Source organism: Sphingomonas sp. IC-56, assembly GCF_021043375.1.
Lineage (GTDB): Bacteria > Pseudomonadota > Alphaproteobacteria > Sphingomonadales > Sphingomonadaceae > Sphingomonas.
On sequence record NZ_JAJNDV010000014.1, the window covers coordinates 1 to 55,245 of the forward strand.

Annotated in this window: 53 protein-coding genes and 2 tRNA genes (1 of these 55 only partly in view); 25 read left to right on the forward strand and 30 right to left on the reverse strand. The window is 65.9% G+C overall.

Going from position 1 to position 55,245, the window contains the following annotated elements; all coding sequences use genetic code 11:
* Nucleotides 1–19 precede the first annotated feature (19 nt).
* From LQ953_RS15375 to LQ953_RS15390, 4 genes are all read right to left on the reverse strand, one after another.
* Nucleotides 20–298, reverse strand: coding sequence for a TFIIB-type zinc ribbon-containing protein (locus LQ953_RS15375; protein WP_231031871.1), 279 nt, complete (start codon nucleotides 296–298; stop codon nucleotides 20–22).
* On the reverse strand, nucleotides 298–933 hold the full coding sequence (locus tag LQ953_RS15380; RefSeq protein WP_231031931.1) for a Bax inhibitor-1/YccA family protein: 636 nt from the start codon (nucleotides 931–933) through the stop codon (nucleotides 298–300). Before LQ953_RS15380 ends, LQ953_RS15375 begins: the two co-directional genes overlap by 1 nt.
* A 631-nt stretch (nucleotides 934–1,564) precedes the next feature.
* A complete protein-coding gene (astD, locus tag LQ953_RS15385) occupies nucleotides 1,565–2,980 on the reverse strand; it encodes a succinylglutamate-semialdehyde dehydrogenase (RefSeq protein ID WP_231031872.1) in 1,416 nt (471 codons plus the stop codon).
* 76 nt (nucleotides 2,981–3,056) lie between these two features.
* The gene (locus LQ953_RS15390) at nucleotides 3,057–4,409 is read right to left on the reverse strand and encodes a protein adenylyltransferase SelO family protein (RefSeq protein ID WP_231031873.1); all 1,353 of its coding nucleotides are present in this window, start codon (nucleotides 4,407–4,409) and stop codon (nucleotides 3,057–3,059) included.
* Between the two features lie 18 nt (nucleotides 4,410–4,427).
* On the opposite strand from LQ953_RS15390, the gene LQ953_RS15395 reads away from it, so the two are divergent.
* Both LQ953_RS15395 and LQ953_RS15400 read left to right on the forward strand, forming a co-directional pair.
* Complete coding sequence (locus LQ953_RS15395; RefSeq protein WP_231031874.1) at nucleotides 4,428–5,294, forward strand: alpha/beta fold hydrolase; 867 nt, start codon at nucleotides 4,428–4,430, stop codon at nucleotides 5,292–5,294.
* A gap of 167 nt (nucleotides 5,295–5,461) precedes the next feature.
* Nucleotides 5,462–5,929 (forward strand): hypothetical protein, encoded by a 468-nt coding sequence (locus tag LQ953_RS15400; RefSeq protein ID WP_231031875.1) that lies wholly within the window; start codon nucleotides 5,462–5,464, stop codon nucleotides 5,927–5,929.
* Between the two features lie 233 nt (nucleotides 5,930–6,162).
* Here the strand turns inward: LQ953_RS15400 and LQ953_RS15405 are convergent.
* Nucleotides 6,163–6,239, reverse strand: a tRNA-Arg gene (locus LQ953_RS15405).
* A 139-nt stretch (nucleotides 6,240–6,378) separates the two neighbouring features.
* On the opposite strand from LQ953_RS15405, the gene LQ953_RS15410 reads away from it, so the two are divergent.
* The 5 genes from LQ953_RS15410 to LQ953_RS15430 all read left to right on the forward strand — a co-directional run bounded on the left by LQ953_RS15410 (nucleotide 6,379) and on the right by LQ953_RS15430 (nucleotide 10,766).
* Entirely contained in the window at nucleotides 6,379–6,744 is a 366-nt protein-coding gene (locus LQ953_RS15410; protein ID WP_231031876.1) for a DUF4440 domain-containing protein, read from the forward strand.
* A gap of 189 nt (nucleotides 6,745–6,933) precedes the next feature.
* A complete protein-coding gene (locus LQ953_RS15415; RefSeq protein WP_231031877.1) occupies nucleotides 6,934–8,067 on the forward strand; it encodes a glycosyltransferase family 4 protein in 1,134 nt (377 codons plus the stop codon).
* Between the two features lie 66 nt (nucleotides 8,068–8,133).
* A complete protein-coding gene (locus tag LQ953_RS15420; protein ID WP_231031878.1) occupies nucleotides 8,134–9,537 on the forward strand; it encodes an NAD(P)H-dependent flavin oxidoreductase in 1,404 nt (467 codons plus the stop codon).
* A 41-nt stretch (nucleotides 9,538–9,578) separates the two neighbouring features.
* Nucleotides 9,579–10,187 (forward strand): DUF421 domain-containing protein, encoded by a 609-nt coding sequence (locus LQ953_RS16390; RefSeq protein ID WP_231031879.1) that lies wholly within the window; start codon nucleotides 9,579–9,581, stop codon nucleotides 10,185–10,187.
* A gap of 99 nt (nucleotides 10,188–10,286) precedes the next feature.
* Nucleotides 10,287–10,766, forward strand: coding sequence for an SH3 domain-containing protein (locus LQ953_RS15430; protein WP_231031880.1), 480 nt, complete (start codon nucleotides 10,287–10,289; stop codon nucleotides 10,764–10,766).
* 286 nt (nucleotides 10,767–11,052) lie between these two features.
* Here LQ953_RS15430 and LQ953_RS15435 read toward each other — a convergent pair whose 3' ends face one another.
* Nucleotides 11,053–12,240, reverse strand: coding sequence for a thiolase family protein (locus tag LQ953_RS15435; RefSeq protein ID WP_231031881.1), 1,188 nt, complete (start codon nucleotides 12,238–12,240; stop codon nucleotides 11,053–11,055).
* 88 nt (nucleotides 12,241–12,328) lie between these two features.
* Here LQ953_RS15435 and LQ953_RS15440 point away from each other — a divergent pair, with 88 nt between their 5' ends.
* The 7 genes from LQ953_RS15440 (at nucleotide 12,329) to LQ953_RS15470 (ending at nucleotide 23,398) form a co-directional block, all read left to right on the forward strand.
* Nucleotides 12,329–12,589: a hypothetical protein gene (locus LQ953_RS15440; RefSeq protein WP_231031882.1), complete on the forward strand. Its 261-nt coding sequence runs from the start codon at nucleotides 12,329–12,331 to the stop codon at nucleotides 12,587–12,589.
* Entirely contained in the window at nucleotides 12,579–13,334 is a 756-nt protein-coding gene (locus LQ953_RS15445) for a prepilin peptidase (RefSeq protein WP_231031883.1), read from the forward strand. The genes LQ953_RS15440 and LQ953_RS15445 overlap by 11 nt, the downstream gene beginning before the upstream one ends.
* Nucleotides 13,335–13,528: 194 nt before the next feature.
* Nucleotides 13,529–13,978 carry a MarR family winged helix-turn-helix transcriptional regulator gene (locus LQ953_RS15450; protein WP_231031884.1) on the forward strand — a complete coding sequence of 150 codons (450 nt, stop codon included), beginning with the start codon at nucleotides 13,529–13,531 and terminating at the stop codon, nucleotides 13,976–13,978.
* Nucleotides 13,979–14,099: 121 nt separating this feature from the next.
* Nucleotides 14,100–16,304, forward strand: a complete 2,205-nt coding sequence (locus LQ953_RS15455; protein ID WP_231031885.1) for a BamA/TamA family outer membrane protein — start codon at nucleotides 14,100–14,102, stop codon at nucleotides 16,302–16,304.
* Nucleotides 16,304–20,536: a translocation/assembly module TamB domain-containing protein gene (locus tag LQ953_RS15460; protein WP_231031886.1), complete on the forward strand. Its 4,233-nt coding sequence runs from the start codon at nucleotides 16,304–16,306 to the stop codon at nucleotides 20,534–20,536. Before LQ953_RS15455 ends, LQ953_RS15460 begins: the two co-directional genes overlap by 1 nt.
* Nucleotides 20,537–20,610: 74 nt before the next feature.
* On the forward strand, nucleotides 20,611–22,071 hold the full coding sequence (locus LQ953_RS15465; RefSeq protein WP_231031887.1) for a flavin-containing monooxygenase: 1,461 nt from the start codon (nucleotides 20,611–20,613) through the stop codon (nucleotides 22,069–22,071).
* A gap of 37 nt (nucleotides 22,072–22,108) precedes the next feature.
* Complete coding sequence (locus LQ953_RS15470) at nucleotides 22,109–23,398, forward strand: erythromycin esterase family protein (protein ID WP_231031888.1); 1,290 nt, start codon at nucleotides 22,109–22,111, stop codon at nucleotides 23,396–23,398.
* A 117-nt stretch (nucleotides 23,399–23,515) separates the two neighbouring features.
* On the opposite strand, the gene LQ953_RS15475 is transcribed toward LQ953_RS15470, so the two are convergent.
* The 9 genes from LQ953_RS15475 to LQ953_RS15515 form a co-directional block, all read right to left on the reverse strand.
* On the reverse strand, nucleotides 23,516–24,739 hold the full coding sequence (locus LQ953_RS15475) for a flavin monoamine oxidase family protein (protein WP_231031889.1): 1,224 nt from the start codon (nucleotides 24,737–24,739) through the stop codon (nucleotides 23,516–23,518).
* Nucleotides 24,736–25,035 (reverse strand): hypothetical protein, encoded by a 300-nt coding sequence (locus LQ953_RS15480; RefSeq protein ID WP_231031890.1) that lies wholly within the window; start codon nucleotides 25,033–25,035, stop codon nucleotides 24,736–24,738. The genes LQ953_RS15475 and LQ953_RS15480 overlap by 4 nt, the downstream gene beginning before the upstream one ends.
* A 32-nt stretch (nucleotides 25,036–25,067) precedes the next feature.
* Nucleotides 25,068–25,520 carry a MaoC family dehydratase gene (locus LQ953_RS15485; protein ID WP_231031891.1) on the reverse strand — a complete coding sequence of 151 codons (453 nt, stop codon included), beginning with the start codon at nucleotides 25,518–25,520 and terminating at the stop codon, nucleotides 25,068–25,070.
* A complete protein-coding gene (locus tag LQ953_RS15490; RefSeq protein WP_231031892.1) occupies nucleotides 25,520–26,005 on the reverse strand; it encodes a GNAT family N-acetyltransferase in 486 nt (161 codons plus the stop codon). The genes LQ953_RS15485 and LQ953_RS15490 overlap by 1 nt, the downstream gene beginning before the upstream one ends.
* 91 nt (nucleotides 26,006–26,096) lie before the next feature.
* Nucleotides 26,097–27,956, reverse strand: coding sequence for an acetyl/propionyl/methylcrotonyl-CoA carboxylase subunit alpha (locus tag LQ953_RS15495; protein ID WP_231031893.1), 1,860 nt, complete (start codon nucleotides 27,954–27,956; stop codon nucleotides 26,097–26,099).
* Between the two features lie 97 nt (nucleotides 27,957–28,053).
* A complete protein-coding gene (locus LQ953_RS15500; protein WP_231031894.1) occupies nucleotides 28,054–28,377 on the reverse strand; it encodes a DUF3088 domain-containing protein in 324 nt (107 codons plus the stop codon).
* 43 nt (nucleotides 28,378–28,420) lie between these two features.
* Nucleotides 28,421–28,807 carry a hypothetical protein gene (locus tag LQ953_RS15505; RefSeq protein WP_231031895.1) on the reverse strand — a complete coding sequence of 129 codons (387 nt, stop codon included), beginning with the start codon at nucleotides 28,805–28,807 and terminating at the stop codon, nucleotides 28,421–28,423.
* The gene (locus tag LQ953_RS15510) at nucleotides 28,807–29,163 is read right to left on the reverse strand and encodes an endonuclease domain-containing protein (protein ID WP_231031896.1); all 357 of its coding nucleotides are present in this window, start codon (nucleotides 29,161–29,163) and stop codon (nucleotides 28,807–28,809) included. The genes LQ953_RS15505 and LQ953_RS15510 overlap by 1 nt, the downstream gene beginning before the upstream one ends.
* 140 nt (nucleotides 29,164–29,303) lie before the next feature.
* Nucleotides 29,304–30,905, reverse strand: coding sequence for a carboxyl transferase domain-containing protein (locus LQ953_RS15515; RefSeq protein ID WP_231031897.1), 1,602 nt, complete (start codon nucleotides 30,903–30,905; stop codon nucleotides 29,304–29,306).
* A 120-nt stretch (nucleotides 30,906–31,025) separates the two neighbouring features.
* Between LQ953_RS15515 and LQ953_RS15520 the strand changes: the two genes are divergently transcribed.
* On the forward strand, nucleotides 31,026–33,098 hold the full coding sequence (locus LQ953_RS15520) for a M13 family metallopeptidase (protein ID WP_231031898.1): 2,073 nt from the start codon (nucleotides 31,026–31,028) through the stop codon (nucleotides 33,096–33,098).
* Between the two features lie 40 nt (nucleotides 33,099–33,138).
* Here LQ953_RS15520 and LQ953_RS15525 read toward each other — a convergent pair whose 3' ends face one another.
* The 6 genes from LQ953_RS15525 to LQ953_RS15550 form a co-directional block, all read right to left on the reverse strand.
* Nucleotides 33,139–34,290, reverse strand: a complete 1,152-nt coding sequence (locus LQ953_RS15525; RefSeq protein ID WP_231031899.1) for an isovaleryl-CoA dehydrogenase — start codon at nucleotides 34,288–34,290, stop codon at nucleotides 33,139–33,141.
* 10 nt (nucleotides 34,291–34,300) lie between these two features.
* On the reverse strand, nucleotides 34,301–34,654 hold the full coding sequence (locus LQ953_RS15530) for a Rieske (2Fe-2S) protein (protein ID WP_231031900.1): 354 nt from the start codon (nucleotides 34,652–34,654) through the stop codon (nucleotides 34,301–34,303).
* A 149-nt stretch (nucleotides 34,655–34,803) separates the two neighbouring features.
* Entirely contained in the window at nucleotides 34,804–36,084 is a 1,281-nt protein-coding gene (gene hmgA, locus LQ953_RS15535; RefSeq protein WP_231031901.1) for a homogentisate 1,2-dioxygenase, read from the reverse strand.
* A 155-nt stretch (nucleotides 36,085–36,239) separates the two neighbouring features.
* Entirely contained in the window at nucleotides 36,240–37,280 is a 1,041-nt protein-coding gene (gene hppD / locus LQ953_RS15540) for a 4-hydroxyphenylpyruvate dioxygenase (RefSeq protein WP_231031902.1), read from the reverse strand.
* Nucleotides 37,281–37,375: 95 nt separating this feature from the next.
* Nucleotides 37,376–38,722, reverse strand: coding sequence for an FAD/NAD(P)-binding protein (locus tag LQ953_RS15545; RefSeq protein WP_231031903.1), 1,347 nt, complete (start codon nucleotides 38,720–38,722; stop codon nucleotides 37,376–37,378).
* Between the two features lie 4 nt (nucleotides 38,723–38,726).
* A complete protein-coding gene (locus LQ953_RS15550) occupies nucleotides 38,727–38,993 on the reverse strand; it encodes a DUF6356 family protein (RefSeq protein ID WP_231031904.1) in 267 nt (88 codons plus the stop codon).
* Between the two features lie 113 nt (nucleotides 38,994–39,106).
* Here LQ953_RS15550 and LQ953_RS15555 point away from each other — a divergent pair, with 113 nt between their 5' ends.
* Nucleotides 39,107–40,924: a DUF885 domain-containing protein gene (locus LQ953_RS15555; RefSeq protein WP_231031905.1), complete on the forward strand. Its 1,818-nt coding sequence runs from the start codon at nucleotides 39,107–39,109 to the stop codon at nucleotides 40,922–40,924.
* A gap of 144 nt (nucleotides 40,925–41,068) precedes the next feature.
* Here LQ953_RS15555 and LQ953_RS15560 read toward each other — a convergent pair whose 3' ends face one another.
* Entirely contained in the window at nucleotides 41,069–42,886 is a 1,818-nt protein-coding gene (locus LQ953_RS15560; RefSeq protein WP_231031906.1) for a DUF885 domain-containing protein, read from the reverse strand.
* 169 nt (nucleotides 42,887–43,055) lie between these two features.
* On the opposite strand from LQ953_RS15560, the gene LQ953_RS15565 reads away from it, so the two are divergent.
* Both LQ953_RS15565 and LQ953_RS15570 read left to right on the forward strand, forming a co-directional pair.
* Entirely contained in the window at nucleotides 43,056–43,283 is a 228-nt protein-coding gene (locus LQ953_RS15565) for a hypothetical protein (RefSeq protein WP_231031907.1), read from the forward strand.
* A gap of 337 nt (nucleotides 43,284–43,620) precedes the next feature.
* Nucleotides 43,621–44,664, forward strand: a complete 1,044-nt coding sequence (locus LQ953_RS15570) for a rod shape-determining protein (protein ID WP_231031932.1) — start codon at nucleotides 43,621–43,623, stop codon at nucleotides 44,662–44,664.
* 4 nt (nucleotides 44,665–44,668) lie between these two features.
* On the opposite strand, the gene LQ953_RS15575 is transcribed toward LQ953_RS15570, so the two are convergent.
* Both LQ953_RS15575 and LQ953_RS15580 read right to left on the reverse strand, forming a co-directional pair.
* Complete coding sequence (locus LQ953_RS15575) at nucleotides 44,669–45,766, reverse strand: extracellular catalytic domain type 1 short-chain-length polyhydroxyalkanoate depolymerase (RefSeq protein ID WP_231031908.1); 1,098 nt, start codon at nucleotides 45,764–45,766, stop codon at nucleotides 44,669–44,671.
* Between the two features lie 17 nt (nucleotides 45,767–45,783).
* Nucleotides 45,784–46,242, reverse strand: coding sequence for a hypothetical protein (locus tag LQ953_RS15580; RefSeq protein WP_231031909.1), 459 nt, complete (start codon nucleotides 46,240–46,242; stop codon nucleotides 45,784–45,786).
* Nucleotides 46,243–46,525: 283 nt separating this feature from the next.
* On the opposite strand from LQ953_RS15580, the gene LQ953_RS15585 reads away from it, so the two are divergent.
* The 3 genes from LQ953_RS15585 (at nucleotide 46,526) to LQ953_RS16285 (ending at nucleotide 47,198) form a co-directional block, all read left to right on the forward strand.
* Nucleotides 46,526–46,732 carry a cold-shock protein gene (locus LQ953_RS15585; protein WP_231031910.1) on the forward strand — a complete coding sequence of 69 codons (207 nt, stop codon included), beginning with the start codon at nucleotides 46,526–46,528 and terminating at the stop codon, nucleotides 46,730–46,732.
* Between the two features lie 80 nt (nucleotides 46,733–46,812).
* Nucleotides 46,813–47,031, forward strand: coding sequence for a hypothetical protein (locus tag LQ953_RS15590; protein WP_231031911.1), 219 nt, complete (start codon nucleotides 46,813–46,815; stop codon nucleotides 47,029–47,031).
* Nucleotides 47,032–47,066: 35 nt separating this feature from the next.
* Nucleotides 47,067–47,198: a hypothetical protein gene (locus tag LQ953_RS16285; protein ID WP_269141539.1), complete on the forward strand. Its 132-nt coding sequence runs from the start codon at nucleotides 47,067–47,069 to the stop codon at nucleotides 47,196–47,198.
* 245 nt (nucleotides 47,199–47,443) lie between these two features.
* On the opposite strand, the gene LQ953_RS15595 is transcribed toward LQ953_RS16285, so the two are convergent.
* The 6 genes from LQ953_RS15595 to LQ953_RS15620 form a co-directional block, all read right to left on the reverse strand.
* Nucleotides 47,444–47,518 (reverse strand) — tRNA-Glu (locus LQ953_RS15595).
* Nucleotides 47,519–47,580: 62 nt separating this feature from the next.
* Nucleotides 47,581–49,344, reverse strand: a complete 1,764-nt coding sequence (gene recJ / locus LQ953_RS15600; RefSeq protein WP_231031912.1) for a single-stranded-DNA-specific exonuclease RecJ — start codon at nucleotides 49,342–49,344, stop codon at nucleotides 47,581–47,583.
* 46 nt (nucleotides 49,345–49,390) lie between these two features.
* Nucleotides 49,391–50,119 (reverse strand): 2OG-Fe(II) oxygenase, encoded by a 729-nt coding sequence (locus LQ953_RS15605; protein WP_231031913.1) that lies wholly within the window; start codon nucleotides 50,117–50,119, stop codon nucleotides 49,391–49,393.
* A gap of 96 nt (nucleotides 50,120–50,215) precedes the next feature.
* Complete coding sequence (locus LQ953_RS15610) at nucleotides 50,216–51,037, reverse strand: RcnB family protein (RefSeq protein ID WP_231031914.1); 822 nt, start codon at nucleotides 51,035–51,037, stop codon at nucleotides 50,216–50,218.
* Between the two features lie 113 nt (nucleotides 51,038–51,150).
* Nucleotides 51,151–51,648, reverse strand: coding sequence for a (2Fe-2S)-binding protein (locus LQ953_RS15615; protein WP_231031915.1), 498 nt, complete (start codon nucleotides 51,646–51,648; stop codon nucleotides 51,151–51,153).
* A gap of 47 nt (nucleotides 51,649–51,695) precedes the next feature.
* On the reverse strand, nucleotides 51,696–52,457 hold the full coding sequence (locus LQ953_RS15620) for a class II aldolase/adducin family protein (protein WP_231031916.1): 762 nt from the start codon (nucleotides 52,455–52,457) through the stop codon (nucleotides 51,696–51,698).
* A gap of 169 nt (nucleotides 52,458–52,626) precedes the next feature.
* Here LQ953_RS15620 and LQ953_RS15625 point away from each other — a divergent pair, with 169 nt between their 5' ends.
* The 4 genes in view from LQ953_RS15625 to LQ953_RS15640 are tightly spaced (each overlapping or abutting the next) and all read left to right on the forward strand, a layout consistent with a single transcriptional unit that may run on beyond the window.
* Nucleotides 52,627–54,153 (forward strand): acyl-CoA carboxylase subunit beta, encoded by a 1,527-nt coding sequence (locus LQ953_RS15625; protein ID WP_231031917.1) that lies wholly within the window; start codon nucleotides 52,627–52,629, stop codon nucleotides 54,151–54,153.
* Nucleotides 54,150–54,635: a hypothetical protein gene (locus LQ953_RS15630; RefSeq protein ID WP_231031918.1), complete on the forward strand. Its 486-nt coding sequence runs from the start codon at nucleotides 54,150–54,152 to the stop codon at nucleotides 54,633–54,635. Before LQ953_RS15625 ends, LQ953_RS15630 begins: the two co-directional genes overlap by 4 nt.
* Nucleotides 54,632–55,051 carry a methylmalonyl-CoA epimerase gene (gene mce, locus LQ953_RS15635; protein WP_231031919.1) on the forward strand — a complete coding sequence of 140 codons (420 nt, stop codon included), beginning with the start codon at nucleotides 54,632–54,634 and terminating at the stop codon, nucleotides 55,049–55,051. The genes LQ953_RS15630 and mce overlap by 4 nt, the downstream gene beginning before the upstream one ends.
* Nucleotides 55,041–55,245, forward strand: partial view of an NUDIX hydrolase gene (locus tag LQ953_RS15640; RefSeq protein WP_231031920.1) — the 5' portion only. 221 nt of this gene lie beyond the right edge of the window; only the first 205 of its 426 coding nucleotides appear in the window; it begins with the start codon at nucleotides 55,041–55,043; the stop codon falls past the right edge of the window. The genes mce and LQ953_RS15640 overlap by 11 nt, the downstream gene beginning before the upstream one ends.

A 55,245-nucleotide genomic window follows, 5' to 3' on the forward strand; every position in this document is an offset into this window, starting at 1 on the left:
CGTTCCGGGGAGGATTTGATCAGTCGAAGAGTTCTTCGAAGAAGGATTTGCGCTTCTTGTGGGGGTGGTGGTGGCGGTCGCCGGCGTGGCGGGGGTCGCGGTAACCGGGCTCGGGCCAGGGCGACGGGGCCGGCGCGGGCGCGGCCTGGGCCGCGCTGCGCTCGATGATCTTGTCGAGTTCGCCCCGGTCCAGCCACACGCCGCGGCAGGTGGGGCAGAAGTCGATCTCGATCCCCTGGCGCTCCATCGGCGACAGCGGGCTGCCGTCGACGGGGCAGGTGAAGCTGCCGCCGGCCATTATTCGCGCTCGCCGGTGAGGTTCAGCAGCAGCTGGAACATGTTGATGAGGTTCAGGTACAGCGACAGCGCGCCCATGATCGCCAGCTTTTCGGCGGCCTGGCTGTTCGCATATACCAGATATTCGCTCTTGAGGCGCTGCGTGTCCCAGGCGGTGAGGCCGGCGAAGACGAGGACGCCGATGGCGGACAGACCCATCTGGAGCAGGCTGGAGCCGAGGAACAGGTTCACCAGGCTGGCGACGATGACGGCGATCAGGCCGATCATCAGGAAGCTGCCCATGCCGGTCAGGTCACGCTTGGTGGTGTAGCCCCAGAGGCTGAGGCCCGCGAACATCGCGGAAGCGGTGAAGAAGGCGGTTGCGATGCTGGTGCCGGTGAAGACCAGGAAGATGCTGGCCATCGACACGCCCATCACCGCGGCGAACGCGAAGAAGGTGGTGCGCGCGGTGGCGGTGGTCATCCGCTCGATGCGAAAGGTGAAGAACATCACGAACGCCAGCGGGGCTAGCATCGCCACCCACTTGAGCGGCGTGCCGAAGATCAGGCCGACCAAAGCGGGCGTGTTGGCGACGGCCAGCGCGACCAGGCCGGTGATGGCCAGGCCGATCCCCATGTTGCGGTAGATGCCGAGCATGTGCCGGCGCAGGCCCTCGTCATAACGAGCCTGCAGCCCGGCGGAGGCGGCGCGGTTGAAATAGTTGAGGTTGTCCACCGTGTGAAAACTCCTGCGGACGCGCGTGCGCCCATCGATCCCGAAAACGATCGAGCGGTGCTTCGGTGGAGAGAGGTGGACATGCCACCGAACCTGCACCGAGCTAGCTCGATGCGGTCCGACATCACGGGGCTTTCGTTTGGAAAGCCGCCGCCAGAGGGGCCCGGTCCCGCTTAATGGATGTGGGAGGTGGGGTGGCGGGGGTCAAGAGGGAGGTGTGGTTCACGCGAAGGCGCGAAGGCGCGAAGAGGTTCAGGAGAAGACAGGGGTTCGCGCAGAGGCGCAGAGGCGCAGAGAGATAGAGAAGGCCGCATCAGCGGCAGGGGCGATCTTGAGTGTTCCGCACGTCGCGATGCTTGTGGGTCTCCCGGTCGCGTCGCAGGGAGTGTCGCATCTGCGCCTCCGCGCCTCTGCGCGAACCCCTCTCTTCTTCGTGCCTTCGCGCCTTCGCGTGAAATCAAAAGAGGCCGAGCGGGCCGCAGCGGTATCGCCTGTGGCGCGCCCCTCCACCATGCTGCGCATGGTCTCCCTTTCCGTTCCGGGAAGGAATTGATCAGGCGTCGCGCAGCCCTAGGCCGATCGAGGCGCGCGCTTGTTCGGATTCGGAGGAAACGACCGGATAGGCGCAATAGTCCGCGGCGTAATAGGCGCTGGGGCGGTGGTTGCCCGACCAGCCTACGCCGCCGAACGGGGCCGAGGAGGAGGCGCCGTTGGTGGGGCGGTTCCAGTTGACGATGCCGGCGCGGATATTGGCCCAGAACTGGTCGTAGAGGCGCGGATTCTGGCTGATGAGGCTGGCGGACAGGCCGTAGCGAGTATCGTTGGCCTCCGCGATCGCTTCCTCGAAGCTGGTCTTGCGGAAGACCTGGAGGATCGGGCCGAACAGCTCGACATCGGGCTTGTCGGTCGCGCCCGTCATGTCGATGATGCCGGGGGTGAGGAACGGGCGGTCGGCGATCGGGCGCTCCATGTGGCGGATTGGGCGGCCGCCGAGCGTCAGGAGCGCGACGAAGCTTTCGGTCAGCATGTCGGCGGTGTCGTTGTCGATCACGGGGCCCATGAAGGGGGCTGGGTCGGCATGGGGCTCGCCGATGATTAGGCGCCCGACGAGCTTCTGGATCTCGGCGAGCAGCGGCTCGGCAAGCGCGTCGTCGACGATCAGGCGTCGCGCGGCGGTGCAGCGCTGGCCCGCGGTGGTGAAGGCGGACTGCACCACCAGCACGGCGGCGGAGTAGAGGTCGGGCGTGTCCCAGACGAGGATTGGGTTGTTGCCGCCCATCTCCAGCGCGAGGATTTTCTCGGGGCGGGTGGCGAACTGGCGGTTGAGCGCGATGCCGGTGTTGGCCGAGCCGGTGAAGAGCAGGCCGTCGATGTCAGGATGGGCGGCGAGCGCCTTGCCCTGGTCGGGGCCGCCGATGAGGAGGCGCAGGCACCCTTCGGGTACACCCGCAGCGTGGAAGCATTCCACCAGGAACGCGCCGCTGGCCGGGGTTTTCTCCGAGGGCTTGAACACCACGGCGTTGCCCGCGAGCAGCGCGGGGACGATGTGGCCGTTGGGCAGGTGCGCGGGGAAATTGTAGGGGCCGAGCACCGCCAGCACGCCGTGCGGCTTGTGCCGAAGCGCCAGGCGCGTGTTCATCGGCGCTTCGATGCGGCGCTGGCCGGTGCGTTCGGAATAGGCGGTGACCGACACGTCGACCTTGGCGATCACCGTTTCGACTTCGCTGCGCGCTTCCCAGAGCGGCTTGCCGGTTTCGCGGGCAAGCAGATCGGTGAAGGCGTCCGCACGCTGGCGCACGACGTTGGCGAAGCGGCGGAGCGTTTCGATGCGCACGGCGAGCGGGCGCGCGGCCCATTCGGCCCAACTGGCACGAGCCGCGGCGACATGCTCGTCGACGTCGCCGATGGGCTGGCGCCAGAGCACCGCGCCGGTCGCGGGCTCGGTGGAGATGATTTCCTGTCCCGGCATTGTCGTTCTGGTTGTCGTCCCCGGATGAGGCTTACGCTCTTGCCCGAAATCCGGGGCGAATGCCAAGCCCCGGTAATCAGGCCAATGCCTCGCCCATGCGGCGAACGGCAGCGACCTTGTCATAGAGCGGCTGCCAGTTGTCGGCGGCGGCGATGGGGGACCAGATCGCCTCGACTTCGTCGATCAGCATCGCGCAGGGGTGATCGCCCGACCAATAGGCATGATCGCGGGCCTTACGCGGCTGGTAGCCCGCAAGCTGGGCGCGCAGTTCGGCGAAGGGCTCGCCATAATGATTGGGGAGCTGGCCGCCGAACACGTCGAAATAGAAGCGGTCCAGCGGAGCGCCGGTGCTGGCGAGCGCGAACTCGACGGCCTGGACCAGCGGGCGGTCCTGTTCGGCGTCCCTGGGCAGAACGCCGAGGCGCCACAGGATCGCAGCGCTCACTGCCTGATGATAGGCCGGCGCATAGCGCTCCAGCGCCTCGATCAGCGGTTCTTCCTCGGCGATCAGGCGGAGCGAGCTGGCGAGCTGCATCACGTCCCAGTAGATCGCCTCGGGCTGGCGGCCATAGGCATAGAGGCCCGACTGATCGAAATAGGCCGCGGTAAAGGCCGGCGCCCAGCTGGGGGTGAAACGCCACGGACCATAGTCGAAGCTCTCGCCCGTCACATTGATGTTGTCGGTGTTGAGCACGCCATGGACGAAGCCCGCAGCCATGAACTGGCCGGCGAGCGCGGCGGTGCGGCCGGCGACATGGGCGAGCAGGCGCTGTGGCGCGTCGTCGCCGGCTTCCTCGCCATAATAATGGCGCAGCACATAAGCGGTGAGCTTCGCCAGTCCTTCGGTGTCCTGATTGTAGGCCAGGCGCTGAAAGCTGCCGATGCGGATATGACCGTGGTTCAACCGGACCATTAACGCCGAGCGGGTGGGGGAGGGCTCGTCATTGCGATGGAGCTCCTCGCCGGTTTCGATCACTGAAAAGGTGCGCGAGGTGTGGACGCCGAGCGCCTCGAGCATCTCGGTGGCGAGGATTTCGCGCACTGCGCCCTTCAGGGTGAGGCGGCCGTCGCCGAAGCGGCTGTACGGCGTCTGGCCCGAACCCTTGGTGCCAAGGTCCATCAAGCGCCCGGCCTCATCGCGCATCTGGGCGAACAGGAAGCCGCGGCCGTCGCCGATCTCGGGATTGTACACGCGGAACTGATGGCCGTGATAGCGCAGTGCCAGCGGCTGAGGCAGTGATCCGGGCAGCGGTTCAAACCGACCGAAATGGGCGCGCCACTGGTCGTCGCTCAAGCCGTCCAGCCCGACTTGCGCCGCCGCGCGGTCGTTGCGGAAGCGCAAAACGGTCTTGGGGAAATTGGCCGCCGTGACGGTGTCGTAGAAGGCGTCGCCGAGCTCGAGGATCGCCTGTTGCGGTGTGAAGTCCATGCGGCGATATGGGGGGCGATGGCGGAGCGGCGCAACTACACAGATGGGTATTGGTGGTCGCGCGACGGTTTGCGGCTGCATTATCGCGATTATGCCGGCACGTCGGACAGGCCCCCGATCCTGTGCATGCCCGGGCTGACGCGCAACGCCCGCGATTTCGAGATGCTGGCCAACCGGCTGGCCGGGCAATGGCGTGTACTGGCGCTGGAATTCCGCGGGCGCGGCGAGAGTGCGTACGCCAAAGATCCGCTAAGCTATGTGCCGCTGACCTATCTTCAGGATGTCGAAGCGCTGCTGGCCGAGCGCGAGATCGAGCGTTTCGTGAGCGTCGGAACCTCACTCGGCGGGATCGTCACCATGCTGCTGGCGGCCACCGACGGCGCCCGGCTGGCCGGCGTGGTGCTGAACGATGTCGGGCCAGAGCTGAACCCGGCGGGGCTGTCGCGCATCCGCAGCTATGTGGGCAAAGGCGTGTGGCACCCGACCTGGATGCACGCCGCGCGCCACGTCGCGGAAGCGCATGGGGAGGTGTATCCCGGCTACGGCATCGAGGACTGGCTGTGCATGGCCAAGCGGCTGTACCGGGTGAACAGCTCCGGGCGGATCGTGCTCGACTACGACATGAAGATCGCCGAGCCGTTCCGGGTGCCGGGCGGCGACGCCGCACCCGACCTGTGGCCGACGATCGACGCGCTGAAGGGCCGCCCGGTGCTGGTGGTACGCGGTGAGCGGTCGGACATCCTGAGCGCCGAAACGGCGGAGCGGATGGTGGCGCGGCTGGACGAAGCCGAGCTGGTGACCGTGCCGGGGGTGGGGCATGCGCCGACGCTGGACGAGCCCGAGGTGATCGCGGCGGTGGAGCGGATGCTGGCGCGGGTCCGCTAGGGGGCTCGCGGGCGGTGTCGCTTGCGGCGGCGCCACTTGGCAGCTTTCGCCCCAAAGTCAGTCATTCAGGCCCGTCCTCTCGTAGCCCGAAAGCCGCCTTCGCCTACGTAACGAGAGGCCGCGGCTAGCATAGTTGCGGTCGATCAGGAGAGTTATAGAGTGAGTCAATGAGGGCCTCCCTGATACTGATCCTTCTTATTGGCGCGTGCTCCGATGAATCAGGCGGCGGAGGCGAAACGGCTCCATCGCGAAATATCGTTGAAAGCAGCCGAGCGACTGTGCGCACCGGCGTGCTGAGCATCGGGTTCCACGGACCTGTTTTCAGCACGGACGAGGAGATACACGCGGAAATAGCCGAAGCGAAGGGAGGTTTTTGGGAGACGGTTGGGATGCCGATCGTGGCCGACGGCGCTGCCGAAGTCGCGTTTCAGAAAGCGCTTAAAAGGGCCATTTCGAAGGCGGCTGCGGCTGGGATACCTAAACCTTCGATGCAATGGAGGGTGGCGCTCCAAGGTGTTCCCGAGCCGTTTGCCACAGACGGGTACACGCATCAGTTTCGGCTTGGGCGGATCATCTCGATCGAACCGTGTCCGAAGGAACCGGTCAGCGGAAAAGAATGTCCTGACTACCCTTGAAAGACTGCGGCGCTGTGGCCCCGTCACACCCTCGACTCCTCCTTCCCTCATGAACGAAGGTCTTATTTCGCCGATCGACGCGCGACAGCGGAACGGCGGCTACCCACCCACTTCCGGTCATGGCGAAACGCCACGGGTCTCTGCACAGGCATTCGCCAGGGCGATGATTTTGCCGGTGTGCGGGGCCAAGCTTGAGGCTGATCCCGCTCTCGACCCATCTGCATGACGGGGAATGGCGCGCCCGGAACGATTCGAACGTCCGACCCTCAGATTCGTAGTCTGATGCTCTATCCAGCTGAGCTACGGGCGCTTGGGAGGGGCGCAGCTAGACCAGGCTTGGAGGGAGCGCAAGCGGTTTTTGCAGTTTGCCTGGCGGGCCTTTGGGCTTGGTGCTGCGGAACGATCGGGCGCGCGCGGCGCTTGCGTCCTGATCATCTGGAGAGCGAACAATGGAAGACAATCGGGTTTGGGCGTTCGAGGAAAGCCTGTGGACCGGCGGGGCGGAGCAGTATCGCGAGCTGATCGACGAGGAATGCGTCATGGTGCTGCCCGAGCAGCCCTTCGTGCTGACCAGCGACCAGGCGATCGAGGCAGTGGCGCATACGCCGCGCTGGTCGAGCGTGTCGTTCAGCGAGCAGCAGATCATGCGGCCGCAGGAAGGGCTGATTACCATCGCCTATAAGGCCGAGGCGCAGGGCGAGGGCAAGGAGGGCTATACCGCCTATTGCACCACCACCATGCGGCGGCTGGAGCATGATGTGTGGCGGGTGGTGCAGCATCAGCAGACGGTGCCGTTGGTTGCTGGCGGGGCGTGATTGAACCTCCTTCGTCATCCCGACCTTGAGCCGGGATCCCGCTTCTTCTTCTGTGGGGCAAGGCAGCGGGACCCCGGCTCAAGGCCGGGGTGACGAAGAATGAGGGGGGGATGACGTCGGAAAGGTCTTGGCCGCGCAAGGTTGGGCATGGCGGTGACTTGGCCGCCCGATGTGCTAAGGCGCGCGGCCATGTCGATCCACATCCTGCACCTGCATTCGACCTTCAACTATGGCGGCAAGGAAGCGCGCGCGGTCCGGCTGATGAACGCGTTCGGCGACAAGGCGCGGCACACGATCGTGTCGGCCATGCCGGACCAGTTGGAGGCGCGTGCCTATATCGCCAAGGGCATCAAGTACGAGGTCGCGCAGGATCCGCCACCCCTGTCGGGCAAGCCTTCGGTGAAGCGCTACGAGGCGATCGCGCGGTACATGCGGCGCTTCGACCTGGTGCTGACCTATAATTGGGGTGCCATCGACGGGGTGATGGCGGCGCGGGTGTTCGGCAAGGGCCTGCCGCCGATCGTGCACCACGAGGACGGCTTCAACGCCGACGAGGCAGAGCGGCTGAACCCGGTGCGCAACATGTACCGCCGCATCGCGCTGCCCGCGGCGAATGGCCTGGTGGTGCCGAGCCATGTGCTGGAGCGCGTGGCGCTGAAGCATTGGCGCCAGCCGGCCGAGCGGGTGCACCGCATCGCCAACGGCGTGCCGACGGGGCTATTCGCGGGCAAGCCGGACGCCAAGATCATCCCGCAATTGCTGAAGCGGCGCGAGGGGGAGGTGTTCATCGCGTGTGTCGCCGGGCTGCGGCCGGTCAAGGACCTGCCGATGCTGGTGCGGGCGTGCGGGGGACTGAATTCGCGGTTCAAGCTGGTGATCTTTGGCGAAGGGCCCGAGCGGCAGAACATCCTCGACGCCGCCGAGGCGATGGCGATCGAGGACCAGGTGATCCTGCCGGGCTTTCTGCCCGAGGCGCATCGCTACATGGGATTGTTCGACATCTTCGCGATGTCATCCAAGAGCGAGCAGGCGCCGATATCGGTGCTGGAGGCGATGGCGGCCGGGCTGCCGGTGGTGACGCCGCGGGTGGGCGACATTCCGCAGATGGTGTCGGAGGCGAACGCCCCGTTCCTGTCGAGCGACCGTACCGAGGTTTCGATCCGCGACCGCATCGATACGCTGGCCAAGCACCCCGAGGAACGCGCGCGGATCGGCGAAGCGAACAAGCTGCGTGCTCGCGCGTTGTTCGACGATGGCGCGATGATCGCATCCTATGCGCGGCTGTATGGCGAGGCGATGGGGCGGCCCCAGGCGCTGGGATAACGAATGTTACTCGCTTGTGGCGGCAAAGCGGTCTAGGCGTGCGATGAAGTTTAGCTGGAGGCAGAATTGTTCAAGGGTCTGACGCCCATCAACTATAACGGCCGCGAAGTGTGGCCGCTGGTCGAGGGTGGCAAGGGTGTTGCAGCGACCAACCATGCCAGCGCGGGCGCCTGGGCGGCGGCGGGCGGGATCGGCACGGTGAGCGCGGTGAATGCCGACAGCTATGACGCCGAGGGCAAGATCATCCCCCAGATCTATCGCGCGCTGACGCGGCGCGAGCGCCACGAGGAGCTGGTCCAGTACGCGATCGAGGGCGCGGTGGAGCAGGTGAAGCGCGCATACGAGATCGCCGACGGCAAGGGCGCGGTGAACATCAACGTGCTGTGGGAAATGGGCGGCGCGCAGCGGGTGCTGCACGGCGTGCTGGAGCGTACCCGCGGCATGGTGGCGGGCGTCACCTGTGGCGCGGGCATGCCGTACAAGCTTAGCGAGATCGCGGCGTCGTACAATGTGTCGTACCTGCCGATCGTCAGCTCGGGCCGCGCGTTCCGCGCGCTGTGGAAGCGCGCCTATTCCAAGGCGCAGGAATGGCTTGCGGCGGTGGTCTATGAGGATCCCTGGCTGGCCGGTGGGCATAACGGGCTTTCGAATGCCGAGGATCCGCTGGCGCCGCAGGATCCGTATCCGCGCGTGAAGGCGCTGCGCGACACGATGCGCGAGGGCGGCATTTCCGACGACGTGCCGATCGTGATGGCGGGTGGCGTCTGGTACCTGCGCGACTGGAACGACTGGATCGACAATCCCGAGCTGGGCAAGATCGCCTTCCAGTTCGGTACGCGGCCGCTGCTGACCCAGGAAAGTCCCATCCCGGCCGAGTGGAAGCAGAAGCTGATGGAGATCGAGGAAGGCGAAGTGCTGCTGCACCGCTTCTCGCCCACCGGCTTTTATTCCAGCGCGGTGCGCAATCCGTTCCTGCGCAGCCTGGAGGCGCGGTCCGAGCGGCAGATCCCCTATTCGACCGAAGAGGCGGGCGACCATAGCTTCCAGCTCGACGTGGGCGTGAAGGGCAAGAACTTCTGGGTGACGCGCGGCGACCTGTTGCGCGCGCGCGAATGGTTTGGCCTTGGCTATACCTCCGCGCTCAAGACGCCGGACAACACGCTGGTGTTCGTGACGCCCGAGGAGCAGCAGGTGATCCGCAAGGACCAGGCCGACTGCATGGGGTGCCTGAGCCAGTGCTCCTTCTCGAGCTGGGCGGATACCGAGACCAACTCGACCGGGCGGCTGGCCGATCCGCGCAGCTTCTGCATCCAGAAGACGTTGCAGGACATTGCGCATGGCGGGCCGACCGACCGCAACCTGATGTTCGCGGGGCACGCGGCGTATAACTTCAAGCGCGATCCCTTCTATTCGAACGGGTTCGTGCCGAGTGTGAAGCAGCTGGTCGACCGCATCCTGACCGGAGACTGATCGTCCCCGCCTGAGCGGTATATGCCACTTAAGCGCGCCTGGTGAGTTTCACCGGTATCTCAACGATGCCGGTGATCACCATGGATTTGCAAGAGATTTGGATAGCGGCGCTGGGGCTGGAGCAAGAGGCTCGCGACCTGGGGCCTCTGCAGATCGCCGCGCGGGTCGTAATCGTCTATGCCGTCACGCTGATCGTCGTGCGGCTTGGCAAGAAGCGCTTCATGGGGCGGGGCAGCGCCTTTGACGTGATCGTTGGGATCATCGTCGGGTCGATTGCCAGCCGGGCGATCACCGGTAACGCGCCGCTTGGGCCCGGGATGGCAGGCGTGGCGACGCTGCTGGCGCTCCATTGGCTGTTTTCCGCGATCGCGCTGCGCTGGCATGGTTTCGGCACGGCGGTGAAGGGGCATAGCCGCGTCATCATCCGGGATGGCGTAATCGACCAAAAGGCGCTGTCGACGGCGCACCTGACCCATCGCGATCTGGAAGAGGATCTGCGTTCCAAAGGCTATGTGCGCTTGGAGGACGTTGCCGAGGGGCGGTTCGAACGCGACGGAACGCTGAGCGTCGAGCGCAAGCCGTCTCCGCCCAGGATCGTCGAAGTGGAAGTCGCTGCCGGCGTGCAGCGGGTACGGATCGAAATCGGCTAGAACCGTGCCGAAGCCTGACACTCCGCTGACGTGGCACGCTTTTGAGCGTTGAAGCGTGGCAGGCTGGCGCGTTAGGGGACCGGTATGGAAAACAGGCGGATGCGGTTCGGAGCGTGGGTGACGCTGGGCGTGGTGGCCATGGGGTTGGCGCTGCCGGCCTTGGCGCAGCGCAAGCCGCCTTATTATGTGTCGATCCGCGCATCCAAGGCACTGATGCGCACGGGTCCTGGACGCAACTATCCCGGGAACTGGCTGTACCAGCGGCGGGCGCTGCCGATGAAGGTCGTCGACGTTTATGGCGAATGGCGCAAGGTCGAGGATCCGGACGGCACGCAGGGCTGGATGCTGCGCGTGCTGCTGGACGAGGCGCGGACCGCGATGGTGCGCGGGAGCGTGGTCGAGATGCGGTCCAGTCCGAGCCCCGAGGGACATGTGAACTGGCGCGCGGCGCCCGGCGTGGTCGGGCGGATCAGCAAGTGCAGCAGCGGATGGTGCTGGTTCGACGTGGAGGGCCGCGGCGGCGGCTATGTCGAGCAGTCGCGGGTCTGGGGTGTCGACCCGGGGGAAGCGGTGGATTGAGGTTGCGCCTTCCCGTCGAGGAGGGCGGGGGCTTAAGGCTGTGAGGGTTCCCCGGCGAAGGCCGGGGCCCAGTTGCAACGGTGTTAGAGAGGTGGACTGCACTCTCCGAGTGCGCCGAAGCTGGGCCCCGGCCTTCGCCGGGGAACTGGTTTGAATGAGGTGTAACAATCCTCCCCGGCAGGGGGAGGATTTTGGAGAACAGCAGTTCCGCCGCTTAGCGCGGCGGCCCCTCCACCATCGCTGCGCGATGGTCCCCCTCCCCGTGCCGGGGAGGTTCGACGAGAGCTTAGACCAGCAGTTCCACGGCCACCGCGGTAGCTTCGCCGCCGCCGATGCAGAGCGAAGCCAGGCCGCGCTTTTGGCCGGTGGTTTCCAGCGCTGAGAGCAGCGTGGCGAGCACGCGGGCGCCGCTGGCGCCAATGGGGTGGCCGAGCGCACAGGCGCCGCCATGGATGTTGAGCACGTCTTCCGACAGCCCCATTTCCTTCACCGCGATCATCGCGACGCAGGCAAAGGCTTCGTTGACTTCGAACAGGTCGACATCGCCGACCTTCCACCCGGCCTTGTCCAGCGCCTTCTGCATCGCGAACACCGGCGCGGTGGTGAAGCGAGCAGGCGCGTGCGCGTGCGCGGCGTGGCTGACGATGCGGGCGATCGGCGTCAGGCCAAGCCGGTCGGCGACGCTGCGGCGCGTCATCACCAGGGCGGCGGCGCCATCGGAGATGGACGAGGCATTGGCGGCGGTGATGGTGCCGTCCTTGGAGAAGGCGGGCTTCAGCGTCGGGATCTTGGCCACGTCGCCGCGCGAGGGCTGTTCGTCCAGGGTGATGGTGGTGGTGCCCTTGCGGCCCTTCACTTCCACGGGGACGATCTCGCGGTCGAACGCGCCGGACTTCTGCGCGGCCTGCGCCCGCTGTAGCGAGCGGATGGCGAAATCGTCCTGAGCGGCGCGGGTGAATTGGTATTCCTGCGCCACTTCCTCGGCGAAATTGCCCATCAGCTTGCCGGGCTCATAGGCATCCTCAAGCCCGTCGAGATACATGTGATCCTTCATCACATCATGGCCGATGCGCGCGCCGCTGCGGTGGCGCAGCGAAAGGTAGGGCGCGTTGGTCATGCTCTCCATGCCGCCTGCGACCAGCAGGTCGACCGAGCCCGCGGCAAGCGCCTCGGCGCCCATGATCGCGGCCTGCATGCCCGATCCGCACATCTTGTTGATGGTGGTCGCTTCGATATGATTGGGCAGCCCGGCGTTCAGCGCCGCCTGACGGGCGGGGGCCTGGCCAAGGCCGGCCGGCAGCACGCAGCCCATATAGATGCGCTCGACCGCGTCCCCCTTCAGCCCGGCACGTTCCACCGCCGCGCCGACCGCCGTGGCGCCAAGATCGGTCGCGCTTGCACCGGTGAGGCACCCCTGAAAGCTGCCCATCGGGGTGCGGGCATAGGAGGCGATGACGACATCGTCGGCGGACATATTGGTTCCTCTCATGTGTTTGGCCCGATCTAGTGATCCCGCGGCCCGTTTGCAAAAGCGGTGCCGCGCCGCCAAGGAAGCGTGCGCCATGACCCTTATCGACATCTGCAAATGGTATGCCTCGATCAGCGGGATCGTCGCGTGCTTCATGGTTTCGCTCGACCTGGGCCGGCGGATCACGGGGTGGGGGTTCGTGCTGTTCGTGACGTCGAGCATCGCGTGGATCACCGGCGCCTACCTGTCCGATGACGAGCCGCTGCTGACGCAGAATCTGGTGCTGATCTGCATCAACTGCTTTGGGGTGTTCCGATATTTGATCCGCAAGCGCGCGCCCCAGCATGGTGGCTGAGCCGTGGATCTGGCCGGCGGGGCTGGGGCTGTTGGGGGCGATCTTCGGCAGCTTCATCGCGACGCTGGCGATCCGCTGGCCGGACGGGCGATCGGTGTCACGCGGGCGATCGGCCTGTGACGGGTGCGGCAGGGCGTTGGGGCCGCACGAGCTGGGGCCGCTGGTTAGCTATGTGCTGCAACGGGGGCGGTGCCGTAGCTGCGGCGAGGGGATTGCACCCAGCCATTTTGTGGTCGAGCTTCTTGGATTGGGCGTCGGCGTTGCCGCTGGGATCGCGGCGCCCGGGCTGGACGGCGTGGCGGGCGCGGTGTTCGGGTGGCTGTTGCTCACGCTTGCCGCGCTCGATCTTGCTGCCTTCTGGCTGCCGAACCTGGTGACGGGCGCATTGGCGGTGACGGGGCTGCTTGGTGCGGCCGCCGGGCTGGGACCGCCATTGAGCGACCGGCTGATCGGCGGCGCGGCAGGGTTCGCGGTGCTGTGGCTGGTGGCGGAGGGCTATCGCCGGGCGCGGGGGCGGATCGGGCTGGGGGGCGGCGACCCGAAACTGTTTGGCGGGATCGGGCTGTGGCTGGGCTGGCATGCGCTGCCTGGGGTGCTGCTGATCGCCTGTCTGATCGGGCTCGCGGTGGTGCTGGTCCTGCGCCTGCGTGGGAAAACACTGCGCGGCAGCGATGCGCTGCCCTTTGGCGTGCTGCTTGCCGCGGCGGCGTTTCCGGCCTGGGTGATGCAAGCGGTGCTGGCCTGAACGTGGGCAAAAAAATAGGCCGCCCCGAAGGACGGCCTTGGAAAGTCTTAGGAGAGGATGCCTGAAAGGCCCGTCCTTTTTGCGTCGCACCGAGCCGTGTTGCAAGTGCGAAATGTTACCGGACGCATTGCAAAAACTGCAACCAGGCAACGTTGTCAGTTGCGCTTCGCGTTGTGCTTGGCAAAGAAGCAGCAATGTCCACGCTGAAGCTCGATGACTTCCTGCCCTATCGGCTGTCGCTCGCGTCGAACGCGGTGTCGGATGCTGTCGCTACGGCATATCGCAAGCTGTTCGGGCTGCGCATTCCCGAATGGCGGCTGGTGACGGTGCTGGCCGAGGGAGGCGCAATGAGCCAGCAGGCGCTGTGCGTGCGCACGCGGATGGACAAGGTGACGGTCAGCCGCGCCGCGATCGCGCTGGCGGACCGCGGCCTGATCAACCGAGCGGCCAATCCGGAGGACCAGCGCTCGCACCTTCTGGCGCTGACGAGCGATGGCGTGGCGCTGTACGAGCAGGTTGCTCCCAAGGCCCTTGAGCTGGAACGGCAGATGTTCGACGTTTTCAGCCAGGCCGAGCGCGAGCAGTTGCTTGCAATGTTGAAGCGCGTGGAAGCGGTGGCGGGCGCGCTCGACGAGCGGCGTTGATGGCTACCGCGGCTAAGTTCCGTGCAACTCACCGCTTTTTTGCAACGTGCGGGAGCCAAATGGATAGCAGGTCGTTACGCATGCGAGAGGGCCGGGGTTTACGCGGCTCCCGAGGAGGCGCGTGATCAAAGGGGTAAAGGCGGTTTGGATTGCCGCGCTGGCAGGATCTGCGTTCCTGCCTGGCGTGGCGTGCGCGCAGATCGGGACTCCGAATCCTGGGCAGGGCGCGCCGACTCCTGCGCCTTCCGCTCAGCGAGATGCGCAGGATAAATCCTCCTCGACCGCGTCGACGCAGGATGGGACCGCGCCCTCTACCGACGAACAGATCATTCCCGACGCCGAATTCAATGCGGCGCTGCCCTCGCTGAGCGGCGACATCAACGCGCCGCTGGAGTCGATGGAAGGGTTCCAGCCTACGTCGCCAACGGCATCGGCGCCTGTGCCGGCCAGCCCGGCGCAGATCACCGAGCAGGTCGAGGAGAGCTTTGCGGCGCCGGGTGCGGAGTCGCCTGAATTCGCCCAGCCGCTGCCAGCCTTGTCCGAGTTCCGCGTCGAGCCGGTGAAGATCGAGGGGCTGGAGGAAGAGAAGGCAGGCACCATCCGCTACACTACGGTGGTGCGGGGGTTGGACGATGTTGGGCTGGCCGGCCAGTTCCGCTCGCTTTCTGCGCTGGAGCAGGGTGATGGCGAGGCGGCTAACGCGGCGATGATCTCGGCGCGGGCGCGCGAGGACGAGGCGCTCGCCGTAAGGCTGATGCATTCGCTGGGCTATTATGACGGCACGGCGGTGTCGACGATCGAGCAAACGCCGCGCAATTCGGGCCGGGTGCGCGCGACCATCGCGGCGACTCCGGGCAAGCTTTATCGGCTGAGTACGGTGGAGATCGATGCCGGGCCGACGGTGCCTGCGGGGCTGGTCGATCGTGAACTGAACCTCAATCCCGGCGATCCGATCGACGCGGTGCGGATCCAGGCGGCCGAGGCGAATGTGAGCCTGCGCCTGCCGCAACAGGGCTATCCCTTCACCAAGGTCGGGCAGCGCGACATCCTGCTCGACGAGGAAACCCATTTCGGCGACTACACGCTGCCGGTGGATGTGGGGCAGCGTGCGAGCTTTGGCCGGATCGTCACCGAAGGGCGCCGGCAGGTGTTCGACGTGGATCACATCGAATTGCTGCGGCGCTACAAGCCGGGCGACATCTATGACACGCGCAAAGTCGACGATCTGCGCCAGGCGTTGATCGCGACCAGCCTGTTCTCCACCGTTTCGGTCGAACCGGTGCGCACCGGGCAGCCCGGGCCTGAGGGCACCGAGGTCGTCGACCTGATGGTGCGCCAGACCGCCGGCCGTGCGCGCACGTTAGCAGGCGAAGTGGGTTACAGCACCGGACAGGGCTTCCGCGCCGAGGCGACGTGGACGCACCGCAACCTGTTCCCCGACGAAGGCGCGCTGATTGCCAGCGGGGTGCTGGGTACGCAGGAGCAGGGGATTTCGGGCACCTTCCGTCGATCCAACGCCGGGCAGCGCGACCGCACCTTCCAGGCGCAGGCGGCGATCAACCACTCGGATTATGCCGCGTTCGAATCCTACACCGGCACGCTGTCGGTGCGGTGGTCGCGGGATTCCACGCCGATCTGGCAGAAGCGCTGGACCTATTTCTATGGCGCCGAGATCATCGGCTCCAACGAAGACCGGTATAATTTCAACCGCGGCGAGCGCGACCGCGGCACCTGGCTGATCGGGGCGCTGCCGACGTATCTGGGTTACGACACGTCCGACAATTTGCTGAACCCGACGCGCGGCTTCCGCCTGAAGGGTAATCTCAGCCCCGAAACCTCGATGCGCGGCGCCGCGCGGCCTTATGCGCGGGTGATGCTGGAGGGGACGATCTACCAGCCGGTAAGCTCCAGCATCGTGGTGGCGGGGCGCGCCCGGTTCGGAACGATCCCGGGGATCGACCGCGACGACCTGCCACCCTCGCGGCGCTATTATGCCGGCGGCGGTGGATCGGTGCGCGGCTTTGGCTATCAGGAACTGGGACCGCGCTCGCCCGACGACCGGCCGGTGGGCGGGCGTTCGCTCAACGAGTTCGCGATCGAGGCGCGCTATCGCTTCGGCAATTTTGGCATCGTGCCGTTCGTCGATGCAGGGCAGGTCTATGAGGGCGTTACCCCGACGCTGAAGGACATCCGCCTCGGGCTGGGTGTCGGCGCGCGTTATTACACGAACTTCGGACCGCTGCGGATCGACATCGCGACGCCGATGAACCGCAAGCCCAATGAGTCCAAGGTGGCACTCTACATTTCGATCGGGCAGGCATTCTGATGGCGTCGGACGCACCCGAGACGATGGACCAGGGGCCTGTCGAGCATGTCGTGATCAAGCCGCCGCTGTGGCAGCGGGTGGCGAAATGGACCGCGGTCGTGGCCGGCGGCGTGGTGCTGCTGCTCGGGGCGTTGATTTTGGGGGTGAACACCCAGCCGGGGCGCGATCTGTTGGTGAAGCAGATCAACAAATACACGATGGCGTCCGGATTGAACTTTCAGGTCGGACGGATCGAGGGTTCGCTGTACGGCGCGATGGTTCTGCGCGACGTTCGGGTGCGTGATCCCAAGGGCGTATTCGCCTCGGCCAACGAACTCGCGGTCGATTGGCGACCGTTCAGCTATCTGCATAGCCAGATCGACATACGCAGCCTGACCAGTCCCGAGGTGCGCATCCTGCGACTGCCGGAATTGAAGCAGACGCCGAGCGATCCCAACGCGCCGCTGCTGCCCGACATCAATCTGGACATCGGCCGGCTGGACATTAGCCGGATCGACGTAGCGCCTGCGGTGGATGGACAGCGGCACATCGCGTCCTTGCGCGGCAGCGCGCATCTGGCGGACGGGCGTGCGCAGATCAACGCGAACGCAGGCACCATTGCCGCGCCGGGCGTAGCGGGTGGCGACAGGGTGACGCTTAAGCTTGATGCCGTGCCCGAGCAGAACAAGCTCGACATCGACATGCGGCTCGACGCGCCGGCCAAGGGCTTGGTTGCGGGGCTGGCTGGGCTGGACCGGCCAGTGACGTTCGCCGTCGGCGGCAAGGGAAGCTGGAAGGACTGGCGCGGGCGTGCCGTGGGTACGCTGGGCGGCCGGCAACTCGCCGATCTGAGCCTGATCGCGCGGGACGGGCGCTTCCAGCTGCGCGGGCCAACCTATCCCGGCGTGTACATGGAGGGGCCGGTTGAACGGCTCGCCTCGCCGCAACTGAACGTCGAAGCCGATGCGGTGCTGGCCGACCGCAAGGTCAACGGTACCTACAAGTTCCGATCTGACGCCCTGTCGGTCGAGGCCAAGGGGCTAATCGACCTGGGGCAGAACCGCTTCGGCAACTTTAATATCGATGCGCTGCTGCTTAAGCCGGGCTCGATCGCGCCCAACCTGAACGGGCGCGATGTGCGCGCGGCGCTGGCGCTGAACGGTGCCTTTGCGACCCCGGTCGTCGACTACAAGATCCGCGCCGCGCGGCTGGGCTTTGGCGAGACGGTGGTCGAGCAGGTCTATGCCGAGGGCCGGGCGCGGGTGGATGCCGATCGCATTCTGGTGCCGGTGCGCGCGCGCGCCGCACGCGTGCTGGGGCTCAATGCCGCAGCGGGTGGGCTGGTCACCAATCTGAGCATCGCCGGCGACCTGGCGATTTCGGGCGACCAGATCCTGTCGGACAATCTGCGGCTGCGCTCCGATCGCGTGGACGCCACTGCGATCATCGCCGCCGATATGAGCGAAGGCCGCTATACCGGCGCACTCAAAGGGCGGATCAACGATTATGAGATCAACGGCGTCGGTCTCGTCAACCTGAAGACCGATGCCGAGCTGTTCGCGGCGCCGGGTGGCGGCTGGGGCATCCGTGGCCAGGTGGCCGCGGAGACGCGGCGGATCACCAACGAAGCCGCGCGCAACTTCCTGGGCGGCAATGCAGTGGCTTCAGCGCGCGTGGCGTTGAACCCGAGCGGCATCATCACCTTTGACAATGTACGGCTGCGCGCGCCGCAGTTCCGCGTCACCAGTGGCTCGGGCCGCTATGATCCGCGCGGGCCGCTGCTGGTCAACGCCAATGCCGTCTCGACGCAATATGGCCCGCTGTCCGCGCGGGTGAGCGGCACGCTGACCGCGCCCGAAGTACTGCTGCGCGCGCCGCGTCCGGGTCTTGGCGTCGGGCTGGTCGATCTGGAAGCGCGGGTGCGCGGGCGCGGCAATGCCTATGCGATCACCGCCAAGGGTGGCAGCAAATACGGGCCGTTCGACGCGAACGTCGTGGTGCGGATGGGCGGCGCGCTGGTGGTCGATATCGAGCAGGCGCATTTCGCCGGCATGGCGATCGCCGGACGCGTGCAGCAGACCGCCGCAGGACCGTTCGCCGGCCGTGTCACCTTCGAGGGATCGGGGATTGTTGGCAGCGCCGATCTGGCGAACCAGGCCGGCGTGCAGCGCGCCGATCTCCAGGCGCGGGCACTCAATGCCGCCATTCCCGGCATGGACCAGTTCGCCATCGGCCGCGCGCTGATTTCGGCCAATGTGGTGCTGACCGATACGCCGCAGATCGTCGCGGACGCGCAGATCGCCAATCTTCGTAGCGGGCAGTTCGTGCTGCAGACCGCGCGGGCCAAGATCAATTACCAGGGCGGCAGCGGCACGGCGCAGCTGGTCGCGAACGGATCGTCCGGCGTGCCGTTCCGTATAGCCGCGAACGCGCAGATGTCGCCGGAGCAATGGCTAGTGGCGCTGCAGGGGCAGGGCAGCGGAATCCGGTTCCGCACGGCCAGCCCTGCGCGGATCGCGGTGGGCAAGGACTATCGCCTGTTGCCGACGCGGATCGACTTCGACCAGGGCACGCTGCGCCTGGCGGGCAGCTATGGCGATGGCATGGCGGTGCAGGCACGGCTCGACCGGCTCGACCTCAGCGTCGTCAACGGCTTCGTGCCGGGGTTCGGCGTGGGGGGTACCGCGACCGGTAGCCTGGACTTCGCCCAGACGAACTCCAATGCCTTCCCAAGCGCCGATGCGCGCCTGCGGATCGACGAGTTCACGCGCTCCAGCCTGGCGTCGGTCTCGACGCCGGTGGACGTGGATTTCGTTGGCAAGCTGCTGCCCGACGGCGGCGATGCGCGTGCGATCATCAAGCGCGGCACCACCACCGTGGGCCGGCTGGTCGCGACGATGCGTCCGGCTGGGCCGGGTGCCGGCGGCTGGATGGAGCGGATGATGGCTGCGCCCCTGTCCGGTGGGGTTCGCTACAACGGTCCCGCCGCGGTGCCGTTCTCGCTGGCGGGGCTGGCCAACCAGCAGCTGTCCGGCGCGCTGGGGCTGGCGGCCGACTTCTCCGGCCAGGTCAATGCGCCGCAGCTGACCGGCGTGGTGCGGGCCGACGACCTGACCTACACCAACGAGACCTATGGCACGCGCCTGACCAACATGAAGATCGACGGGCGCTTCTCCAACGACGCGCTGATCCTGAACAGCATGACCGCGCGGGCCGGCGACGGCACGATCACCGCACAGGGTCGCGTCGGGCTGTCCGCAGCCAGCGGTTATCCGATGGAGCTGACCGCCGATCTGCGCGATGCGCAGCTTGCGCGCAGCGAGGCACTGGGCGCCACCGCGACCGGGCGGCTCACGGTCACCAAGAACGCGCAGGTTTCCAAAATCGAAGGCAATCTGACGATCCCCGAAGCGCGCTACGAGATCATCCGGCAGGGTGCCGCCGAAGTGCCCGAGCTGACCGGCATCCGGCGGCGCAGCCAGCTGGCCGCGAACAACAATCGCAACCAGCAGGCGCAGCCTTCCCAGGCGGCGGGCACGTTCGACCTCAACATCCGCGTGCGGGCCGACAACCGCCTGTTCGTGTCGGGCATGGGGCTGGAGTCCGAATGGAGCGCGCGGATCAATGTGGGCGGCACCAGTGCGGCGCCGCAGGTTCGCGGGCAGCTGGAGATCGTGCGCGGCACCTATAGCTTTGCGAGCCGCCGGTTCGAGGTGGAGCGCGGCGTCATCACCTTCCAGGGCAATCAGCTGACCAACCCGACGATCGACCTTGCAGCGAGCACGACGGCCGAGGGCATCACCGCGACGCTGAACGTGTCGGGAACGGCACAGGCGCCGCAAATCGCCTTCACCTCGTCGCCCAACCTCCCGCAGGAGGAAGTGCTGGCGCGGCTCTTCTTCGGCACCAATGTGACGAACCTGTCGGCGACCGAGGCGATCCAGCTGGCCGCCGCGGTGAACTCGCTGCGTGGCTCGGGCGGAGGCGGGCTCAATCCGCTCGGCACGCTCAAGTCGGCGACGGGCATCGACCGGCTGCGCATCCTGGGCGCGGACGAGAATAGCGGGCGCGGAACGTCGCTGGCGGCGGGCAAGTATCTGACCGACGATATCTATATCGAAATCATCACCGACGCCCGCGGCTTCACCGCGACGCAGCTGGAGATCGCCCTCAACCGTGCGCTCAGCCTGTTGTCGCAGACCGGGTCGTTCGGCGGATCGAGCGTAAGCCTGCGCTATTCGCGGGATTATTGAACCGGACCGGTGGAGACGCCATCCTTTAGCCCAGTCCTGCTTACATTCGTGTAAGCAGGCGGGCGGAGGACGCGATGGTTGAACATTTCGATGTGGTGGTGGTCGGTGCCGGCCTGTCCGGGATTGGCGCGGGCTATCACCTCCAGACGCACTGCCCGGATCGCAGCTATGTGATTTTGGAAGGTCGCGAGCGGATGGGCGGGACCTGGGACCTGTTCCGCTATCCGGGCATCCGTTCGGACTCCGACATGCACACGCTCGGCTTCTCCTTCCGGCCCTGGACCGGCGATAAGGCGATCGCCGATGGTGCGTCGATCCTGCGCTATCTGGAGGATACCGGGCGCGAGTTCGGCATCGACCGGCGCATCCGCTTCGGACACCGCGTGACGCAGGCAGCGTGGTCGAGCGCGGAAGCGCTGTGGACGTTGACGGTGAACGAGGGTGACGAGGAGCGGCGCTTTACCTGCGCGTTCCTGCTGATGTGCAGCGGTTACTATGATTATGCGCGCGGGTATCTGCCCGACTATCCGGGCGCGGAGGCGTTTCGCGGGCAACTGGTGCACCCGCAATTCTGGCCCGGCGATCTGGACTGGCGGGGCAAGCGGGTAGTGGTGATCGGCAGCGGTGCCACCGCGGTGACGCTGGTGCCCGAACTTGCCAGAGAGGCCGCACATGTCGTCATGCTCCAGCGATCGCCCACCTATATCGTCGCGCAGCCTTCGCGCGACCGCATCGGCAATGCGCTGCGGCGCTGGCTGCCGGGCAAGACCGCGTACGCGCTGACGCGGTGGAAGAACGTGCTGGTGCAGCAATTCTACTACCAGATCATGCGGCGCTATCCGGCCAGGGCCAAGACGCGGCTGGTGGAGATGGTGCGCGATGAACTGGGGGCAGACTATGATGTCGGCACCCATTTCACCCCAAGCTACGATCCCTGGGACCAGCGGCTGTGCCTGGTACCCGATGCGGACCTGTTCGCTACGATCCGTGCCGGCAAGGCGGAGGTGGTGACCGACACCATCGCACGGTTCACGCCCGATGGCATCGCGCTCAGTTCCGGGCGAACCTTGCAAGCCGACCTGGTGGTGAGCGCCACTGGGCTCAACATCCAGCTGTTCGGGGGCATGCAGGTCAGCATCGATGGCGTGCCGTTCGAGCCGGCCCGGCACCTGACCTACAAGGGCATGATGTTCGCCGATGTGCCCAATCTGGCGATCGCGTTCGGCTATACCAATGCAAGCTGGACACTGAAGGCGGACCTGACCGCCAAATATGTCACGCGCCTGCTCAACGCGATGCGTAAGCGCGGCATGCGGCAAGTCACGCCGCGCGTTTCGGAGCCGGTGGAGGATGTGCCATTCCTCGACTTCACGTCGGGCTATGTCCAGCGTGCCGCGGCCGCGCTGCCGCGGCAGGGCAGCCGGACGCCGTGGCGGGTGCATCAGAACTATGCACGCGACCTGTTCGCGCTGAAGTTCGGATCGGTGGACGAGGAAATGGAGTTTTCCAGCCCCGAGCCGCGCCGGGTGGCCTGACCGGGCACCAAGCCGCGCCGCAGCCGTTGGTGGGGGCATGGAGAACCTGCCCCAGCTGATTGCGGACGCTGCCGAGCCGTTGCCCGACATCGACGACCCCGCCTTTGCCGAAATCGCCGACCGCTTTGCCGATGCGCAAGTGGTGCTGTTGGGGGAGGCGAGCCACGGGACGTCCGAGTTCTACCGGGCGCGGGCGGCGATTACGCGGCGGCTGATCGAGCGGCACGGCTTCACGACTGTCGCGGTGGAAGCGGACTGGCCCGACGCGGAAGTGATCGACCGCCATGTCCGCCAGCGGCCGGCGGTCGACCTGCCGCCGCCGTTCCAGCGCTTCCCCACCTGGATGTGGCGCAACCGCGAGTTCTTCGGCTTCGTTGAATGGCTGCGCGCGCATAATAGTGGGTTGGAGGAGGGCGCGCGGGCGAGCTTCCATGGCCTCGACCTGTACAATCTCAACGGGTCGATCCGGGCGGTGATCGACTATCTCGACCGGACCGATCCGGAAGCCGCAGCCGTGGCGCGCGAGCGCTATGGCTGTCTGGCGCCGTGGCGTGACGCACCGGAACGCTATGGACGGCTGGCGATCACCGAGGGCTTTGCGCGGTGCCAGAAGGCAGTGCTCGGCACGCTTCGCGACTTGCTCGACAAGCAGGCGCCGCTGATCGCAGCGAGCGGGGAGGACTATCTCGATGCGACGCAGAACGCCCGACTGGTCGCCAATGCCGAGGCCTATTACCGGGCGATGTACTATGGCTCAGCGGAGAGCTGGAATTTGCGCGACGAGCATATGTTCGACACGCTCGACCTGCTGATACGCGCCAAGGGTGGCAAGGCGGTGGTGTGGGCGCACAACTCGCATCTGGGCGATGCGCGCTTCACCGACATGGGGATGGAGCGCGAAGAGCTGAACCTGGGGCAGCTGGTGCGCGAGAAATATGGCGACGAGGCGCGGCTGATCGGCTTCGGGACGCATGGTGGGACGGTGGCGGCGGCGGATGATTGGGACGCGCTGATGAAGGTCAAGCAGGTGAACCCCTCGCGGCCCGACAGCTATGAGCGGGTTTGTCATGATAGCGGCGTGCCGCGCTTTTTCCTGGACCTGCGGCAGGAGCGGGCGGTGCGGGAGGCACTTATGACGCCGCGGCTGGAGCGGTTCATTGGCGTGATCTACCGGCCCAATACCGAGCGCTGGAGCCATTACTCTACCGCCGTCCTGCCGCAGCAGTTCGATGGGTGGTTCTGGTTTGACGAAACGCGGGCAGTGGAGGCGCTGGGCGGGGCCGAGGAAGTGGGTGGGCGCGAGGATACTTGGCCGTTTGGGTTGTAGGTATACATAGAAGTTCCCCGGCGGAGGCCGGGGCCCAGTTGCAGGCCAGTAGCGGCTCTCGTCCCGCGCCCACGACAAGACGCCGAAGCTGGGCCCCGGCCTTCGCCTGGGAACTGATTAGTTAGTACTGATCAGCGCAAGAGCGGCGTCGACGCCGGTCTTGTAGGCGCCGTGGGCGGTGGAGAACTCGGTGGGCGAGCAAGCCTCGCCGGCAAAGCGGATGCGCTCGTCCACGGGTGTGGTGAGCACCCGGCGCATTGCGGCCTGTCCCGGGAGGGCGTGGCTGTAGCTGCCCAGGATGTGCGGGTCCTTGCCCCAAGCGGAGCCTGCAACCAGCCTTAGACGCGGGCGCCAGTCGTTGCCGAGCAGCGCACAGAGCTCGTCGATGGCGAAGGCAGCGGCACCGTTAAGGCCCGCAGCTTCCATGGCTTCTGCGCCTTCGCCGCCGAACATCGCTTCTATCACCGGGTGGCCGACGGGACGCAGCGTGTAGGTGGCGGTGACCGGCGAGCGTGGGTTGCCGAGGAGATGGGAATTGGGTTCGAGTTCCTCCGCGCGGTCGACGGCGAGGAAGAACTTGTCGGCCAGGCCGAGGGGCAAGCAGGCGGCGGCGTGGAGAATGTCGTCGAAGCGTGGGTCGAAGCCGATCGTGCCGGTGGCGAGGACGTTGGTGGAGACGGTGACGATCGCCGCGTCGGCAGTGAGGGAGCCGCGGGGCGTATCGATCTGCAGGACCTTGGCGTTGCCGCTGATGCGGGTGACTGGCGTGCCGAGTGCGACGCGGGCACCGGCGGCGTGGCGGGCGATCAGGGATCCATAGCCTTCAGCGACCCGCCAGTCGGTTTCGGTCGCGGCATCGTCATAGGCGAGATAGTCGGCGATCGAGACCTCGCCATTGCCGACGCCGTTGATGTAGCCGCTGATCGCATCGAGATAGCCATTCCATTCGCAGCCGGGCTCAAGCGCATCCGCGGCGCGGTCACTGGCCGGCGGCTCCTCACGCATGCGGCGATCAAAGGCGGCATAGGCCTGGCCTGCCGCTTTTTGCTGCTCCGGGGTAAAGCCGAGATCGCGCCATTGCTCCCGCCAGCGGGGGAGGGTGCGGTCAACCGTGAACCCTTCCGCCTCGGCGATAGTGACCCAGGGATTGTGCTCGGCCGAGTGGAGCCAGCCGGCGCCGAGGTCTAGCGGAAAGCCGCGGGTCCACACGGTGTGCGCGCGGCCGCCGAGGCGGTCCTTTGCCTCAAGCAGCAGCGCGTCATTGCCGGCATCGGTCAGCGTGCGCAGCGCGGCGACGCCTGCTGCACCGCCGCCGATCACGGCGACCCCGACGTGAGTCACTGACCCGGCATAGGCTTGGGCTCAGCGGTGCCGGAGGTGGAGAGATGCTTGGCTTCTTCCTGGGCGCGGAGCGAGGCGGCGTCGCCGGCAACCGCGGGGCTGGCCGGATTGTTGGGCGTAGCAGCCTCCTGAGTGCGGGTGGCGTTCGGGGCGCCTTCCGCAGCGCTCTGGCCGCCCAGGCCGCCGCCAGCCGGCACGTCCTGCAACGGCTCGTCGGCGGTGAGTTGGTGGGCGGCGGTGGTTTCCTCGCGCAGTTCGGGCGTGTCGTTCAGCGGGGCGCGGTTCGGATCGGTCATGGCATTGCTCTCCTTGTCCGATCCAACGCGCTTCAGGCCGGGCGGCTCCGCAGCAGCGCCGAGCGGAGGCATTCGCAGACCAGTTCGCCGCGCTGGTTCAGCATGCGGTGCTTCCAGGTGACGATGCCCTGGCCAGGGCGCGACTTGGAGGGGCGGAGCTCGACCACTTCGCTCTCGGCGCGCAGCGTGTCGCCGAGGAATACCGGCTTGGGCATGCGCAGTTCGTCATAGCCGAGATTGGCGACCAGCGTGCCGGCGGTGGTGTCGCCCACGGTGATGCCGACCATCAGGCTGAAGGTGTAGGTTCCGTTGACCAGGATCTGGCCGAATTCGGAAGCCCGTGCGGCCTCCGCATCGAGGTGCAGCGGCTGTGTGTTGTGGGTGAGGGTGGTGAAAAGGAGATTATCGGTTTCGGTCACTGTGCGGCGCAGATCGTGCTGGACGACGTCGCCGACCTCCCATTCATCGAAGAACCGTCCGGGCATTACTGGGCATCCTTCAGTTTCAATTTGAAGCCGGTGTGGCTCTTTGCCCAGCCGAGCCTTTCGTAGAATCGGTGGGCGTCGGTGCGTTCGTTGGACGAGGTCAGCTGGACCAGAAAGCAGTCCCGCTCGCGGCAGCGGTCGACCGCCCAGGCGATGAGCTGCTCGCCATAGCGGCGGCCGCGATGACTGCTCGCGATCCGAACCGCCTCGATCTGGCCGCGCCAGGCACCGCGGAAGGACAGGCCGGGGATGAAGCTGAGCTGGAGCGTGCCGATCACCTGGCCGTCAAGTTCTGCGGCGACGAGCAACTGGTTGAGGTCGGCGTCGATCGCGTCAAAGGCGGCGGCGTAGCGGGGATCGGCTGAGTCTGTTTCACGGTCGGCGGGGAGGGTGTCCTGTGCCAGCATTGCAAGGATGCTGGGAAGGTCTTCGCGGGTTGCTGAGCGAATGGTGAGCACGCGCTCGGGGTGTGTGTCGCTTGGCATGTTCCCTCTCTTGTTCCCCGGCGAAGGCCGGGACCCAGTTGCCACCGGCTTGTAGCTGGGCCCCGGCCTTCGCCGGGGAACATTAGCTCTTTTATTCGGTTCGCTCGACCTTCACCAGCAGCGTGCCTTCGCCGACCTGGCTACCCGGCTCCGCGTTGAGTTCGGCGATGGTCCCCTCGAATGGCGCGACGAGGCTGTGTTCCATCTTCATGGCCTCAAGGGTGACGAGGCGCTGCCCCTTCGTCACGGTAGCTCCGGGGACAACCTCCACCGCGGTGATGCGCCCCGGCATCGGTGCCAGGAGCGCGCCATCGGCGGCAGCGCCGGCGCTACCGCTGCCGCGGGGTTGATGCAGGCGGAAGCCGCGGCCGTCGCCTAGGAAGAAGCTGACGACTTCCTCCTGCGGCTCGCCATCGTGCGGTGTGGCGTCGGCGACGGTGTAGAGCGTGCCGGCATCATCGACGATGCGGATGTCGCTTCGTGCCGGTGCATTGGCGCGGAAGCCAATTGCTGCCTCCCACACGCCTGAGGCGGGACGCGCGGCGAGCGCCCCGGCAACGTCGCGCAGGTGATCGTCCTGGGGTTCGGGCGCCTTAGTCAGCGCTTCGCCACGGCGTTCGATCAGGCCGGTGTCGAGGTTGCCGCACTGGAAGTCTTCATCGCCGCAGATGCGTGCGAGGAATCCGGCGTTGGTGCGCACCGGCCAGACTTCCACGTCGGTGGTGGCGTCCCACAGCGCCTCGATCGCGTCGATCCGGTCGGCTTCGTGCACGACGATCTTGGCGATCATCGGATCGTAGAAAGGTGACACGCTGCCGCCTTGCCCGACCCCGGTTTCGATGCGAGCGGCTTCCGGCAGGCGCAGATGCTCGAGCGGGCCGGTGGACGGAAGAAACCCGGTGGCGGGGTTCTCGGCATAGAGCCGCGCTTCCATTGCCCAGCCGGTGATCGACAACTCGTCCTGCCGCCTGGGCAACGGCTCGCCGCTGGCGACGCGGAGCTGCCATTCGACGAGATCCTGCCCTGTGATCTCCTCGGTCACCGGGTGCTCGACCTGAAGGCGGGTGTTCATTTCCATGAACCAGATGCGGTCGGCTCGCAGGCCTTCGGAAGCGTCCGCGATGAATTCGATGGTGCCGGCGCCGACATAGTCGACCGCCTTGGCGGCCCGAACGGCGGCGGCGCAGATCGCCTCGCGGGTGGCCTCGTCCATGCCTGGCGCAGGGGCTTCCTCGATCACCTTCTGGTGGCGGCGCTGGAGCGAGCAGTCGCGCTCGAACAGGTGGACGACGTTGCCATGGCTGTCGCCGAACACCTGCACTTCGATGTGGCGGGGGCTGAGGATGTACTTTTCCAGTAGCACCCGGTCGTCGCCGAACGAGGACGCTGCCTCGCGCTGGCAGGATTGGAGGAGGTCGGCGAACTGCGCGGCATCGTCGACCCGGCGCATGCCCTTGCCGCCGCCACCCGCGACGGCCTTGATGAGAACGGGGTAGCCGATCGCATCGGCCTCGGCGCGGAGGCGTTCGGGGGACTGGTCCTCGCCGAGATAGCCCGGGGTGACGGGTACGCCAGCCGCGATCATCCGCGCCTTCGCGGCGTCCTTGAGGCCCATGGCGCGGATGCTGTCAGGGTAGGGCCCGACCCAGATCAAACCGGCGCCGAGCACCGCCTGGGCGAAGTCGGCATTCTCCGAGAGGAAGCCATAGCCGGGGTGGATCGCCTCGGCGCCGGTTTCCAGCGCGGCGGCGATGATCTTGTCGCCAACCAGATAGCTTTCGCGGGCCGCCGAGGGGCCGATATGCACCGCCTCGTCGGCCTGACGGACGTGGAGTGCGTTGGCGTCGGCGTCGGAAAAGACCGCCACGGTGTGGATACCCATCGCCCGCGCGGTGCGGATGATACGGCAGGCGATCTCGCCGCGATTGGCGATCAGGAGCGAAGCGATCATCGGGGAACAACCATTTGGCTGGGTGTGAAGTTGAGGAAGTCGGGGTCTTCGTACGGTCTGGCCGTGGAGTGAACCACGCGGAATTCTACAGCGATGGTCATGGATGCGGCTCCGGAAAGCCGTGGCGCTCGTGGAGCGCGCGGAGCAGGCCGGCTTGGTCGTTGACGAAAGCAGTGCTGCCGTCGGGATGGGTCCACACCAGCGCGGGCAGGTTCTGATTGGCCTCGCCGATCGCCTCGACCACCGCTTCGCGCGGGCGAGGCCAGGCGACGCGGACGACCTCGATGTTCGCACCGCGCTCCGGGAAGGCAGCCAGCAGCCCTTCGACGGTGATGCAATCCTTGCAGTAGAAGCGCCGCTCGCCGCCATGGGCCGGATCGGCCCAGTCGGTGTCGAGCAGGAACAGGCGATCCTTGGTCATGTGCTGGCTCCGAAGGTCGTGCTGGGCATGGAGGGGTGCGGGCTCAGCATGCCACGCCCGCGTCGCCGCGCAGGGTTCTGCTGGCCTTGCCGGTGGTGACGGTAAGGGAGGCGGGCCAACCGGCGCTGTCGCTTTCGGGGAAGCTTTGCGTGGCGCCGGTCTTTCGCAGTCGCAATGTCCGGCCTCCGCAGTTCAGGGCGCGCGTGCCGCCGGTGAAGGCGTCGAGAGTTGTCTGGTCGAAGCGGCACAGGTCGAAGCCCTGCGACGTGCGGAGCATGAGGTCGCGGCCGATCGCCTGGAGGAGGGTCTGGTTGGCCCGGGCAAACGAGAAGGCGCAGCCGGTTTCGTGCGTGCGGTTTAGGTCTGCTTCGGTGAGGGGGAGCAGGGTGGGAGCCTGTGCCGCGAGGTGAAGGGCGAGGGTGAGGAGCATCATACCTCCCCGGAACGGGGAGGGGGACCGCCGGCCGCAGGCCGGTGGTGGAGGGGTGCTCGGACACGGCACGCCGCGACGATCGCAGTGATTACCGCGGGGAGGTCGGAGAGCACTTCGCGCGCGCGGATGCGCAGGGTGGCGAAGCCGTATTCAGCGAGCACCCTGTTACGGACCCTGTCGGCAGCAGGCCGGTCCCCGCGTGCGTGGTGCTCGCCATCGACTTCGATTGCCAGCCGCGCTTCGAGGCAGGCGAAATCGAGCCGGTAGGGAGGCTGAGGATGCTGGCGGCGAAACTTGAAGCCGCCCGGCCGTTTGCGAAGGGCCTGCCAGAGCAACACCTCGGGCAAGAGCATCTTGCGTCGGTCTTGGCGAGCCTGCCTCACGTGCTTGATCGGCGCACAAAGCACTTCGGGCAGGCGTGGGCCCCCTCCACCAGCCTTCGGCTGGTCCCCCTCCCCGTTCCGGGGAGGAGTTGAAGGTGCAGCCTGCCCCCTCACATTCGGAACACGCCGAACTGAGGGCGTTCGGGAATGGGGGCGTTCAGCGTCGCCGCCAGGGCCAGCCCCAGCACGTCGCGGGTTTGTGCCGGGTCGATGATCCCGTCGTCCCATAGCCGCGCGGTCGCGTGCCAGGGATTGCCTTCGTCTTCGTACTTTTGCCGGACCGGGACCTTGAAAGCCTCGGCTTCCTCGGGCGACCATTTGTCTGCGTCGCGGTGAACGGTCGCCAGCACGCTCGCCGCCTGTTCGCCGCCCATCACGCTGATCCGGCTATTGGGCCAGGAGAAGAGGAAGCGCGGGTCATAGGCGCGGCCGCACATGCCGTAGTTGCCCGCGCCAAAGCTGCCGCCGATCAGCAGCGTGAGCTTGGGCACGGTGGCGGTGGCTACAGCGGTGACCAGCTTTGCGCCATGTTTCGCAATGCCTTCGGCCTCATACTTGCCCCCTACCATGAAGCCGGAGATGTTCTGAAGGAACAGCAAAGGCACGCGGCGCTGGCAGGCGAGCTCGATGAAGTGCGCGCCCTTCTGCGCGCTCTCGCTGAACAGCACGCCGTTATTGGCCAGGATCGCGACCGGCATGCCCCAGATATGCGCAAAGCCGCAGACCAGCGAGCTGCCATAGAGCGCCTTGAACTCGTGGAACTCCGAGCCGTCGACGAGGCGGGCGATCACCTCATGCACGTCATAGGGGGCGCGGACGTCCTGGGGGACGATGCCGTACAGTTCCTCCGGCGCGTATTTGGGCGGGCGCGGGTCGAGCAGCTTGAGGTCGGGGGTGCGGTCGGCGGGCAAGTGGCTGACGATGTCCCGTACGATGGTCAGTGCGTGCTCGTCATTCTCGGCGAGATGGTCGACCACGCCGGACTTGCGCGCGTGCAGGTCGCCGCCGCCAAGATCCTCGGCGCTGATCACTTCACCGATGGCGGCCTGTACCAGAGGCGGGCCGGCGAGGAAGATCGTGCCCTGGTTGCGGACGATCACGCTCTCGTCCGACATGGCGGGAACATAGGCGCCGCCGGCGGTGCAGCTGCCCATCACGCAGGCGATCTGGGGAATGCCCTGCGCGGACATGTTCGCCTGGTTGAAGAAGATCCGGCCGAAATGCTCCCGGTCGGGGAAAACCTCGGCCTGGTGGGGGAGGTTGGCGCCGCCCGAATCGACCAGATAGGTGCAGGGCAGGCGGTTCTCCTGCGCGATCGCCTGCGCACGCAGGTGCTTCTTGACGGTCAGGGGGTAATAGGTGCCGCCTTTCACCGTGGCGTCGTTGCAGACGATCATCACCGTGCGGCCCGAGACGCGGCCGATGCCGGCGATCACGCCGGCGCCCGGGACCTCGTTGTCATACATGCCATTCGCCGCGAGCTGGCCGATTTCGAGGAACGGCGCGCCGGGATCGAGCAGCCGTTCGACGCGCTCGCGCGGCAGCAGCTTGCCGCGGGCGGTGTGGCGTTCACGCGCCTTGTCGCTGCCGCCCAAAGCCGCCTGCGCCACATCGGCGCGCAGGCGATCGGCCAGCGCGCGGTTGTGCGCGGCATTGGCGCGGAACGTCTCGCTATCGACCGAGACCTTGGTGTCGAGCACCGGGGCGCTCATGCATCCTCCTTTATCGTTTGCCCGTGGTCCTAGACGCGGTGAGCCGGGTTGGGAAGGACTGGCGCGCGGCTGGCGTGGGGAGTAGCACCCGGACGAACTTTGTGAATCCGGAGATCAGCGTTGCGAACTCGTGTCCTCTTGGTTGCCGCCTTGCTCGCCACCACGGCATGCACGCCCGGTGGCGATGCGGCGAAGACGGAAACGGCTTCTACCCAGCCGGGGATCGGCATCGATCTGGCCGGGCTGAACAAGGGCGTGAAGCCGGGCGATGATTTCGAGGAATATGCCAATGGCGGCTGGCGCGCGAAGACGGAGATCCCGGCCGACCGCTCCAGCATCGGCATCTTCCTGGAAGTGTTCAACAAGGCCGAAGCGAACAACGCCGCGATTCTCCAGGCCGCGCTGAAGGCGAACGCCGCCCCAGGCAGCGACCAGCGGCGCATCGCGGACTGGTACAACGCCTATACCGACACTGCGGCGATCGAGCAGCGTGGCCTCGCGCCGCTGGGCGAGGAAATGGATGCCATCGCGTCGTTGCCCGACAAGAGGGCGCTGTCGGCGATGCTGGGGGGCAACATCCGCGCCGATGTGGACCCGTTGAACGCCACGCATCTGAACACCGAGAACCTGTTCGGCATCTTCGTGACACAGGCGCTAAGCCAGCCCGATACGACGGTGCCCTATCTGCTCCAGGGCGGGCTGGGTCTCCCCGGCCGCGACTATTACCTGTCGGACAAGCCAGACATGGCGAAGATCCGCGACCAGTATCGCGCCTATGTCGGCAAGCTGCTGAGCCTGGCCAACGTCACCGAGCCCGATGCCCGCGCGCAGAGGATCGTCGACCTGGAGACCAAGATCGCCCGCGCCCACGCCGACATCGTCACCAGCCAGGACGCGACCAAGGCGAACAACCCCTGGAAGAAGGCCGACTTCGCGAAGAAGGCGCCGGGCATCGACTGGGGCGCCTTCTGGAACGCCGCGGGCCTGGCGCAGCAGGACGACTTCATCGTCTGGCAGCCCGGCGCGGTCGCCGGCTTGTCCAGGCTGGTGGCCAGCGAGCCGATCCAGACCTGGCAGGACTGGCTGACCTTCCACCGCATCAACGAAGTCACCGACGTGCTGCCCGCGGCCTTCGACCAGGCGCATTTCGAGTTCTTCAGCCACCAGCTGAACGGCACGCCCAAGCCGCGCCCGCGCGACAAGCGGGCGATCGGCAGCGTGACCATCTGGCTGGGCGACGCCGTGGGTCAACTCTACGCCAAGGACTATTTTCCGGCTTCGTCCAAGGCCGACATCCAGGCGATGTCGAAGGGCATCCTCGCCGCGTTCGACAAGCGCGTCGCGGCGCTTCCCTGGATGACGCCGGCCACCAAGGCCGAGGCGCGCCGCAAGATCGAGACCATGCAGATCGGCGTCGGATACCCTGAGAGGTGGCGCAGCTATGCTGGGCTGGACGTGAAGGCAGACGATCCGGTCGGCAATTTGCGCCGTGCGAAACTTGCCGAATACCGGCATCAGTTGGGCAAGATCGGCAAGCCGGTCGACCGCGGCGAGTGGTGGATGACGCCGCAGACAGTGAACGCAGTTAACCTGCCGCTCCAGAACGCGCTGAACTTCCCGGCCGCGATCCTGCAGGCGCCGTTCTACGACCCACAGGCCGATGCGGCGGCCAAATATGGCTCGATCGGTGCGGTGATCGGCCATGAGATCAGCCATAGCTTCGACAATCTGGGTTCGACGTTCGACGCCAGCGGGCGGCTGCGCAACTGGTGGACCAAGGAGGACCTGGCCCACTTCAAGCAGGCAGGTGCGGCGCTGGCGGCACAGTATGACGCTTATGAGGCGCTGCCGGGGTTGCGCCTGAACGGCACGCAGGAACTGGGCGAGAACATCGCCGACGTTGCGGGCCTGACTGCGGCCTATGAAGCGTATCACGCGGCTCTGGGCGGCAAGCCGGCACCAGTGATCGGCGGGCTGACCGGCGACCAGCGCTTCTTCCTGGCCTTTGCGCAGAGCTGGCGGGAAAAGGGCCGCGAGCAGGATCTGCGTGCGCAGATCGCGACGGACGGGCACGCCCCGTCCCGCTGGCGGGCGCAGACCGTGCGCAACCTTGATGCATGGTATGACGCGTTCGGGGTGCAGGCCGGCCAGAAGCTCTTCCTGGCGCCCGAGAAGCGGGTGAAGGTTTGGTGAGGCGCTAATATCCTCCCCCTGGCGGGGGAGGATTAGGTGGTCAGCTCCCGATCAGTTCGCGGCCAATCAGCATGCGGCGGATTTCGTTGGTGCCCGCGCCGATATCGAGCAGCTTCGCGTCGCGGGCGAAGCGCTCAACCGGCCAGTCCTTGGTATAGCCCGCGCCGCCCAGCGCCTGGATCGCCTCCAGCGACACGCGCACGGCGTTCTCGCTGGCCAGCAGGATCGCGCCGGCCGCGTCGAAGCGAGTGGTCTTGCCCGCATCGCAGCTCTTGGCCACCGCGTAGACATAGGCGCGGGCGGAATTGAGGGCGACATACATGTCGGCGACCTTGGCCTGCATCAGCTGGAAGGCCCCGATCGGCTTGCCGAACTGCTTGCGCTCGCGGAGGTAGGGCAGCACCACGTCGAGGCAGGCCTGCATGATGCCGAGCTGGATGCCGGCGAGCACGGTGCGCTCATAGTCGAGGCCAGACATCAGCACGCCGACGCCACCGTTCACCGGGCCCATGACGTTCTCGTCGGGCACTTCGCAGTCGTTGAAGACAAGCTCGGCAGTGGGGCTGCCGCGCATGCCCATCTTGTCGATCTTCTGCCCGATCGCAAAGCCGGGCATGTCCTTCTCGATCAGGAAGGTGGTGATGCCCTTCGAGCCTTCGCCGGTCTTGGCATAGACCACCAGCGTGTCGGCATAGGCTGCGTTGGTGATCCAGAACTTGGTGCCGTTGAGGACATAACCGCGGTCGGTCTTCTCGGCGCGCAGCTTCATGCTGACCACGTCGGAACCGGCGCCGACTTCCGACATCGCCAGGCTGCCGACATGCTCGCCCGAGATCAGCTTGGGGAGGTATTTGGACTTCTGCTCAGGGTTGGCCCAGCGGCTGATCTGGTTGACGCACAGGTTCGAGTGCGCGCCGTAGGAAAGGCCGATCGAGGCCGAAGCGCGGCTGACTTCCTCACACGCGATGACATGCTCGAGATAGCCGAGGCCAAGACCGCCTTGGTCCTCGGGAACGGTGATGCCGTGGAGGCCGAGTTCGCCCATCGCGGTCCAGAGTTCGTCGCGGGGAAACCAGTCCTCGGCATCGATGCGCGCTGCGAGCGGCTCGATGCGGTCCTTGGCGAAACGCGCCGTGGTCTCGCGGATCATGTCGGCATTGTCACCGAGCGCGAAGTCGAAATCGGGGGTCATCTCTATCCTCTCAAGCAGTCACGAGCATGCCGTCGCGTACCGTTATCGGCCAGGGCTGTAGCGAGGCGCCGCCGCAGGGGCCACCCACGCAGTAACCGTCCTCGATCCGGAAGAACGCGCCGTGCCACGAGCACATCAGATACTCACCGCCGGGGGCGACATACTCGTCGAGTTCCTGCGCGAGCGGCAGGCCCATGTGCGGGCACCGGTCGACATAGCCGTGCACGGCGTCGCCCTGGCGGACGATGAAGCCGTGGAAACGCCCCGCGCGCAGTTCGATGACGAAATTGCGCGCGCGGCCGTCCGGCACGAGTGTGACCGGGCCCAGGGTGACGCCGGGTGGGGTAGCGGTGAGGCGGTCCATCTAGAGAACTCCTCCCCCGGAGGGGGAGGGGGACCGCGCTTGCGCGGTGGAAGGGTATTGGCCGCAAGCCGTCTCGCCCGTGGAGACTACCCCTCCACCAGCTTCGCTGGTCCCCCTCCCCCTCCGGGGGAGGATTGAAGAACCACCACTCACTTTGGCAACTGCGCCTTCGGGAACCCCGCCCAGGCCGCGTCATAGTCCGGCTGCGCGTGCTCCATCGCATAGGTCGTGGGGCGGTAAGGCCAGCAACTCTCCACCATGAAGGCCATGGTGCCGTCGATCTTGTGCGGCTTGAGCTCGGCGTTGCTCGCGCCCTGCCAGCTTGCCACGTCGGGGCCGTGCCCGGCCATCAGGTTGTGGAGCGACAGCCCGCCCGGGGCGAAGCCGTCTGCCTTAGCGTCATAGGCGCCGTGGATCAGCCCCATCGCCTCCGACATGATGTTGCGGTGGAACCAGGGTGGGCGGAACGTGTCCTCCGCCACCATCCAGCGCGGGGGGAAGATCACGAAGTCGGCGTTGGCCCGGCCCGGCACGTCGCTGGGCGAGGTGAGCACCGTGAAGATCGACGGATCGGGATGGTCAAAACTCACCGTGTTAATCGTGTTGAACCGCGACAGGTCATAGCGCCACGGTGCCAGGTTGCCGTGCCAGGCAACCACATCGAGCGGGCTGTGATCCAGCCTAGTTATCCACAGACTTCCCAACGACTTTTGCACAACCTCGTACACACCGTCTTCGTCCTCGAACCAGGCCGAAGGCGTTTCAAAATCGCGGGGGTTCGCGAGGCCGTTGGCGCCGATGGGGCCGAGATCGGGAAGGCGGAACAGCGCGCCGTGATTTTCGGCGACATAGCCGCGCGCTTCGCCATCGGGCAGCAGCGCGCGGAAGCGCACCCCGCGCGGGATCAGCGCGATCTGGCCCGGGGCAATGTCGATGCGGCCCATTTCGGTGAGCAATTGCAGCCGCCCAGCCTGCGGGATGAATAGCAGCTCACCGTCGGCGTTCATGAACACCCGCGCGTCCATGTCCTTGTTCGCGGCATAGATGTGGAGCGCAACGCCCTCCAGGTCGGCGGGATCGCGGTTGGCGAGCATGGTGGTCATGCCGTCGATCAGATCGATCGATCCTGCAGGTGCGGGCAGGGGATTCCAGCGAAGCCGGTTGGGGGCGAGAGGCGCCTTGTCGGTGCCCGGCGCGAAAAGCTGCGCGCCTTCGTACGGCGCATAAGGCGGGTGCTCGGCGGTTGGGCGCAAGCGGTACAGCCAGGAGCGGCGGTTCTCGTGGCGTGGCGCGGTGAAGGCGGTGCCCGACAGCTGTTCGGTGTAGAGGCCGAACGCCGGCTTCTGCGGGGAATTGCGACCCTGGGGGAGGGCGCCGGGGACAGCCTCGGTCGAGACGTGATTGCCGAAGCCGGGGAAGTAATCGGTCATCGCAGTTCCTCGTCCTGTTTTTCTGCCGAAGAAGCAAGATGAGGGAGAAACGCCTTCGCGCATCTCCCTCATCCTCCTGCGGCTCCCCTCGCTCAGATCTTGAGGATGGGATCTTTCGGGGCCGGGTTAATCCCGGCTCTCCTCTCCAAACTTGGTCAGGCGTCGACCTTGATCACGCCGCGGCGGATCTGGTCGAGTTCGATGCTCTCGAACAATGCCTGGAAATTGCCGTTGCCGAAACCTTCATTGCCCTTGCGCTGAATGATTTCGAAAAAGATCGGGCCGAACATGTTCTCGGTGAAGATCTGCAGCAGCAGCCCTTCGCCGCGCTCGACCGACCCGTCGATGAGAATCCGGTTCTTGCGGAGCCGCTCAAGGTCCTCGCCATGGCCGGGGACGCGCTTGTCCACCAGTTCGAAATAGGTCTCGATCGTGTCCTGCAGCTTCACGCCGCGCTCGCGCAGGCGCTCCACCGTGCCGTAGATATCGTCCGTGGTCAGCGCGAGGTGCTGGATGCCTTCGCCCTTATACTCGCGGATGAACTCCTCGATCTGGCTCTGGTCGTCCTTGCTCTCGTTGAGCGGGATGCGGATCGCCTTGTCAGGGGCGATCATCGCCTGGCTGAACAGGCCGGTGGCTTGGCCCTTGATGTCGAAATACTTCTGCTCTTCGAAGCCGAACAGCGTCTTGTAGAACTCCGACCACACCCGCATCTGGCCCCGGCGGACATTGTGCGTGAGGTGGTCGAGCAAGTCGAGACCGACATTGTTCTCGGCCTCCGCCTCCTGCCAGCCGGCGATCTCTTCCCAGTCGGCGTACAGGTCGACGCCGTCCTGGATGAAGTACAGGTACGACCCGCCGATACCCTGGATGACGGTGTCGTCTTCCTCGGTACGCTCGCCGCCATACTGGAGCGCCCATTCGAAAGCGGCCTTGGGGTCGCTGACGCGGAACGCCATCGCGCTGGCAGAGGGGCCGTGCGCCGCGCGGAACTCGGCAACGCGGCCGCTCTCGTCGCGGTTCAGCATCAGGTTGATGCGGCCCTGCTTATAGCGGGTGATCGCCTTGCGCGGATGCGTGTGGGTGGGGACGAAGCCCATCTGTTCGAACTGCTGCGCCATCGCCTCCGGATCGGGCGAAGTGAATTCGACAAACTCGAAGCCGTTGAGGCCGAGGGGGTTGGCTGCGTCGTTCATGAGCTCCGTTTACTGTGCCCGACTGGATAGTGTCAATTGATACTATCGGGCGGGAACACCGCTTCGGCCTAAACTTTTCTAAACTTTCCGCAGCGTCACAGCCCTTCGCCGCCGACCCAGTGCGCGTTGGAGAGCCGCCGCGCGACACTCCAGGTCTGGGTGCGGATATCGGGCACCGCCACGATCTCCCAGAACGCGCCGCGGGTCATGGGACCCAGCGCGTACAGATTGTGGTTGGGCTGCCCGTCGGCGTTGATCGTCTGCGCCTGATTGTCGACTTCGATGCCTAGATGTGCGGGGTCAGGGCGAATGCAGCCGCGCTCGGCCAGTCGGCGGAGCAGCGGTTCGGCGCTGCGGTTGAGGTCGCCGAGCGGGCCGGTGCAGTTGATGATGCGCTGAGCGAGCAGCGTCTCGGCAGCGTCTTGGCCGCGCACCCGGTACTGGACGCTGATGCCGCCCGGTTCTTCGGCAAAGGAGAGCGTCTTGCCGGCGACCACCTGTAGCTGGCCGCGGTCCAGCATCGCCTGCAACCGGGCATGGACCTGAGGCGCCAGCCGGTGACGATGCACGTCCCACCAAGGGCGCAGGTGGCGCAGGAAACGGCCGCGCTCGACGTCGCTGGCATGGCCCCACATGGGCTGCGTAAAGGGGCGAAGCTCGTCCACGGCATTGCGCCAGCCGATCGCCTCGCCGCGCATGCGGACTTGGCGGAGCAGGGCGGACGCGACCGTTCCCGGGCGCTCGTCGATGCGCTGCCAGTCGCTGCCGGCGGCATGGGCGCGGGGAAGCAGGCCACGACGGGAAAGGGCGAGAATGTGTCCCTTGAAGCCGCGCGCCTCCAGCAGCAGCACAACGTCCACCATGGTGAGGCCGGTGCCGATGACCAGCACCGTGTCCTCGTCTGACAGGTCATCGGGCACGCTCGGGTGCCAGGGGTCGCCCTTGTAGCGGGTGTCCGACAGCAGCTGCGGATCGAGGCCGGGCGGATCATGTGGGGGCAGGTTGCCGACCGCGAGCACGGCGGCATCGGCTTCCAGCGTGCGGTTGGCGAGCTTCAGGCGGACGGTGGGGCCGGTTTCCAGATCGCAGACTTCGTCGCGGATCAGGGTGAGGCGCCCGTTGGAGGTGCGCAGTGCCTCTTCCAGCAACTCCCGCAGATACTCGCCATAGGTCACGCGCGGGATGAATGCGGCGGGCGCGTCGGGGACCCCGCGCGCCTCGAGCCAGCGGACGAAGTGCGAAGGATCGTCGGGAAAGGCGCTCATGTTCGACGCGCGGACGTTCAGCACGTGACTGGGATGCGCAGCACCATAGGCAAGGCCGGTGCCTGCGACCGGCGCGCGCTCGATCAGCGTGGCGCGCGGCCCTTCGTGGCGCAGCAGGTTGATCGCCTGGAGCGTGCCCGAAAAGCCCGCGCCGATGATCGCGACATGTTCGATCAAGCGATCAGATCTCGTATTCGAGTTGCCATTCGGGCTGCTGGAAGGCGGGCTTGTCCTGCGAAAAGGCCGGTTGGCGGGCCTTCATCTGCGCATAGAGCCGCTTCACGGTGTCGCTGGCGGTCCGGGTGAACAGCGGCGGTACGACGGCGTGCACGAGGCAGGCGGCGCCGCCGACGATCATGGACACGCCGAAGCGAGCGGCGGTGGCGGCATGTTCGCCATAGCTTTCGCCGACGCTGCGCGGGTGGTCGAGGAAGATGCGGTCGATCATGATGCGAGCTTAGGCCCTGGTTGCGCACTTGTGAACCTGTGCCGCGTCCGATTGCAGCCGTTGCGCGGCGGTTCGCAATCGCTACCGTGCGCCGCAACGATAGGGAGGTTGGAATGAAGCGGGTTTATCTGGCGGGTCTGCTGGCTGCGTGTGCGGCGGGGCCGCTGATGGCGCAAACGTCGTCGCCCACGGTTGCAACGGCGCCGAGCGCGGAGGACCAGCGGCTCACGACCTTCCTCGACGCTGCGTTCGACGAAGCCGTGGCGCTCAGCCCCGAACAGATGACCAGCCTGGGGCTGAAGACGCAGTATGATCGGCTGGACGATTATACCAAGGCGGCGGATGCGCGACGGCTCGCGCTGGCCGAGCGGCAGCTTGCCGACATGAAAAAACGGTTCGACCCAGCCAAGCTGACCACGATGGGACGGCTGAGCTACCGATTGTTCGAGAAGAATGTCGAAACCGCGCGGCGCCAGGCGCGGTTCAGCGACTATGGCTTTCCGGTGTCGACCAATGGCAGTCCGGCGGGGCAAATTCCCGTCTTCCTGATCAACGAGCACCGCGTCGACAGCGTCGAGGATGCGCGCGCCTATATCGCCCGGCTGATCGACAGCGAACGAGTGATGCGCGAAGTCTCGGCGGAGATGCGCGAGCAGGCGGCCAAGGGCATCGTGCCGCCCAAGATGGTGTTCGCTCCGGCACGTGGTGATGCGCAAAAGGTGATTACCGGCGCACCGTTTGATGGCGGGCCCGACAGCACGGTGCTTGCCGATTTCCGCAAGAAAGTCGGTGCGCTCAAGGTGCCCGAGGCGACCAAGGCGCAGTTGATCGAGCAGGCCAGAGCGGCGCTGACCGGGCCATTCAAGCGCGGCTTCGCCACGCTGTTCGCGACGCTGGATGCGATCGAGCCCCAGGCCAAGGGCAACAACGGCGCTTGGAGCCTGCCCGGTGGCGATGCCTATTACCAGTCGCAGCTGGCCTTCTACACGACGACCGACATGACCGCCGACCAGATCCATCAGACTGGTCTGGCCCAGGTAGAGGCGATCCGTGCCGAGATGGAGCAGGTAAAGGCGCAGATCGGCTTCACGGGCAGCCTGGAAGCGTTCTTCGAGGCGAGCCGCACCAATCCGAAATATAAGTACCCGAACGACGAAGCCGGGCGCGAGCTGTACCTCGCCGATGCTCGTGCCGTGATCGCTAAGATGATGGCGGTTGCGCCGCGCTTCTTCCACCGTCTGCCCGAGGCGAAGCTGGAGGTACGCGCAGTCGAGAAGTGGCGACAGGAGACCGCTTCGGTAGCCTTCTACAACCGCCCGGCGCCGGATGGATCGCGCCCCGGCATCTTCTACGTCAACCTGGCCGACATGAACCAGGTCAACAAACAGCAGGTCAATGCGATCGCGGTGCACGAAGGCGCGCCGGGGCATCATTTCCAGATCGCCCGCGCGCAGGAACTACAGGGCCTGCCCAAGTTCCGGCGCTTCGGCTTCTATGGCAGCTATATCGAGGGCTGGGGGCTCTACACCGAGCGGCTAGCCAAGGAGATGGGCGCATATCCGACGCCCGAGACTCAGTTCGGCATGCTTTCGCTGCAGATGTGGCGGGCGATCCGTATGGTGGTGGATACCGGCATGCACTCCAAGCGCTGGACTCGCGAGCAGGCGATCGCCTTCTTCCAGCAGAATTCGCCGCTGTCGCAGCGCGATATCGTCAAGGAAGTGGACCGGTACATCAACAATCCTGGGCAAGCGACAAGCTACATGGTCGGGCAGTTGAAGATCGCTGGGTTGCGGGCCAAGGCGGAAAAGGCGCTGGGGGCACGGTTCGACATTCGCGACTTCCATGAGGCGGTGCTGGCGAACGGGGCGTTGCCGCTCGATGTGCTGGAGGAGCAGGTCGACGCGTATATTGCTGCGAAGCGGGGGTAGGGTGGCCGACACGGGTTGGTCGAGAATCTGCAATTATCGTCCGTCACCCCGGCCTTGAGCCGGGGTCCCGCTACCTTATCCCTTGGAAGAAGAAGCGGGATCCCGCTCAAGGCCGGGATGACGTGGAAGTTAGATGGATATGGCTCACCCCTTCAACATCCGTTCGGTGACCACCCGCTCCAGCACGGTGAGCGGCATGGGACCGTCGGCCAGGATCGCGTGAAAGGCGCGCGGATCGAAGCGGGCGCCTTGCTTGCGCTTCACCTGATCGCGCAGGCGCGCCCACACGGTGTGGCCGATCTTGTAGCTGCACGCCTGGCCCGGCCAGGCGGTGTAGCGATCGATTTCGCCCTGGCTGCGGCCCCGCGCGATACCGGTGGTGGCGATCAGATAGTCGGTCGCTCGCTCGCGGCTCCAGCGCTTGTGGTGCATGCCTGAGTCCACCACCAGCCGGGTCGCCCGGAACAGCAGCGACTGGAGATAGCCGACCTGGCCGAGCGGATTGCCCTCATACATCCCCATCTCGTCCGCCAGCTGCTCGGCATAGAGCGCCCAGCCCTCGCTATAGCCGCTGAAGAAGGTGCGGCGGCGGATCAGCGGGATGCTGGTGGATTCGAGCGCGGTCATCACCTGAAGATGGTGACCGGGAACCGCTTCGTGATGAGTCAGCGTGGCGAGGCCGAACTTGGGCCGGTCGAACGTGTCGCGCAGGTTGATGTAGTAGATCGCAGGACGTGAACCGTCGAGCGAAGCGTTCTGGTAATAACCGCCAGGCGCTCCGGCCTGGATCGAGGGTGGTACGCGGCGAACTTCGACTGGTGCCTTTGGCACCGTCGCAAACTGTTCGGGCAGGCGCTTGGCCACCGCCTCGATCTGCGCGTTCAGCGCGGCGAGCAGCGCGTCGCGGCCGGGATCGGTGTTGGGGAAGAGCTGGTCGGGCCGTTGGTTGAGGGCCACCAGCCGGGCACCGACGGTGCCCTGTGTCATACCCTGCGCCTTGAGGATCGTGTCGATGCGGGCGCTGATCTGTGCGACCTGGTCGAGGCCGAGCCTGTGGATCTCGTCACCCGAAAGGGCAGTCGTGGTCGCCGCCTCAGCTGCTGCGCGGTAATAGGCATCCCCATCTGGGAAGCGCCAGACGCCGGCGTCGTGCGTTGCCCTGGCGCGCAGCTCGATGACCAGCGCGCGCTGGCGGTCGAGCGCGGGGAAGACGCGGTCGGCCACGATCCGCTCCGCCTGGGCGACATGGGTGTCGGGCAGGCCCGCCGCCCTCAGCTTGGTCGCGAGCGAGGTGACCATGACGGTGGCGCCCGGCTGCTGGTCACGCAGGGCGGCAAGCTGTTTCAGCGTGGTGTCGAGCAGATAATCGGGCGCGAACACGTCGCGTGCGGCGTCGGCGCGCTGGCGCTCGGTGTCGTTGTCGATCGCCTGCGGAAAGGCGGTCAGACGTGCGAGGTACGCGTCGGCATCTGCCGCGTCCTTGATGCGGTGCTGTGAGTCCAGAAAGTCGGGAACGTCGCGATAGGCGCCGGTCAGCTGGCTGAGCACATAGGGCGCGTAGCGGCCCATGCTGGCGCCATAGGTGAAGCGCTCGGCACCCGCGACGCCGCGCTGGAGCTGATACAGGACGATTTCGTAGTCGAGCTTGGCCGCTGGCGACAGCGCGGCGGGATTGATCGCGCGAAGCTCGGCAAGCTCGCGCTTGGCGCGGGCTAGGTCGGCAGCGACACCCTTGGCCGAGCCGTCGCTTAGCCTTGACTTGAGCGCGGCACGCTCGCCGGTGTCGAGCCCCAGGCGCGTCGCTCCTTCCGGATCATCGCCCAGTCGATCGTAGAAGAAGCGGTCAAGTAGGGTCCGCAGCTGCGCATCGGCGGTGTCGCCCGCGAGCGCCTGTCCATTAGCCGGAACTGCTGCGGCGAGGGTGGCTGCGCCGGCGCTGCCGATGAACGAACGACGATCCACGAGAATCTCCTGACGCCAAGTATCAGGTCCTACCCTGTTAGGTGGGTGCCGATGCGGCAAGTGGAATCGCGTTGCTGCCCTCCAGCGTATGGGCAGCGATGATCCCGGAACTTGTGGTTCACAGACCGAGACTTTGCAGTGGGATCGAGAACGTGGCGAAGGCCACGCCGTGCGGCTCGGAACTGCGGTGTCCGACTGGAGCGCGATGGCGGTGCAAACCACCATGGTGGGCGCCACCCGCACTCTTTCGTCTACCTGGGGAGCGCTCGACGCATTCGAGATGCACGTCACGACCGGCCGCCGCCTCAGATGGGATCCGAAGGCTGAGCGCTTTACCGGCGACGACGCCGCCCACGCGATGCTAGCCCGCCCGCAGCGGGTGAGGTACGCCATCTAGTGCTCGGCTGTCACACCCCTGAGTGTGAGCGCGTGAGGAACGCCTACGCTGAAGCGAGCTTGCCCTGCCCTTGCAATGCAAGGAGGTAGAGGCTTTAGCCGACTCGCCACTTCGGCACCTGTCGCGGGCGTTTGGCGCCATCGCGTTCCAACGATGCACCATGCGCGGACACAGGGCGCTTTGGTGTACCCCGCGCACGCGCAATTCTGCTAAGCCCCCCCCAACGATCGCATGCCGGCTTCCCCGGCTCTCTGCGTGAGTCACTAACATCGTCACGCAATCCGGCGCTGCGTTTCGCAAACCCTGAACCGCCTGAACGCCAACAAGATTGAGTTCCATGCGCTTACCTGGCTTACTTTCCCGCGCCTCCTGTGACCTGGCGATAGACCTCGGAACGGTGAACACCGTGGTCTACCTGCGGGGCCGCGGGATCGTTCTGAGCGAACCTTCCGTGGTCGCGCTTGAAGTTCTGAACGGAACGTCGCGGGTGCGAGCCGTCGGCGCGGAGGCCAAGCTCATGTTGGGCAAAACGCCCGACAATTTGCGCACGATCCGCCCGATGCGAGATGGCGTGATCGCGGACATCGATGTCGCCGAGCAGATGATCAAATACTTCATCGACAAGGCGCGGGGCGGCGCCAGCCGCTTTGCGCGCCGGCCCGCGATCGCCATCAGCATCCCCAGCAGCGCCACGCCGGTTGAGCGGCGAGCCATCCAACAAGCCGCCACGAGCGCCGGCGCTCGCGAGGTGTATCTGATCGAAGAGTCGATGGCCGCGGCGATCGGCGCCGGTTTGCCTGTCACCGAGCCTCTGGGCGTGATGATCGTCGACATTGGCGGTGGGACAACGGAAGTGGCGATCCTGTCGCTTCGCGGGCTTGCGTACAGTGCGTCGGTTCGTGTCGGTGGCGATCGGATGGACGAAGCAATCGCCTCGGGCATCCGGCGCAAGCACAATCTGATGATCGGCGAAGCCACGGCCGAGCGGATAAAGGTCGCGATCGGCTCTGCTCAGGCGCCGAGCGACGGTATCGGAACGGTTACCAAAGTCAGGGGGCGCGACCTGGTGAAGGGCATGCCCGCCGAGGTCGATGTCAGCCAAGGCGAGATCGCGCTGTTCCTTGCTGAACTGACCGCCCAGATCGTGGAAGCCACGCTCTCTGCGCTGGAAAAGGTCCAGCCGGAGCTGGCCTCGGACCTTTGCGACCAGGGCATCGTCATGACCGGAGGCGGCAGCTTGCTCGCGCAGCTCGACGAAGTCCTTGCAAAAGCCACCGGCCTGCCCGTGATCGTTGCCGAAAACGCCTTGATGTGCGTAGCCACAGGTGCCGGGCGCGCACTGGAGGATCCGGTATATCAAGGCGTGATGGCAGGCACGTAGCCGATCAAGTCCGGCTGGTGCGCTTTCGCTCAAGGAAGAAGCGCACCATTTCCCGTGATGCTTCCGGCCCTTTCGGATCGGTGTAAGAGCCGCCCGCGTCGCCACCGGACCATGCGTGGCCGCCGCCTCTTATCGTCCACTGCTCGATGTGCACCAGGCCCTCAGCGTCTACGCTCATCTCGCGGCGATAGTGGCAGCCGGCGTCGCTGCGCCCTTCTTCGACCTCGACCTTGAGCGGTACGCCTGCGGCCTTTGTCGCAGCGTCCACGATGATCCGGCTGTTCGCCTGGTGGACGGTTGCGTCTTTATCGCCGTGGAAGGTGATCACGGGAACGAAGCTGTGGCCCGAACGGCCTGTTGCTGCCGGCACACCGCCGCGGTTCATCGCTGCAAGTGCGCTTGGAAGGTCTCGCGCCGCGCCGCAGGCGAGACCGGAGTGGATCCCAACGGCTGCGAACAGGTCAGGATATTGGGCCGCCATGATCGCAGCAGCAGCACCCCCGGCCGACAAACCGGCCACGTACACCCGCTGCGGGTCGAGGTCATGCTTGGAGATCACCTCCCGCGTTAAGCCCGCCAACAGTGCGGGCTCTCCACGGTCCCGCTGCTGGTCCCCGGGCTTGAACCAGTTCCAGCATTTCTGCGGATTGGCGGCCTGTGTCTGGCGAGGGTAGGCGACCAGGAAGCTGAATTCGTCGGCCAGACGGTTCATGCCCGTTCCCCGGGCAAAATCCTCGGGCGACTGGGTGCAACCGTGAAGCATCACGACGAGCGGCATGCCGGCGGTGGCGTTGGCCGGGACATAGAGCCGATAGCTCATGGTTCCTCCGCTCCCGCGATAGGCATGATCTTCGAACTGCGAAGGCGCGTTATTCGTATCGGCCACGTTGTGCTGCGTAGCGGCTCCACGTGGTTGCATGGATGGCTGCACCTCATGCGCGATGGAGGTGAGAGCCGGGGATTCGCTATCGAACCCCGCTCCCGATGGAGACGCATCCGGCCCCCCAGGCTGAAGCGCGGAACGGAGCAATGCCGTCGCCTCCATCAGATTACCGGATCGCGTGAGCCGAAGCGCTTCCGCCATCGATTCTTGAAAAGCCATGTTCTTGTTCTTTCGGTTCAAGCGATGCGGTCCGCGAGCGCGGCCTTCACCGCTGCACTCGCATGAAGGACACCTAGCACGGTGAGCGATGAGATGGCCGCACGAGCGAGCTCAGGCGAAACGTCGGCAGCGATCGTCGCCAGGCCTAGGACGCGGATGTCCAGCGTCTCACCTCGTTCCCGCGCAGCCTCGAGCTGTTCGCGGGAAAAGTGGCTGACGCCCAGGTCGAGTTGCTTGCGCACCACGGACTTTTCCGCCGCTGCCCTGTGGCGCTCCAGCTGGTTCCTTATGGCCGTCCGGATGAAATCCGTGCGGTTTGAGTAGAAACCCTCCTGCGCGAGAAGGTCGATGTGGCCCAGATCCACATAGCCAAGGTTGATCGTGATCTTCTCGCTGTCGCCCCTCGGCCGGAGCTCCGAAACTTCCGCCACGTCGTTCGCCTCCATCCGTATAGATGGTAAGTGGATGGTACGCACCGTCAGTTCAAGGTGTCTGTTTAGTGCGGCGGGTGCGGCTAGAACATCGTGCATGCTGGCGGCGGAGCCGGCGGAGGCGCTGCGCAGCGGCTGGCCGCGCACACCTTATTCTCGCGGCCCCTTTTTTCGGAGACCGCGCCTCCCCATATGCAAGCGGCTGACGTCGCATGCGACGGATATTGGGCCGCTTTGGCTCCTCCCTTTGTCCCTTTCTAGCCTCACCGAAGCCGGGATGCGCCGCTGTTGGCGCATGCCCGTCACCCATGGGACAAGGATACCCATCATGATCACCGGAACCGTGAAATTCTTCGACGCCACCAAGGGCTATGGCTTCATCGCGCCCGAGACCGGCGGCAACGACGCGTTTGTCCACATCTCTGCCGTCGAGCGCGCAGGCATGCACTCGCTCGATAAGGACCAGCGTGTCACCTACGAGTTGGAAGAGGATCGCCGCGGCAAAATGTCGGCGGTAAACCTCCAGGCGGCATAAGCCTGACGTGATCAGGGGGTGCTCAGCGCCCCCTTTTTTTTGGCCGAAAGCAGGCGAAACCCCTGCACTATGGAGACGTCATGTCCAGAGCGATCAACATCAACGCCACGCAGGACCATGTCAAAGCGGCATGCGCTAAGCGCAAGGTTCCGATCAGCGCCATCGAGACCCTCAGGTCGGGCGGCACCCGCGTTGTCATGAACAACGCGGCTGACACTGCGATCATTGCCAAGGCCTATGGCTCGAAGGTGATCTCGGGCGAGGTGACGCGAACGCCCACGCGCATGGGCTCGCTATAACGTTCGGGCGCTGAAAACAGCACGAGGAGTATATCATGGCCAAGGGTCAAATGAAGTCGAACAAGGAAGCGCGTAAGCCAAAGGCGCCCAAGCCGCCGAAGCTGAACGCATCCAATCCCTCAGCCAAAGGCAAGGCGCCGCTGGAAGCAACTGCGCCGAAGAAGTAGGCTAGGCTGCGCGTTGGCAGCTTTCCACTTGGGACCATTCGTTCGCACCCTCTGCGCTGCTTAGCGCTGAGGGTGCCGGAGCGGCGGTCCCATTGCGCTGCGGCATTCGCGGGGCACGTCGGCGCTCGACTAGATCACGCTATCGCGCGATTTCCGCACAGAAGATTCAGGAACTGCCCAACCGCAGCTTTCCGGTCTGCCCAACCTGGGTCCGACCGGCGCATCCTGTCGTTATCACCATGGGATGGTGACCCCTACGGGAATCGAACCCGTGCTTCAGCCGTGAAAGGGCCGCGTCCTAACCGCTAGACGAAGGGGCCATGCCGGAGCGTGGAAGGGCCGGTTAGGGAAGGATCGCACCCCGGTCAAGCGCCTTTTGCGCCTAATCCGCCCAAGCCGCATCTTCGACGTGCAATTCGGCGGCCGGGCGGCTGCCCCAGTCGTCGATCTTGGCGCGGCCGGCGAGCCACAGCTTGCGGTGGCGCGGTGCGGAAAGCAGGGCGGCACCGAGTTCGGTTTCCGCCTGGCGGAAGGCCATCGCCTTGATGCTGCGTCCATCATCGCCCGCGACGATCGCGCGGACATGGCCGTTGCCAACGATATCGGCCTTGATCACGCTGAGCGGGCCAGCGGCCACGCGCGGAGCCGGCCAGCCCATGCCATAGGGGCCGCCCGCTTCCATGGCAGTGACGAGGTCTGGGCATACGCCGCCCGGGGCGAGCACGGCGTCCAGCAACAGCGCGCGTTCGCCGATCGCCTGAGTAATCCGGTCCGACAGGCGCTCCTCCAGGAACTCGGCAAAAGCATCCAGCCGGTCCTCGGCGATGGTGACGCCGCACGCCATGGCGTGGCCGCCGCCGGCGTGCAGCAGACCGGCATCCTTGGCGGCGAGCACGGCGGCACCCAGGTCGACGCCCGGGATCGAGCGCCCCGATCCCTTGCCGATGCCGTTGTCGTCCATGGCGATGACGATGGCCGGACGGTTGAGCTTTTCCTTCAAGCGGCCCGCGACGATGCCGATCACACCGGCGTGCCAGCCCCGTGCGGCTACCACGGTGAGCGTACGATTGCTGCGGGCGTAGCACAGCGCTTCGGCAGCCTGTTGTACCTCGGTCTCGATCGCCCGGCGTTCTTCGTTGAGGAGGTCGAGCTCGGCGGCGATGCGGCGGGCCTCGTCGGGGTCGCGGGTCGTGAGAAGGCGCACGCCGAGGTCCGATCGGCCGACGCGGCCACCGGCGTTGATGCGCGGCCCCAGCGCGAAGCCAAGATCGGTACAGGTCGGCGAACGCGTGAGGCGGGACGCCTCGATCAGCGCATTGAGGCCGATGTTGCGGCGCTGGGCCATGACCTTGAGCCCCTGCGCCACGAAGGCGCGGTTGAGGCCTTTTAGCTGGGCTACGTCGGCGACGGTGCCCAGCGCCACAAGGTCGAGCAGGTCGAGCAGCTTGGGCTCAGGCCGGTTGGCAAAGAAGCCGCGGCTGCGCAGCGTCCGCACCAGCGCCGCGCCGAGCAGAAAGGCCATGCCGACTGCCGCCAAATGCCCGTGGGCGGCACCTTCGCCTTCATCTAGGCGATTGGGGTTCACCACCGCCACAGCAACCGGCAGTTCGGCGGCGCATTTGTGGTGATCGCAGACGATCACATCGGCACCGGCCTCACGCGCCATCGCTAGTGCTTCAAAGGCCTGGGCGCCGCAATCGACCGTGACGATCAGGCTGGCCCCCTCCTGCTTGAGCCGGACCAGTGCCTCGCCCGAGGGGCCATAGCCTTCCATCAGGCGATCCGGGATATAGGGACGCGCCTCCAGCCCGAGATCGCGCAGCAGCAGGATCATTACCGCCGCCGAAGTGGCGCCGTCGACGTCATAGTCGCCGAAGATCGCAACCGGTTCGCGTGCCAGCACGGCATCGGCCAGCCGCTCGGCCGCCTTGTCCATGTCCCGGAAGATCGAGGGGTCCGGCATGAACGCGCGGATGCTGGGCGCCTTGTGCGCCTCCAGCGCATCGCGCGGGCAACCGCGGGCGAGCAGCAGTTGCGTCACCAGATCATCGGGCGCGAAGCGGGGATCGCGGGCATCCGCGGCAAGGCCCCGCCAGCGCCAGGGCTGGCCAAGAATGGAACGGTGGATATTCAGCACGGACGACATTGCAGGACCCTGGCTCGCGGGAGTGGCGATAACGAGGCAGGCGCGCTCAGTTGTCGGCCTGCTGCTTGGCCGTGGACAGGAAAGTGGGGATCGGCTCCCTCAACCAGGCATCCTCGCGAAACCATTTGGTGATGATGTATTTGGTGCCTTCGATCACACGCATACCCTCGTGCAGCGTGTCGTAGTTCGGGCTGCCATCGGGGGACATGTTGTTCCAGATCACCAGCATGCCCCGCTTCGGCTTAAAGCGGATGCCGGCGCGCGGGAACCAGGTGGCGCCGCCTTCCTCGACTTGGTTCAGATAAGCCATGGCCGTCCAGGTCCGCTGGCCGCCGGTTTCCTGCATCTTGGCCCAGTAGTGGCTGGTCTCGTGGAAATAGTCGCAGTGCGCGCGGAATTGCTGCCCTGGCGAGTAACGCTGGCCCTGCATGGTTTCGGCGTTTTCCTCGGGGATTCCGAGCAGCTCGGCAATGCGCAGGTCGATCTCGTAGACATCCTGCGACCAGCGATGCAGATCGGAGCTGTCGCTGGTGCGGTACTCGGGATCTTCGCTGACCGCGAGCAGGGTAGAGGGGCGCGAGTTCTGGTCGATCAGGTCGATCAGCGTGTCGCATTCGGCTTCGGACAGGAAGCCGTCATGGGTGTACATCTGCGCCGCTTCGACCTTGGCGCGCTTGATGGCAGGGTTGGCCTCCAAGCGGGCAGAGACGTCGCGACCGATCCTGGCGCGGACGGGCGAGGGGCCGCCCGACATCAATCCGTTATTCTTGCTCACGCGCCTGAGATTGCGCGGGAGGGTCGGGAATGCAAGCACCTGGACGCAACAAGGGCCCGGCGTAAAGCCGAGCCCCGTCGTTCGATATGCTCTAGTTTACCAGAAGATGTCGTAGATCGTGTCGACGACCTCGCCCGTGTAGGTGTCCACCAGCAGCGCGTCGTTATAGTAGCGCACCCAGCGATAAGGCCCGTCTACTTCCGGTAGGCGGTAGCTGAACGGGTCATTGATCCAGTAGTTGGACGAATAGAGCAGCGCGCTCAACTGAAAGCCGGGCGTGAAGCGGCGATAGCCATAGCCCCAGCCGCTGGGCGCATAGTAGCGCGGAAGCCGGTAGAGCGAACGGTTCTGGGTCCGATAGCCCCGCCAATCGTAGCGCCGATCATTGCGCCAGCCATTGTCCCAGCGACCACCCCGGTCACCGCGATAGACGTTGCCGCCATTCCAGTTGCGGTTCGGTCCGCGATTGCCGTTCCAGCCCGGATTGCCGCGATCGAAGCGCGTGCGGTCGCCCCGGTCGAACCGGCCGCCGTCGTTCCGGTCGAACCGGCCGCCGTCCTTCCGGTCGCCGCGGAACTGCTGGGCTCCGACGACGCCCTGGCGCTGAGATCCGTTGTTCCAGCGGTTGCGGTCGCCGCGGTCCCCGCGATTGCCGTCGCTGCGGAACTGTTGTGGCTGAGGCTGTGCTGGAGCAGCGGGACGGTTCCAGTTGCCGCGAGCGCCGCCGTCCCATTGCCGCTGCGGGCGGGTTTGTTGTGGTGCTGCGGGTGCCGGGCGGCTCCAGTCGCGCGCCTGGGGCGAGCGCTGGCTAGGTCCGGCTGAGCGATCGCCGCCCCAGCGGCCGCCACGATCCTGTGCGAACGCCGGCGGGACCAGAGCCGTTGCGGCGATCAATGCCGCGAGCAACATCTTCTTCATGTCCATACTCTCCGCTCGACCGGCGAAGGCGCCGATCTGAGTTCAGTGTGGTGTAGAGGGTGGCGCATGAGCGATGGCTGAATTGCAGCGACAGCCAATCGAAAGAATACAGGCTATTCCGTTGCCGCAGGCTCTACGTCACCCTCCAGCATCGCGTCGCCGCGTGCGATGCGGGCTGCATCGGTGATTGCACTCAGCAGGCGCGGATAGATGCCGCACCGACATAGATTGGGGATGGCTCCCTTAATGTCGTCTTCCGACGGGTTGCGGTTGTTCCGCAGCAGCACCGACGCGGCCATGATGATCCCGGGGATGCAATATCCGCATTGCGGGACATTGGCGGCAATCAGCGCCTGTTGCACCGGATGGCTTCTGTCCCGGGACAGACCTTCAATCGTGGTGACGAAGGTGCCTTCAAGAGCGCCGATCCGCTCCTGGCAGGCCAGACGAAGCGTGCCATCGACATCCACCGAGCACGCGCCGCAATCACCGGTGCCGCAGCCATATTTGGTGCCGGTCAAGTTCGACGCGTCGCGCAATGCCCACAGCAGCGGCGTGCGCGGGTCCATCTTGTACTCGACCGGCTGGTTGTTGACGGTGAAGCGAGTCATGGTGAACCTCTACCCGCTCCAACCGGGATACACTATCCGCGTTCGGCTCAGTCGCGCCAGCTGCGGTCGGTGCGGTCGACCAGGCGGACCATCGCCGCGAAGTCGGCAGCGCCCGGGCCGCCGGGCACCTGCGCCATGTGCAGGTCGCGCTGGTGGACCGCGATCACGTCGTCGGGAACGGTCAGCGGCGTACCCATGCTGGCGGTGGCGAGCTGGATCTCGCAGGCGCGTTGCAGCGACCAATGCTTCATGAACGCTTCGGCGACGGTACGGCCCATCACCAGGATGCCGTGGTTGCGTAGGAGCATGATCCGGCGATCGCCCAGATTGGCGAGCAGGCGTTCGCCCTCTTCGTCGCGGACCGTCACGCCTTCAAAGTCGTGATAGGCGATCTGGCCGGCAAAGGCGCAGGCATAGAAGTTCGTGGGTTGGAGCCCGCCTTCGACCGAGGACACTGCCATGCCGGCGGTGGTGTGGGTGTGGGCGATGCAATGCGCGTCGGGGAGGTGGCGGTGGAACAGCGCGTGCTGGACGAAGCCGGCGCGGTTTACGGGGTAGGGCGAGTCGTCGAGCTTGTTGCCGTCGATGTCGATCTTGACGAGGTTGGATGCCTTCACCTCGGAGAAGTGGAGGCCGAAGGGGTTGATGAGGAACGCGCCTTCCTCGCCCGGCACCTTCAGGGTGATGTGGTTGTAGATCATCTCGGACCAGCCCAGGTGATCGAAAACGCGGTAGCAGGCGGCGAGCTGTTGGCGGGCTTCCCATTCTGCTTCGGGCATGGAAGGCTTTTGCTGGAGCGCGGTGGCCATGGTTCCTCTCCTTATCTTGTTGGCCCGATATGCCATGCGGGTGCGGGGGCGGGCAACTCAGGTGGCCACTATCTGGTAGACGCGGAAAATGGGGGTCGACCGGGACGCGCGTAATAATGTTGCGTCGAGCCCCCAACTCTGGTTGATGGGCCGGGAGAGAGGAGGCCCAATGTCGTCGACCATCGAGGAACTCGAGCGGCGCCGCGAAGCCGCCCGCATGGGTGGCGGAGCCAGGCGCATCGAGGCGCAGCATGCCAAGGGCAAGCTGACCGCGCGCGAGCGGCTGGACGTGCTGCTGGACGAAGGATCGTTCGAGGAGCTCGACATGTATGTCGAGCACAATGCCGTCGATTTCGGCATGGCGGACCAGGTGATCCCCGGCGACGGCGTGGTCACCGGATCGGGCACGATCAACGGCCGGCTGGTGTTCGTGTTCAGCCAGGATTTCACCGTGTTCGGCGGATCGCTGTCCGAGCGGCACGCGCAAAAGATCTGCAAGATCATGGACATGGCGCTGAAGGTCGGCGCGCCGGTGATCGGCCTGAACGACTCCGGAGGTGCGCGCATCCAGGAGGGTGTGGCGAGCCTTGGCGGCTATGCCGAGGTGTTCCAGCGCAACGTGCTGGCGTCGGGCGTGGTGCCGCAGCTCAGCTTGATCATGGGGCCGTGCGCGGGCGGGGCGGTGTATTCGCCGGCGATGACGGACTTCATCTTCATGGTGAAGGATTCGTCCTACATGTTCGTGACCGGGCCCGATGTGGTGAAGACGGTCACCAATGAAGTGGTGACGCAGGAAGAGCTGGGCGGCGCGTCGACGCATACGGTCAAGTCGGGCGTGGCCGATGTCGCGTTCGAGAACGACATCGAGGCGCTGCTCGCCGCGCGCGACTTCATCGACTTCCTGCCGGCGTCGAACCGCGAGGACGTGCCGGAGCGGCCCAGCGAGGATCGCTGGGATCGTATCGAGGAAAGCCTCGACACGCTGATCCCTCCCTCGGCCAACCAGCCCTATGACATGCACGAGCTGATCCGGAAGGTGGTGGACGAAGGCGAGTTCTTCGAGCTTCAGCCTGCGCATGCCGGCAACATCCTGATCGGCTTTGGCCGGATCGAAGGGCGCACCGTCGGCATCGTCGCCAACCAGCCGATGGTGCTGGCCGGGGTGCTGGACATCAATTCGTCCAAGAAGGCGGCCCGGTTCGTGCGCTTCTGCGACGCGTTCGAGATCCCGATCGTGACGTTCGTCGATGTGCCGGGCTTCCTGCCCGGCGTCGGCCAGGAGCATTCCGGGATCATCAAGCACGGCGCCAAGCTGTTGTTCGCCTATGCCGAGGCGACGGTGCCCAAGATCACGGTGATCACCCGGAAAGCCTATGGCGGCGCCTATGACGTCATGGCGTCGAAGCACCTTCGCGGGGACCTGAACTATGCGTGGCCCACAGCTGAGATCGCCGTGATGGGCGCCAAGGGCGCGGTGGAGATCATCTTCCGTGGGCGCACGCCGGAAGAGATCGCCGAGCGTACCGCGGAATATGAAGCGCGTTTCGCCAACCCGTTCGTTGCGGCGAGCAAGGGGTTCATCGACGAGGTGATCCTGCCGCACTCGACGCGGCGGCGGGTGGCACTGGGGCTGCGCAAGCTGCGGAACAAGAGCCTCGAGAACCCGTGGAAGAAGCATGACAATATTCCGCTATGACTGATGAGTCGCCTTCATCCGATTGGCTCAGTGAAGTTCGGCGTAAGCTTGCCAGTGACAATATAGAGCGAGCTTTCGAAGCTTCTATTTCGCTTCTGCGATGGGTTCTGACGAGCACTGCGCTGTTGCATTCAACAGCGTTGATCGCGGCGTTCAACTCGAATCAATTTGCACGAGTCATGTTTGCGGGGCCAGCGTGGTTCTTTATTGCCGGTATAGCTTTGACGAGTGCTAGTGGGATCATCTTCGCGTATGGAGCGGCGGATCTCGCAGGGAAGATGTCGCAATCACTCTGGTTGGGAAGTGACTTAGCTGGTGAGACCCCCGGCGCTTATGATCCAGAGGCTAACGTCGCCGTCCTCTGCGGTTCTATACTCCTCGGGCTTTCTGTGGCGGCACTCGTCCTAGGAATCGTCTTTTCCGGCATCAAAATCGCTCAGATGCCCGCAAAAGAGCGGGTGGAGGCTAGTCAGCGCACATGAAGCTTGGTCGTCTGAATCACGTTGGCGTAGCGACGCCTTCAATCGATGCCTCGGTCGCGCTGTATCGCGACGTGCTTGGCGCAACGGCTATTGGCGAGCCGTTCGACCTGCCGGCGCAGGGCGTGAAGGTGTGTTTCGTCGACACGCCCAACACCCAGATCGAGCTGATCGAGCCGCTGGGCGAGGGTTCGCCGATCCATGGCTTTCTCGCCAAGAACCCGGCGGGGGGGCAGCACCATCTTTGCTATGAGGTGCCCGACATTCACGAAGCCAAGGCGCGGTTCGAGGCCAAGGGCGCACGGCTGCTCGGCGCGCCGCGTACCGGTGCGCATGGGACGCCGATCTTCTTCGTGCATCCCAAGGACATGGGCGGGGTGCTGACCGAGATCATGGAGACGCCCCGCGATGGGCACTGAAGCTGCCCCCATCCGGCTGGCGACGGCCATGATCCTGGACGCAGCCGGGCGCACGCTGATGGTGCGCAAGCGCGGCACGCAAGCGCTGATCCAGCCGGGCGGCAAGATCGAGGCGGGCGAGAGCGCCGAGCAGGCGCTGGCGCGCGAGCTTCGCGAGGAGCTTGGCTGCGATGTGACTAGCGCCGAGCCACTGG

Bases quoted from the DNA above. Each gene is read 5' to 3' on its own strand.
- LQ953_RS15375 (WP_231031871.1), bottom strand. From the start codon at position 298: ATGGCCGGCGGCAGCTTCACCTGCCCCGTCGACGGCAGCCCGCTGTCG.
- LQ953_RS15380 (WP_231031931.1), bottom strand. From the start codon at position 933: ATGCTCGGCATCTACCGCAACATGGGGATCGGCCTGGCCATCACCGGC.
- astD (WP_231031872.1), bottom strand. From the start codon at position 2,980: ATGCCGGGACAGGAAATCATCTCCACCGAGCCCGCGACCGGCGCGGTG.
- LQ953_RS15390 (WP_231031873.1), bottom strand. From the start codon at position 4,409: ATGGACTTCACACCGCAACAGGCGATCCTCGAGCTCGGCGACGCCTTC.
- LQ953_RS15395 (WP_231031874.1), top strand. From the start codon at position 4,428: ATGGCGGAGCGGCGCAACTACACAGATGGGTATTGGTGGTCGCGCGAC.
- LQ953_RS15400 (WP_231031875.1), top strand. From the start codon at position 5,462: ATGAGGGCCTCCCTGATACTGATCCTTCTTATTGGCGCGTGCTCCGAT.
- LQ953_RS15410 (WP_231031876.1), top strand. From the start codon at position 6,379: ATGGAAGACAATCGGGTTTGGGCGTTCGAGGAAAGCCTGTGGACCGGC.
- LQ953_RS15415 (WP_231031877.1), top strand. From the start codon at position 6,934: ATGTCGATCCACATCCTGCACCTGCATTCGACCTTCAACTATGGCGGC.
- LQ953_RS15430 (WP_231031880.1), top strand. From the start codon at position 10,287: ATGCGGTTCGGAGCGTGGGTGACGCTGGGCGTGGTGGCCATGGGGTTG.
- LQ953_RS15435 (WP_231031881.1), bottom strand. From the start codon at position 12,240: ATGTCCGCCGACGATGTCGTCATCGCCTCCTATGCCCGCACCCCGATG.
- LQ953_RS15440 (WP_231031882.1), top strand. From the start codon at position 12,329: ATGACCCTTATCGACATCTGCAAATGGTATGCCTCGATCAGCGGGATC.
- LQ953_RS15445 (WP_231031883.1), top strand. From the start codon at position 12,579: ATGGTGGCTGAGCCGTGGATCTGGCCGGCGGGGCTGGGGCTGTTGGGG.
- LQ953_RS15450 (WP_231031884.1), top strand. From the start codon at position 13,529: ATGTCCACGCTGAAGCTCGATGACTTCCTGCCCTATCGGCTGTCGCTC.
- LQ953_RS15460 (WP_231031886.1), top strand. From the start codon at position 16,304: ATGGCGTCGGACGCACCCGAGACGATGGACCAGGGGCCTGTCGAGCAT.
- LQ953_RS15465 (WP_231031887.1), top strand. From the start codon at position 20,611: ATGGTTGAACATTTCGATGTGGTGGTGGTCGGTGCCGGCCTGTCCGGG.
- LQ953_RS15470 (WP_231031888.1), top strand. From the start codon at position 22,109: ATGGAGAACCTGCCCCAGCTGATTGCGGACGCTGCCGAGCCGTTGCCC.
- LQ953_RS15480 (WP_231031890.1), bottom strand. From the start codon at position 25,035: ATGACCGATCCGAACCGCGCCCCGCTGAACGACACGCCCGAACTGCGC.
- LQ953_RS15485 (WP_231031891.1), bottom strand. From the start codon at position 25,520: ATGCCCGGACGGTTCTTCGATGAATGGGAGGTCGGCGACGTCGTCCAG.
- LQ953_RS15490 (WP_231031892.1), bottom strand. From the start codon at position 26,005: ATGCCAAGCGACACACACCCCGAGCGCGTGCTCACCATTCGCTCAGCA.
- LQ953_RS15495 (WP_231031893.1), bottom strand. From the start codon at position 27,956: ATGATCGCTTCGCTCCTGATCGCCAATCGCGGCGAGATCGCCTGCCGT.
- LQ953_RS15500 (WP_231031894.1), bottom strand. From the start codon at position 28,377: ATGACCAAGGATCGCCTGTTCCTGCTCGACACCGACTGGGCCGATCCG.
- LQ953_RS15505 (WP_231031895.1), bottom strand. From the start codon at position 28,807: ATGCTCCTCACCCTCGCCCTTCACCTCGCGGCACAGGCTCCCACCCTG.
- LQ953_RS15510 (WP_231031896.1), bottom strand. From the start codon at position 29,163: ATGCTCTTGCCCGAGGTGTTGCTCTGGCAGGCCCTTCGCAAACGGCCG.
- LQ953_RS15515 (WP_231031897.1), bottom strand. From the start codon at position 30,905: ATGAGCGCCCCGGTGCTCGACACCAAGGTCTCGGTCGATAGCGAGACG.
- LQ953_RS15525 (WP_231031899.1), bottom strand. From the start codon at position 34,290: ATGACCCCCGATTTCGACTTCGCGCTCGGTGACAATGCCGACATGATC.
- LQ953_RS15530 (WP_231031900.1), bottom strand. From the start codon at position 34,654: ATGGACCGCCTCACCGCTACCCCACCCGGCGTCACCCTGGGCCCGGTC.
- hmgA (WP_231031901.1), bottom strand. From the start codon at position 36,084: ATGACCGATTACTTCCCCGGCTTCGGCAATCACGTCTCGACCGAGGCT.
- hppD (WP_231031902.1), bottom strand. From the start codon at position 37,280: ATGAACGACGCAGCCAACCCCCTCGGCCTCAACGGCTTCGAGTTTGTC.
- LQ953_RS15550 (WP_231031904.1), bottom strand. From the start codon at position 38,993: ATGATCGACCGCATCTTCCTCGACCACCCGCGCAGCGTCGGCGAAAGC.
- LQ953_RS15555 (WP_231031905.1), top strand. From the start codon at position 39,107: ATGAAGCGGGTTTATCTGGCGGGTCTGCTGGCTGCGTGTGCGGCGGGG.
- LQ953_RS15570 (WP_231031932.1), top strand. From the start codon at position 43,621: ATGCGCTTACCTGGCTTACTTTCCCGCGCCTCCTGTGACCTGGCGATA.
- LQ953_RS15575 (WP_231031908.1), bottom strand. From the start codon at position 45,766: ATGGCTTTTCAAGAATCGATGGCGGAAGCGCTTCGGCTCACGCGATCC.
- LQ953_RS15585 (WP_231031910.1), top strand. From the start codon at position 46,526: ATGATCACCGGAACCGTGAAATTCTTCGACGCCACCAAGGGCTATGGC.
- LQ953_RS15590 (WP_231031911.1), top strand. From the start codon at position 46,813: ATGTCCAGAGCGATCAACATCAACGCCACGCAGGACCATGTCAAAGCG.
- LQ953_RS16285 (WP_269141539.1), top strand. From the start codon at position 47,067: ATGGCCAAGGGTCAAATGAAGTCGAACAAGGAAGCGCGTAAGCCAAAG.
- recJ (WP_231031912.1), bottom strand. From the start codon at position 49,344: ATGTCGTCCGTGCTGAATATCCACCGTTCCATTCTTGGCCAGCCCTGG.
- LQ953_RS15610 (WP_231031914.1), bottom strand. From the start codon at position 51,037: ATGAAGAAGATGTTGCTCGCGGCATTGATCGCCGCAACGGCTCTGGTC.
- LQ953_RS15615 (WP_231031915.1), bottom strand. From the start codon at position 51,648: ATGACTCGCTTCACCGTCAACAACCAGCCGGTCGAGTACAAGATGGAC.
- LQ953_RS15620 (WP_231031916.1), bottom strand. From the start codon at position 52,457: ATGGCCACCGCGCTCCAGCAAAAGCCTTCCATGCCCGAAGCAGAATGG.
- LQ953_RS15625 (WP_231031917.1), top strand. From the start codon at position 52,627: ATGTCGTCGACCATCGAGGAACTCGAGCGGCGCCGCGAAGCCGCCCGC.
- LQ953_RS15630 (WP_231031918.1), top strand. From the start codon at position 54,150: ATGACTGATGAGTCGCCTTCATCCGATTGGCTCAGTGAAGTTCGGCGT.
- mce (WP_231031919.1), top strand. From the start codon at position 54,632: ATGAAGCTTGGTCGTCTGAATCACGTTGGCGTAGCGACGCCTTCAATC.